This window comes from Mesorhizobium prunaredense, assembly GCF_900156895.1.
In the GTDB taxonomy this organism is placed as follows: Bacteria; Pseudomonadota; Alphaproteobacteria; order Rhizobiales; family Rhizobiaceae; genus Mesorhizobium; species Mesorhizobium prunaredense.
The window spans coordinates 411,362-453,608 of record NZ_FTPD01000001.1 but is presented as its reverse complement, the minus strand read 5'-3'; the positions used below and the strand labels follow the sequence as shown (position 1 = coordinate 453,608).

The 42,247-nt window shown below is 63.0% G+C and carries 41 protein-coding genes and 1 pseudogene; 23 read left to right on the top strand and 19 right to left on the bottom strand.

Annotated features, from left to right (window positions below):
- Positions 1-222, bottom strand: a 222-nt coding sequence (locus BQ8794_RS02220; protein ID WP_135897332.1) for a co-chaperone GroES, incomplete at its 3' end; no start/stop codon positions are given.
- 267 nt (positions 223-489) lie between these two features.
- On the bottom strand, positions 490-1,554 hold the full coding sequence (locus BQ8794_RS02215; RefSeq protein ID WP_077372394.1) for a hypothetical protein: 1,065 nt from the start codon (positions 1,552-1,554) through the stop codon (positions 490-492).
- 358 nt (positions 1,555-1,912) lie between these two features.
- On the opposite strand from BQ8794_RS02215, the gene BQ8794_RS02210 reads away from it, so the two are divergent.
- Positions 1,913-2,848, top strand: coding sequence for a bifunctional helix-turn-helix transcriptional regulator/GNAT family N-acetyltransferase (locus BQ8794_RS02210; protein ID WP_077372391.1), 936 nt, complete (start codon positions 1,913-1,915; stop codon positions 2,846-2,848).
- Positions 2,849-2,855: 7 nt separating this feature from the next.
- On the opposite strand, the gene BQ8794_RS02205 is transcribed toward BQ8794_RS02210, so the two are convergent.
- On the bottom strand, positions 2,856-3,689 hold the full coding sequence (locus tag BQ8794_RS02205; RefSeq protein WP_077372388.1) for an AraC family transcriptional regulator: 834 nt from the start codon (positions 3,687-3,689) through the stop codon (positions 2,856-2,858).
- Positions 3,690-3,939: 250 nt separating this feature from the next.
- Between BQ8794_RS02205 and BQ8794_RS02200 the strand changes: the two genes are divergently transcribed.
- Genes BQ8794_RS02200 through BQ8794_RS02190 form a run of 3 tightly spaced genes read left to right on the top strand, consistent with a single transcriptional unit; the run spans position 3,940 to position 7,137 of the window.
- Complete coding sequence (locus BQ8794_RS02200; RefSeq protein WP_077372526.1) at positions 3,940-4,419, top strand: MarR family winged helix-turn-helix transcriptional regulator; 480 nt, start codon at positions 3,940-3,942, stop codon at positions 4,417-4,419.
- Positions 4,416-5,594: an HlyD family secretion protein gene (locus BQ8794_RS02195; protein ID WP_077372385.1), complete on the top strand. Its 1,179-nt coding sequence runs from the start codon at positions 4,416-4,418 to the stop codon at positions 5,592-5,594. Before BQ8794_RS02200 ends, BQ8794_RS02195 begins: the two co-directional genes overlap by 4 nt.
- 13 nt (positions 5,595-5,607) lie before the next feature.
- Positions 5,608-7,137 (top strand): DHA2 family efflux MFS transporter permease subunit, encoded by a 1,530-nt coding sequence (locus BQ8794_RS02190; protein WP_077372523.1) that lies wholly within the window; start codon positions 5,608-5,610, stop codon positions 7,135-7,137.
- Between the two features lie 28 nt (positions 7,138-7,165).
- Here the strand turns inward: BQ8794_RS02190 and BQ8794_RS02185 are convergent, their stop codons facing one another.
- The 5 genes from BQ8794_RS02185 to BQ8794_RS02165 all read right to left on the bottom strand — a co-directional run bounded on the left by BQ8794_RS02185 (position 7,166) and on the right by BQ8794_RS02165 (position 10,235).
- Positions 7,166-7,681 carry a CAP domain-containing protein gene (locus tag BQ8794_RS02185; protein ID WP_077372382.1) on the bottom strand — a complete coding sequence of 172 codons (516 nt, stop codon included), beginning with the start codon at positions 7,679-7,681 and terminating at the stop codon, positions 7,166-7,168.
- Between the two features lie 110 nt (positions 7,682-7,791).
- Positions 7,792-8,478 (bottom strand): DUF899 domain-containing protein, encoded by a 687-nt coding sequence (locus tag BQ8794_RS02180; RefSeq protein WP_077372520.1) that lies wholly within the window; start codon positions 8,476-8,478, stop codon positions 7,792-7,794.
- A complete protein-coding gene (locus BQ8794_RS02175) occupies positions 8,475-8,768 on the bottom strand; it encodes a hypothetical protein (protein WP_077372379.1) in 294 nt (97 codons plus the stop codon). The genes BQ8794_RS02180 and BQ8794_RS02175 overlap by 4 nt, the downstream gene beginning before the upstream one ends.
- 277 nt (positions 8,769-9,045) lie before the next feature.
- Positions 9,046-9,492, bottom strand: coding sequence for a CAP domain-containing protein (locus BQ8794_RS02170; RefSeq protein WP_077372376.1), 447 nt, complete (start codon positions 9,490-9,492; stop codon positions 9,046-9,048).
- 179 nt (positions 9,493-9,671) lie between these two features.
- Positions 9,672-10,235 (bottom strand): TetR/AcrR family transcriptional regulator, encoded by a 564-nt coding sequence (locus tag BQ8794_RS02165; RefSeq protein WP_077372374.1) that lies wholly within the window; start codon positions 10,233-10,235, stop codon positions 9,672-9,674.
- Positions 10,236-10,345: 110 nt separating this feature from the next.
- On the opposite strand from BQ8794_RS02165, the gene BQ8794_RS02160 reads away from it, so the two are divergent.
- Positions 10,346-11,131, top strand: a complete 786-nt coding sequence (locus tag BQ8794_RS02160) for an SDR family NAD(P)-dependent oxidoreductase (protein WP_174654349.1) — start codon at positions 10,346-10,348, stop codon at positions 11,129-11,131.
- Positions 11,132-11,192: 61 nt separating this feature from the next.
- Positions 11,193-12,287 carry an alkene reductase gene (locus tag BQ8794_RS02155; protein ID WP_077372368.1) on the top strand — a complete coding sequence of 365 codons (1,095 nt, stop codon included), beginning with the start codon at positions 11,193-11,195 and terminating at the stop codon, positions 12,285-12,287.
- Positions 12,288-12,323: 36 nt separating this feature from the next.
- On the opposite strand, the gene BQ8794_RS02150 is transcribed toward BQ8794_RS02155, so the two are convergent.
- Positions 12,324-13,214, bottom strand: coding sequence for a LysR family transcriptional regulator (locus tag BQ8794_RS02150; protein ID WP_077372517.1), 891 nt, complete (start codon positions 13,212-13,214; stop codon positions 12,324-12,326).
- 167 nt (positions 13,215-13,381) lie between these two features.
- Between BQ8794_RS02150 and BQ8794_RS02145 the strand changes: the two genes are divergently transcribed.
- Positions 13,382-14,278 carry a DMT family transporter gene (locus BQ8794_RS02145; protein ID WP_077372365.1) on the top strand — a complete coding sequence of 299 codons (897 nt, stop codon included), beginning with the start codon at positions 13,382-13,384 and terminating at the stop codon, positions 14,276-14,278.
- A 175-nt stretch (positions 14,279-14,453) separates the two neighbouring features.
- Here the strand turns inward: BQ8794_RS02145 and BQ8794_RS02140 are convergent, their stop codons facing one another.
- Entirely contained in the window at positions 14,454-14,819 is a 366-nt protein-coding gene (locus BQ8794_RS02140; RefSeq protein WP_077372362.1) for a winged helix-turn-helix transcriptional regulator, read from the bottom strand.
- Positions 14,820-14,960: 141 nt separating this feature from the next.
- Between BQ8794_RS02140 and BQ8794_RS02135 the strand changes: the two genes are divergently transcribed.
- Together BQ8794_RS02135 and BQ8794_RS02130 are read left to right on the top strand one after the other, a co-directional pair.
- Positions 14,961-15,665 (top strand): glutathione S-transferase family protein, encoded by a 705-nt coding sequence (locus tag BQ8794_RS02135; protein WP_077372359.1) that lies wholly within the window; start codon positions 14,961-14,963, stop codon positions 15,663-15,665.
- Positions 15,666-15,861: 196 nt separating this feature from the next.
- Entirely contained in the window at positions 15,862-16,689 is an 828-nt protein-coding gene (locus BQ8794_RS02130) for a DUF2189 domain-containing protein (RefSeq protein ID WP_077372356.1), read from the top strand.
- Positions 16,690-16,929: 240 nt separating this feature from the next.
- Here the strand turns inward: BQ8794_RS02130 and BQ8794_RS02125 are convergent, their stop codons facing one another.
- Positions 16,930-18,873, bottom strand: coding sequence for a pilus assembly protein (locus BQ8794_RS02125; protein WP_077372353.1), 1,944 nt, complete (start codon positions 18,871-18,873; stop codon positions 16,930-16,932).
- 355 nt (positions 18,874-19,228) lie between these two features.
- Between BQ8794_RS02125 and BQ8794_RS02120 the strand changes: the two genes are divergently transcribed.
- Both BQ8794_RS02120 and BQ8794_RS02115 read left to right on the top strand, forming a co-directional pair.
- Positions 19,229-20,089, top strand: coding sequence for a TIGR01459 family HAD-type hydrolase (locus BQ8794_RS02120; RefSeq protein ID WP_077372514.1), 861 nt, complete (start codon positions 19,229-19,231; stop codon positions 20,087-20,089).
- A gap of 26 nt (positions 20,090-20,115) precedes the next feature.
- Entirely contained in the window at positions 20,116-21,099 is a 984-nt protein-coding gene (locus BQ8794_RS02115; protein WP_077372350.1) for a bifunctional riboflavin kinase/FAD synthetase, read from the top strand.
- 103 nt (positions 21,100-21,202) lie between these two features.
- On the opposite strand, the gene BQ8794_RS02110 is transcribed toward BQ8794_RS02115, so the two are convergent.
- Positions 21,203-21,757, bottom strand: a complete 555-nt coding sequence (locus tag BQ8794_RS02110) for an HdeD family acid-resistance protein (protein WP_077372348.1) — start codon at positions 21,755-21,757, stop codon at positions 21,203-21,205.
- A gap of 322 nt (positions 21,758-22,079) precedes the next feature.
- Here BQ8794_RS02110 and BQ8794_RS02105 point away from each other — a divergent pair, with 322 nt between their 5' ends.
- Positions 22,080-22,985 carry an alpha/beta hydrolase gene (locus tag BQ8794_RS02105; protein ID WP_077372344.1) on the top strand — a complete coding sequence of 302 codons (906 nt, stop codon included), beginning with the start codon at positions 22,080-22,082 and terminating at the stop codon, positions 22,983-22,985.
- A 252-nt stretch (positions 22,986-23,237) separates the two neighbouring features.
- Positions 23,238-24,049 (top strand): annotated as a pseudogene (locus BQ8794_RS02100) (MipA/OmpV family protein).
- On the opposite strand, the gene BQ8794_RS37245 reads toward BQ8794_RS02100, so the two are convergent.
- Both BQ8794_RS37245 and BQ8794_RS34340 read right to left on the bottom strand, forming a co-directional pair.
- Positions 23,990-24,247, bottom strand: coding sequence for an antitoxin Xre/MbcA/ParS toxin-binding domain-containing protein (locus tag BQ8794_RS37245; RefSeq protein ID WP_077372341.1), 258 nt, complete (start codon positions 24,245-24,247; stop codon positions 23,990-23,992). The pseudogene BQ8794_RS02100 and the gene BQ8794_RS37245 overlap by 60 nt on opposite strands.
- Before the next feature lie 14 nt (positions 24,248-24,261).
- A complete protein-coding gene (locus BQ8794_RS34340; protein WP_143744428.1) occupies positions 24,262-24,603 on the bottom strand; it encodes a hypothetical protein in 342 nt (113 codons plus the stop codon).
- Positions 24,604-24,658: 55 nt separating this feature from the next.
- Between BQ8794_RS34340 and ileS the strand changes: the two genes are divergently transcribed.
- Both ileS and BQ8794_RS02085 read left to right on the top strand, forming a co-directional pair.
- Positions 24,659-27,646 (top strand): isoleucine--tRNA ligase, encoded by a 2,988-nt coding sequence (ileS, locus tag BQ8794_RS02090; protein ID WP_077372511.1) that lies wholly within the window; start codon positions 24,659-24,661, stop codon positions 27,644-27,646.
- Between the two features lie 304 nt (positions 27,647-27,950).
- Positions 27,951-28,628, top strand: a complete 678-nt coding sequence (locus BQ8794_RS02085; RefSeq protein ID WP_077372338.1) for a hypothetical protein — start codon at positions 27,951-27,953, stop codon at positions 28,626-28,628.
- A 29-nt stretch (positions 28,629-28,657) separates the two neighbouring features.
- Here BQ8794_RS02085 and BQ8794_RS02080 read toward each other — a convergent pair whose 3' ends face one another.
- Entirely contained in the window at positions 28,658-29,110 is a 453-nt protein-coding gene (locus tag BQ8794_RS02080; protein WP_077372335.1) for a nucleoside deaminase, read from the bottom strand.
- Between the two features lie 176 nt (positions 29,111-29,286).
- Between BQ8794_RS02080 and BQ8794_RS02075 the strand changes: the two genes are divergently transcribed.
- The 5 genes from BQ8794_RS02075 (at position 29,287) to BQ8794_RS02050 (ending at position 35,997) form a co-directional block, all read left to right on the top strand.
- Entirely contained in the window at positions 29,287-31,479 is a 2,193-nt protein-coding gene (locus tag BQ8794_RS02075; RefSeq protein WP_077372508.1) for a pseudouridine synthase, read from the top strand.
- Positions 31,460-32,014 (top strand): 16S rRNA (guanine(966)-N(2))-methyltransferase RsmD, encoded by a 555-nt coding sequence (rsmD, locus tag BQ8794_RS02070; protein ID WP_077372332.1) that lies wholly within the window; start codon positions 31,460-31,462, stop codon positions 32,012-32,014. Before BQ8794_RS02075 ends, rsmD begins: the two co-directional genes overlap by 20 nt.
- A 94-nt stretch (positions 32,015-32,108) precedes the next feature.
- Complete coding sequence (locus BQ8794_RS02065; protein WP_077372329.1) at positions 32,109-33,473, top strand: M16 family metallopeptidase; 1,365 nt, start codon at positions 32,109-32,111, stop codon at positions 33,471-33,473.
- 189 nt (positions 33,474-33,662) lie between these two features.
- Positions 33,663-35,075, top strand: a complete 1,413-nt coding sequence (locus BQ8794_RS02055; protein ID WP_077372326.1) for a M16 family metallopeptidase — start codon at positions 33,663-33,665, stop codon at positions 35,073-35,075.
- 37 nt (positions 35,076-35,112) lie between these two features.
- Positions 35,113-35,997, top strand: a complete 885-nt coding sequence (locus BQ8794_RS02050) for a patatin-like phospholipase family protein (protein ID WP_077372323.1) — start codon at positions 35,113-35,115, stop codon at positions 35,995-35,997.
- Between the two features lie 216 nt (positions 35,998-36,213).
- Here the strand turns inward: BQ8794_RS02050 and BQ8794_RS02045 are convergent, their stop codons facing one another.
- Entirely contained in the window at positions 36,214-36,843 is a 630-nt protein-coding gene (locus BQ8794_RS02045; protein WP_143744427.1) for a helix-turn-helix transcriptional regulator, read from the bottom strand.
- 11 nt (positions 36,844-36,854) lie between these two features.
- The gene (locus BQ8794_RS02040; protein ID WP_143744426.1) at positions 36,855-37,364 is read right to left on the bottom strand and encodes a hypothetical protein; all 510 of its coding nucleotides are present in this window, start codon (positions 37,362-37,364) and stop codon (positions 36,855-36,857) included.
- Between the two features lie 360 nt (positions 37,365-37,724).
- On the opposite strand from BQ8794_RS02040, the gene BQ8794_RS02035 reads away from it, so the two are divergent.
- Both BQ8794_RS02035 and BQ8794_RS02030 read left to right on the top strand, forming a co-directional pair.
- Positions 37,725-38,084 (top strand): hypothetical protein, encoded by a 360-nt coding sequence (locus BQ8794_RS02035; RefSeq protein ID WP_077372311.1) that lies wholly within the window; start codon positions 37,725-37,727, stop codon positions 38,082-38,084.
- A gap of 102 nt (positions 38,085-38,186) precedes the next feature.
- Positions 38,187-38,594, top strand: a complete 408-nt coding sequence (locus BQ8794_RS02030; protein WP_143744425.1) for a c-type cytochrome — start codon at positions 38,187-38,189, stop codon at positions 38,592-38,594.
- Positions 38,595-38,621: 27 nt separating this feature from the next.
- Here BQ8794_RS02030 and BQ8794_RS02025 read toward each other — a convergent pair whose 3' ends face one another.
- Both BQ8794_RS02025 and BQ8794_RS02020 read right to left on the bottom strand, forming a co-directional pair.
- On the bottom strand, positions 38,622-39,773 hold the full coding sequence (locus BQ8794_RS02025; protein ID WP_077372308.1) for a CapA family protein: 1,152 nt from the start codon (positions 39,771-39,773) through the stop codon (positions 38,622-38,624).
- A 397-nt stretch (positions 39,774-40,170) separates the two neighbouring features.
- Positions 40,171-41,067, bottom strand: coding sequence for an MBL fold metallo-hydrolase (locus BQ8794_RS02020; RefSeq protein ID WP_174654347.1), 897 nt, complete (start codon positions 41,065-41,067; stop codon positions 40,171-40,173).
- Positions 41,068-41,232: 165 nt separating this feature from the next.
- On the opposite strand from BQ8794_RS02020, the gene BQ8794_RS02015 reads away from it, so the two are divergent.
- A complete protein-coding gene (locus BQ8794_RS02015; protein ID WP_077372305.1) occupies positions 41,233-42,117 on the top strand; it encodes a LysR family transcriptional regulator in 885 nt (294 codons plus the stop codon).
- The last annotated feature ends 130 nt before the right edge of the window (positions 42,118-42,247 follow it).

Genomic DNA, 42,247 nt, shown 5'->3' with positions numbered 1-42,247 from the left:
CGACCACTTGCCGAACAGGATGCGGTCGCCGGCCTTGACGTCCAGCGGGACGAGCTTGCCGGCTTCGTCGCGGGCGCCGGAACCAACGGCGATGATCTCGCCTTCCTGCGGCTTTTCCTTTGCCGTGTCGGGGATGATGATCCCGCCGGCAGTCTTGGATTCGGATTCAACCCGGCGTACGACCACGCGGTCATGAAGCGGGCGGAACTTCGACTTTGCCATTTTTTATTCCTCGATGAGAATGGTGAGAACAGTTCCTCCGTCCGGCGGAGCCGGACAACCTATAAGCCCGGCGGCGCCGGACCTACGCTTAGCACTCACCAATGGCGAGTGCTAACGTGGCGGTGAGATAAGCCGGTGGCTGGCGAGAGTCAAGGCGAGAGAGAGGGTACCGCCGCGCGAAATTATTTCCATCCCGCAACGCGATTGTGGAAAATCTCAGTTGCTATCAGAGATCTGGTCGAAATCTTACTGACAGTTGGAACGGAATCAGTGTCCGAGGCGCAAGCCGATCTCCCGAGTTTCAAAATCAAGCAGCAGGCTGTTCTTCTCGAAATATCGGATGCCGACAATGTTGTGCTCGAGCCCAGGAACGATCTCTACCTCAGGATTGTATGTGGTCGTGAAGTTCCAATTCTCCTGGCCGTCAGTTTTTACCAAGACCTTCGTGCCGGCCTTCAATGACGTGCGAGGCTTCGAGGCGTCGGTTGCGACCATAATCGTTGAATTGGCTGTGTCGTAGAGCGTTGGCCGGCAAATCGGTTCAGATCCCCATGAGAGACAGGAGTCGAGAGTGGGAAAATTGTATCGCCAACTGGCCTGTTTCCACTTTTGCACCCTGAAGTCTTTTTTAACATCTTTCGGCACGCCGATGTGGAGCGCCTCCACCTGCGGACAGTTGCCGTCCTCGTTCGTGCAGACCTTCCACTTGGTGCCGATCGGAGAGAGATAATAGCCCCTGTGCAGGCCGGGTCCAGCGCTCACGTACGCCATCGGGGACTTGATCATCCGGTCTGGTCCGCCTCCGCCAACGGGAGAGATGCCGAAAATGCCCTTGGGCCAAAGCGGGCCACCAACGATTTCTCCGGTACTGCGCCTGACTTCTTTGTAACGGATGAGGAATGGGATTGAGGTCTCGGTGGAGACCGGAGAGTCCGGCGAACCAAAAGTCACGCGAGCGTAGGCAACGTTGCCGTACTCATCGTAGGTCCCATAGTTCATAACTGCTTTTTTGGTGGTGACCGTTATCCCGTCTATCTCCTGATCCTGCGTAATCTTTATTCCTGTGTCTGAACAGGTCTCGGCGGGCAGCACCGATTTGCAATCGATCGTCATTCCGCTCGATCCGGTATCGAGCAGCAACGGTTGGTTGACCGTCCGATTGCCCAAAGAAAGAATTTTCACATAGAGCATGCGAATGTTCTTTGGCTTTCCCGGGTACTCCAATTTGATTAAGGGCACCTTAGTTGGAAGCCCTTCGGCGCCGACTGAGGCGGGTAAAAAGCACGACTGGACTGCAAAAATTAGCAGTAATGTCACCAAAAAATTCTTCATTACCCCCGCCCGTGTTACTGGCCGGCGCAGTTCCAACAATCCAGAATGCGCGGACACGATGATCTTTGCAATAGGATCGCCTCACCCGATGAAGCTAAATTCAAGATCTTCGGGTCGTGCGAACGTGTCTATGCTCTTCTCCTCAGCGCCCCCTGCGGACCAAACACCAAAGTGAGCATCCCGCGCCAGCGGATAGGAGCCGCTCGCCCGACGCGCACTTCGTCGAAACTGATCATGCCAAGCGTCGCGAAGCAATAAGTCGAAGGCCTCATCCGCCGAATTGGACAATGCCCTGTTTCGAACTGATAGTTGACTAAGTCAAAGAAATGGTTGATCTTGTGCGGGGCAGGAGGATGCCATGACGATTCATCATCAACCCGGCAGGGAGCGGATCGATGCTGTGCGGAGCTTCAACCGCTTCTACACCCGCCAGATCGGGCTGCTCGACGAAGGGCTGCTGAAAAGCGCCTTCTCGCTGACCGAGGCTCGGGTGCTTTATGAACTGGCGCATCGCGACGGCCTGACCGCCACCGATCTTGCGCGCGATCTCGGGCTCGACCCCGGCTATCTCAGCCGGTTGCTGAAAAAGTTCGAGGAGCGCGGCCTGGTCGAGCGCGCGACGACGCAAGCCGATGCGCGGCGCTCGTCGATTACGCTGACACCGGCGGGAAAAGCGGCGTTCGCGCCGCTGAACCAGGGTTCGCACGATCAGGTCGCGGCCTTGCTCGACCGGCTTCCCGCTCCGGAACAGGACAGGCTGGTCGAGGCCATGCGGACGGTGCAACTCCTGCTGGGCGAGAGTGCAGAGCCCAGGGTCCCCTACATGCTGCGGCCCTTGCAGGTCGGCGACATCGGCTGGATCATCCATCGCCAGGGCCTGCTCTACGCGCAGGAATATGGCTGGGACGAAACCTACGAGGCGCTGGTCGCCGAAATCCTCGGCGCCTTTGTCAAATCCTTCGATGCGAAATGGGAACGCAGCTGGATCGCCGAGCGGGAAGGGGAAGTCGTCGGCTCGGTCTTTGTCGTGCGTCAGTCGGACGCGGTGGCGAAGCTGCGCCTGCTCTATGTCGAACCCTCGGCGCGCGGTCTCGGCATCGGCAAGCGGCTGGTCGAGGAATGCATCGGCTTTGCCCGAGCGAAGGGATACAAGACGTTGACGCTGTGGACCAACGACGTGCTCACCTCAGCGCGCCGCATCTACGAGGCGGCCGGCTTCAAGCTGGCCGACCAGGAACGTCACCACGCCTTCGGCAAGGATCTGGTCGGCCAGAACTGGAACCTGGAACTGTAGCGTTGCTTCATGCCTTGACTGGTATCCAGATTTCCAGCCCGCCATTGCCGCTGCGCGGATCGAACTCGGGGCCGTAGCGCTCGAATTCGGGCGCATCGGCGACCTCGTGCCCGGAGGCCGGCAGCCATTTGTTCCAGATCGTGTTGACCGCACGGCGGATGGTCGAGATGTGGTCACGATGGGCGAACACGGCGTATTTCTGCGCCGGCACGCGCACGCGCGAAAACTCCCTCGGCAAGTCCGAAAAATCGGACACCTCGACGCCGGCGATATAGTCGAAATTGCCTGCATCGTCGCCGTTGACGCAAACGCCATAGGCGACGTCGCCGACCTCGCCCGGAATATTGCCGATATAGGGGCCGAACCGCTGCCATTGCATCGGGATGCCGGCGCTGGTTTCGCAGCTGTAGCGTTCGCCGAGACCGGCGATGAGAAACGGCCGGCTGGTTTCGAAGCGCGGCGGCTCGAGATTGGTGAGGAATGACTGGTCCATCAGGATCGGCTCCACGAGATCGAGATTGTCGAGCGAGCCTTGCGCGCGCACCAGTTCCGGCGTGGTGCCGAACTGGTCGCGGAAGGCGCGGGTGAAGGCCTCATGCGAGGCGTAGCCGGCGTCGAGCGCGACCGAGAGGATGTCGGGCGCGCCGGCGGCGAGCCTGCGCGCCGCCTCGGTAAGCCGGCGAGAACGCACGTAGCCCATCACCGAACGGCCGGTCGCCGCACCGAAAGCCCGCGTCACGTGAAAGCGCGACACGCCACTGCTCTTGGCGACATCGTCGAGGGAGACTGCTTCCGGCAGATGGCTTTCGACGAACCACAGCGCTTTCTCGGTCGGGTTCATACGGCTCCTCGCATTGGCCCAGTCTTCGCATTGGCCCAGTCTTCGCATTGGCAAAGTCATGGTGCCGTCTGCTTGCACAGTCAGTTTGATCGAAATTGCGCATTGCGCAAATTCGACCGACCATCGGTCAATTTCAGCGTGCTCAATCGCAATTTTGCGAGCGACCCTGAATGACTGCCATGCCCACTTGCCGGCTTCTGGCACAATGTCGCTCCTTGAATGATGAGCACGCTTATAATATATGCAGCTCATGGTTTCCGACGGCATCGACAGATTGGGCTTTTTGATCCACGACGTGCAGCGCCTGATGCGCAAGCGCTTCGAGGCGAGGGCCAGCGGGCTCGGGCTTTCCTCGGCGCAATGGCGGCTTATGGTCCGCGTCGCCAAGGAAGAAGGCATCACCCAAGCGCGGCTCGCCGAACTTCTCGAGATCGAGCCGATCAGCGTGTCGCGCCTGGTCGACCGCATGGAGGATAGCGGCTGGATCGAGCGCCGTTCCGACGCCGCCGACCGCCGCGTTCGCATGATCTTCCCGACCGCCAAGGCGAGCCAGGCCTACGCCGAGATCAAGAGCCTTGCTGGCGAAGTCTATGAAGAATCGCTGACCGGCGTGTCGCCGCAAGATCGTCGGGTCCTGATCAAGGCACTGGAGACGATGGCCAGGAACCTGGCGGACGGCGAGCCGGCGCCCGGCGAAAAAATCGAGAGTGCAGAAGGCGCAGCAGCATGAACGCGGTAGCCAAGGTAGATGAGAATGCGACCAAGCTGGAGATGGAAGCTCCCGCGCAGCCGGCGGCAACTCCGGTTACGGTCGCTCCGCAGCTAGAACCGGCGCCGGTGGCGCCGAAGAAGAAGCGCCGTGCCGGCCGCATCCTTTTGATGTCGGCGCTGCCGGTGGCGCTGATCGCCGGCGGCAGCTACGTCTGGGTGACCGGCGGCCGTTACCAGGAGACCGAGAACGCCAATCTGCAGCAGGCCAAGGTCACGATCGCCGCCGACACGGCCGGCCGCATCGTTCAGGTCGACATTTTCGACAACCAGTCGGTCAAGCAGGGCGATGTGCTGTTCGCCATCGATGCCGAGCCTTACCGGATCGCATTGGCCCAGGCCGGCGCGGCGGTCGCCGGCGCGCGCCTCAATGTCGAACAATTGCGTGCGGCCTATAGCCAGGCGGTAGCGCAGGAGAAGTCGGACGCCAGCCAGGTCGATTATGCGCAGTCGCAATACGACCGGGCCGCCGACCTGGCCCGCAAGGGCATCAACGCGGAGTCGTCGCTGGACGAGGCCAGGAACGATCTCGACAAGGCCAGGCAGCAACTGGCTGTGGCTCAGCAGGGCATCCTCAGCGCCAAGGCCGCACTTGGCGGCAATCCCGATATCGAAACCGACAGGCATCCGACCGTGATGGCGGCACTCGCCACGCGCGACAAGGCTGCCTACGATTTGGCGCAGACCACGGTGAGGGCGCCGGCCGACGGCATCGTCAGCCAGGCTGCCTCGTTCAAGGTCGGCCACTATGTCGGCCCTGGCACGCCGCTGTTTTCGCTGGTCGAGACCGGCGACACCTGGATCGACGCCAATTTCAAGGAAACCCAGCTCACCAATATGAAGCCCGGCCAGAAGGCTGAAATCGTGGTCGACACCTATCCGGACCGGACGTTCGAAGCCACCGTCAAGGCGATCGGCGCCGGCACCGGAGCCGAGTTCTCGCTGTTGCCCGCCCAGAACGCCACCGGCAACTGGGTCAAGGTCACCCAGCGCATTCCGGTGCGCCTGCAACTGGCCGATGCCGACGCCAAGATGGTGCTGCGCACCGGCATGAGCGCGACCGTCACGGTGGACACCGGCGTTTCCCGCGGGCTTCCGAGCATCTTCGGCCACGCCGCGGCGGGTGAAGCGCAATAGACGCCTCAACGTCATGAGCACGCCAGAACCCTTTCGCGAAGTGCCGCATCGCGGCCTGATCACCGTGGCACTGATGCTGGCGACGATCATGCAGGCGCTCGACACCACCATCGCCAACGTCGCGCTGCCGACCATGACCGGTGACCTCGGCGCCTCCCCCGACAACATCAACTGGGTGTTGACCTCCTACATCGTTGCCGCGGCGATCATGACGCCGGTGACCGGCTGGCTGGCCGACCGCTTTGGCCGCAAGGAGCTGTTCCTGACGGCGGTGGTCGGTTTTACCATCTTCTCCATGCTGTGCGGTCTGGCATGGAGCCTTGAAACCATGGTGCTGTTCCGTCTCATGCAAGGCGTATTCGGCGCGGCGATCGTGCCGCTGTCGCAGACCTTCCTGCTCGACATCAATCCGAGGGAACGTCACGGCCAGGCGATGGCTATCTGGGGCGCCGGCATCATGCTGGGACCGATCCTTGGCCCGACTCTGGGTGGCTGGTTGACCGAGAGTTTCAACTGGCGCTGGGTGTTCTTCATCAACCTGCCGGTCGGCATCATCGCCTTCCTCGGCATGGCCGCCTACTTGCCGGCCGTTGCAAGGCGGATACGGAGCTTCGATTTCTTCGGCTTCGCCATGCTCTCGCTTGGTGTCGGCGCGCTTCAGCTGATGCTTGATCGCGGCGGCGAGGTCGACTGGTTTTCCTCGGTCGAGATATGGATCGAACTCGGTCTTTCCATCACCGGCTTCTGGGTGTTCATCATCCACACCTTGACGGCGGAGCAGCCCTTCATCGACCCGAAGATATTCCTCGACCGCAATTTTGTGACCGGACTGGCGTTCATCTTTGTCATGGGCGTGCTCATTCTGGCGAGCATGGCGTTGCTGCCGCCAATGCTGTCGACCATCTTCGGCTATCCGACCCTCACCATCGGCATCGTCTTGGGGCCACGCGGCGTCGGCACGATGATTGCCATGCTCGTCGTCGGCCGCATCATGCACAAGGTCGATGCCCGAATCCTCGTCGTCATCGGCTTCCTGCTGACCGCGCAATCGCTCTACACCATGTCTAGCTTTTCACCGCAGATGGACAACTGGCTCATCCTCAGCTCCGGCGTCATCCAGGGCCTTGGAATGGGAATGGTGTTCGTGCCGCTGTCGACCGTGGCCTTCGCCACGCTGGATGCACGCTTTCGCACCGATGCCACGGCGTTATTCAGCCTGGTGCGCAATCTTGGCTCGTCGATCGGCGTATCGGTAGTGACGGTTCTGCTGGTACGCAACACGCAGGTCAACCATGCCGAGCTCTCGGCCTACATCAATCCGTTCAATCCCAACCTCTGGGCGGCGTCACCGGCAGCAGCGGGCGGCGATCCGAGGACGCTTTCGCAAGTGGACGGCATGGTCAATATCCAAGCGATGATGATCTCTTACGTCAATGACTTCAAGCTGCTGATGATGATGACGCTGCTTGCCATCCCGTTTGTTTTCCTGCTGCGCAAGCCAAAGGCTGGTCCGGCCGCCGGTCCCGCCGCGCATATGGACTGACGGCTCGTCGACGTGCCGGTCACCCCTTCTATTTGCCCAGAACAAGACTCCAGTAGCGCAGCGAGTTGTCGCGGCCGTCCCGCACATAGGCCAGGCCGAAGCGGGTGAAGCGCGGGTCGAGCATGTTGCGGCGGTGGCCGGCCGAATGCATCCAGATGTCGAACAGCTTCTGCTGATCGAAACGGCCCTCGGCGATGTTTTCGGCGGCAGCACCGGCAATACCGTTGCCCTTGACGCGCGAAGCAAATCCCTTGCCCCAGCCGGTCGAGTGGGTCATGCGGCCGCCGCGCGCCATATAGCCGGACTGCTGCAGGGCTGCCTGTTCGAGCTGAGGGTCGGGGACAAGCGGTTCGAGACCGGCCGAGGCGCGGATGCCCGCCAGCGTGCCGACGGCGGAGGCGGAGACTCCGGCGCCTTCGCCGGTGGGCAGCACAGTGGCGCAAGCGGCAAGCCCGGCCAGCGCGGCAAGGCCGGCTGCCCTAAGCAGCATTCGCCTGTTAAAGCTTGATCGGACTTCGCAATTTTCGATTTTCGCAACGGCCATGCCTGCCTGACATAGTGGCAATAGTGGCTTTTGCCGGGCAGGCGCTCAAAAATCTCCCTCGCTGCGGTCCGGCTTCTCAGTTAGCGACAAACCGGCACTTCCCGGGGCGGCTACTCGTAGCGATCGTGGCGGCGCACCCAGTCCATTCCCTCAGCTTCGTTACGCCCGTTTGGCATGAGGTCGAGCATGGCGTAGGTACCCATCATCACCTCCACACCGCGGCCGAAGGTGGAGTAGGTGTGAAAGACATCGCCAGCCTCATCGTTGTAGAAGGCGCTCAGGCCAGGCCATTCCTCGCCGGTTTCCCGCCATTCGCCGAAGTTGTAGTCGATGTGCCCGGTGGCGACCTCTTCGGGCGTGAAACTGACCCGGAAATCGTAGTTGAACGGATTGCCGTTCGAGGACACCCATCGGAACTGCCAGCCCATACGTCTGCGATAGCGCTCGATATCGGCAAGCGGCGCGCGCGAGACGGCGATCATGGTTACATCGTGATGCGCCAGATGCTTGTTCATGCCGTCGGTGTGGTCAGCCATGTATGAGCAACTCGGGCAGCCTTCCTTCCATCCCGGCGCGAACATGAAATGCTGTACGAGAAGCTGCGAACGGCCGTCGAAGAGATCGGCGAGCGCACGCGGACCATCCGGCGTGTCAAACACATATTCCTTCTCGACACGCACCCATGGCAGAGCGAGCCGCTCGCGTGCGACCTTGTCGCGAAGATGCGTGAGTTCTTTCTCCGCTCGCAGGAGGTCCCGGCGGGCGGTCAGCCAGTTATCGCGTGAAACGATTGTCAGTCTCCTTTGGTTTTGGCGATGGCAGTGTTGCAGTGCTGCGAACGGGCGGAAAAGAGCTTCAGCCACGGCGATACGTGAAAGAGGCTCATCAGCAGGTACATCACGGCCATGTCGTTGATAGGCATGAAAGGCGAGGCGGCAGAGCACATGGTCATGCCCGCCGGGCCGACAGCAGAAATCCAAGCCATCAGTGCAAAGGTCGGTGCGGCGGCGAGCCCGAGCCAGCGGGCAAAATCGACCGCCTGCCCGAGTAACGAAGTGGCTTTCTCTTTTGCTGCAAACATCGTCATTTCCGGTCCTGCGGTCGAATTCGCCGTTTCCAACTGTTGCGATGCTAAGATGCTACCTCGGGCGGAGGGCCGGGTGGGAGTTACAAGTGCGACGGGATTTCAATGGACTCGCTGATCACTGCCGCGGCCCGCGCTCTCTCGGCCGGCGACTCGCTTGCCACGTAAGAAAAGTGCTCGAAGCGTCCGGCGACGAACGCCGCGCATGCCGGCTATCTCGAAGCCGGCAACTCCTCCTCATCAGCCGTGTCGATGAGGCCGAAGAGGTGCTCGATGAGTTCTATACCGGCGCTCTGCCACGCGCTTCGCTGCGGCGGTGGCCGGCCGAATGCATCCAGATGTCGAACAGCTTCTGCTGATCGAAACGGCCCTCGGCGATGTTTTCGGCGGCAGCACCGGCAATACCGTTGCCCTTGACGCGCGAAGCAAATCCCTTGCCCCAGCCGGTGGAGTGGCTCATGCGGCCGCCGCGCGCCATATAGCCGGACTGCTGCAGGGCTGCCTGTTCCAGCTGAGGGTCGGGGACAAGCGGTTCGAGGCCGGCTGAGGCGCGGATGCCCGCCAGCGTGCCGACGGCGGAGGCCGAGACTCCGGCGCCTTCGCCGGTTGGCAGCACAGTGGCGCAAGCGGCAAGCCCGGCCAGCGCGGCAAGGCCGGCAGCTCTAAGCAGCAGTCGCCTGTTAAAGCTTGATCGGACTTCGCAATTTTCGAATTTCGCAACGGCCATGCCTGCCTGACATAGCGGTGATAGTGGCTTTTGCCGGGCAGGCGCTCAAAAATCTCCCTCGCTGCTCCCTTAGCCGTCCGCGAACCCCGCTGATGCACGCTACGGCGCGATATTCTCCAGGATAGCCGCCCAACTGTCGCCGGTAGCCGCATTGCTCTCGACAAGAGCACTCCTGCCGGCTATCTGGCAGACACTTGGCTGATCCCGGTATCGATCCAGGCACGCGTCTGTTCCAGAACTTCATCCGAAAGCGCGGGATCGTCGATAGCCCGGGCGAGGATCACTGCCCCTACCATCGCAGCCCAGCATCCGATCGCTGCGCGGCGTCTGTCTGCCGGATCCAACTCCGGCAGTGCCTTGCCGATACGGTCGATCTGCGATCGAAGGCCTTCGGTCATGGCCGAGCGTGCAGCCGGGGTCTGATGGCGGATGTCCGCAACAAGGCCCGCTGTCGGGCAACCACCGGCGGCGTTGTCGCGATGCCGGGGCGAAAGATAGGCATCTGCATAGGCGCGAAGGTCGCCCCCTCCGCTTGAGTCCGCGGCGAGGACATGGGCAAGGGTTTGGGCGATCAGGTCGTCCTTCGAGCTGAAATGGCCATAGAAGCCGCCATGGGTGAGCCCGGCGGCTTTCATCACTTCCGCCACGCTGACCGCGTCAAACCCCTTGTCGCGAAACAGCCGGCTGGCAACATCCAGAATTCGGCGACGGTTCTCCGCCATCTGTTCTCGACTGACCTTCATTTCAAAATTCTCCGCCGGCCCCGTTGACATTTACATGATGGGTATCATATTTAACGGCAATCATGATGATCGTCATGAATATAGAGCCCATCAGTGAAAAGAGCAATGCCATGACCATTCCGTCAGTCCTCATAACCGGCGCCTCCACCGGCATCGGAGCCGCCTATGCCGAGCGCTTCGCGCGCCGCGGGCACGACCTCGTGCTGGTTGCCCGTGACAAGGCACGAATGGAGGCTCTGGCGGCCCGTCTGCATCAGGAAAATGGCGTGGCGATCGACATCATCCAGGCTGATCTTACGCAGCCTGCCGAGCTTGCAACGGTAGAGACCAGGCTGCGCGATGACGCCAGCATCGGGATCCTCGTCAACAATGCCGGAACGGCCATCGGCGGAAGCTTTATCGAGCAGAGCACCGATGACGTCGCGCGGCTGGTTGCGCTCAACACGACAGCGCTTCTGCGGCTTGCCAGCGCCATTGCCCCGCGTCTTGCGGCCGCCGGCGAAGGGGCGATCGTCAACATCGGCTCCGTGGTCGGCCTGGCGCCGGAATTCGGCATGACGGTCTACGGCGCAACCAAAGCCTTCGTGCTGTTTCTGTCGCAGGGACTCAGCCTCGAGCTCGCGCCGAAGGGTGTCTACGTCCAGGCCGTGCTTCCCGCCACGACGCGAACGGAGATCTGGGAACATGTCGGCGCCGACGTCGACACGCTTTCCAACGTGATGGAGGTGGACGATCTGGTGGATGCGGCGCTGGTCGGCTTCGACCGCCGCGAACTGGTGACAATCCCGCCGCTACCCGATGCCGGGCAGTGGGACGCGCTTCAGGCCGCACGCCAGGCCATGCTTCCGAACTATCGGAACGAACATCCCGCCGAGCGGTATCGCTCGGTCGCCTGAGCACCGACGAAGCCGTTTCGATAAACGACCCCGCCGCGGCGTGGACAAACAAAGGTGATCCATGACGAGCACAACGCTGTTTGAGCCCTATACTCTCGGCTCGCTGACCCTCTCCAATCGTATCGTCATGGCGCCCCTGACGCGCAATCGCGCTGGCCCGGGCTTCGTTCCAGGTGATCTCGCCGCGCAGTATTACGGCCAGCGCGCGTCGGCCGGCCTGCTGATTTCCGAGGCCACGCAGATCTCGCAGCAGGGACAGGGTTACCAGGACACGCCCGGCATCTACTCCCGGGCTCAGATCGACGGCTGGCGCAAGGTCACGACCGCCGTGCACGCCAAGGGCGGGCGGATATTCCTGCAGCTCTGGCATGTCGGCCGCGTCTCGCACGTCGACCTGCAGGAGAACGGCGCCGCCCCCGTGGCGCCCTCGGCGATCCGGGCCGCGACCAAGACGTTCGTCGGCAACGGCTTTGTCGACGTTTCGGAGCCCCGCGCGCTGGAGCTCGACGAGCTTGCGGGGATCGTCAACGATTTCAGGCAAGCAGCCGCGAACGCCATCGAGGCCGGCTTCGATGGCGTCGAGATTCACGGCGCCAACGGCTATCTGCTGGACCAGTTCGCCAAGGACGGCGCGAACCTCCGCACGGATGCTTATGGCGGATCGGTCGAGAACCGCGCCCGGCTGATGCTGGAGGTTGCGACTGCGGTGGTCGAGGAGATCGGCGCTGAGCGCACCGGCATCCGGATTTCGCCCATCTCGCCCGCCAACGGCGTCTCGAGCAGCGCTCCCCAGGCGCAGTTTGACTATATCGTCGATCAACTCGACGTTTTGGGCATCGTCTACATCCATGTCGTCGAGGGCGCCACGGGCGGATCGCGCGATGTCGCGCCGTTCGACTTCGGATCGCTCCGCCGGCGCTTCAACAACACCTATATCGCCAATAACGGCTATGACCTCGAGCTCGCGGCGTCGCGGCTCGCCGAGGGCAAGGCGGATCTGTTCGCCTTCGGGCGACCGTTCATCGCCAATCCCGATCTTGTGGAACGGCTGCAGACGCGCGCGCCGCTGGCCACGTTCGATCAGGCGACGCTCTATGGCGGCGGCTCCGCGGGCTATACCGACTATCCCGCGATCGCCGCTTCAAGCCAGCGATGAGCCATCGGGGCGCCGCGCCGGCGCGGCCATCCCACATCAGACGGCCATAGCTAATCTGCCGTATCGGCTGACCTCGGTTTCGATCTCGGAGATCAGACTCTCCAGCGCTGGGTTCCTCGTCTTCCTCGCTCGCCGCACCACATAGGCAAGCGCCGGAGGCGCGGGCAGCCGGGTATCGATGATCTCCATGTCCGGACGCAGATGGCGGTCGCTGAGAAGCGCAACGCCCAGTCCGGCAGACACCGCGGCAACGATGCCTGCAGCGCTCGAGCATTCGAACACGGTTTCGAGGTCCGCTCCCCCGTCTTGCCCAATGTCGAGCGCCCAACGTCGGTAGAAGCAGTCGTCGTCGAAGGAGAGGAACGGGACAGAACCTTCAGTGTCCAACGATAGCTCGCGAGACTTGACCCAATGCAGGTCCTCGCGAAACAGCACGACGTCGGTCGGCCGAACCTCATGGGCAAATACCTGCACTATGGCGACGTCCAGTTCGCCGCGCTCGAGCATCGACCGCAGCACCAGGCTCATGCGAACCTTCGTTCTGACTGCGACCTGCGGGTGCAGGCGCCGGAAGCGCCCGAGGATTCGCGACAGGTCCGAGCATGTCGTGTCCTCCGTGAAGCCCAGCAGGATTCGGCCTGCCAAGTCCGACTTCGCGAGGCTCACCAGCGCCTCATCGTGTAGGTTCAATATCTTCGCGGCGTACTTAAGGAGACCATTGCCTTCAGAGGTAAACATACCGCCGCCGGGCCGTCGATCCAGGAGGTCATAGCCAAGGCTGGCTTCCAGACGCTTGACCTTGTGGCTCACCGCGGACTGCGTGAGACCGAGCGCTTCAGCCGCCCGTGTGACTCCTCTGTGCAGCTCGATGGCGCGCAGTGCGCGTAGGGAATCGATGTCGAGCCGCCTGCTGATGATTTCCGACATCTTGGCGTCCACTTTGTTGAGTTATGAAACCAAATGATATGATTGCATACAATTGGCAAGCATCGAATATATTAATTGCAGCAAAGTCATCTCTCAATCGAAATTTGTCATGTGCGCTGTTGCCGGGAGGGCGTTATTCCGGAGCCGAAATATCAAGCAGGTATCTGATGACCGCCCTTGCCATTTTCCCGACGGCTGTGACCCGATCCCGCCTCCTTTGGCCGCTGATGGCGGCGTTGCTCGTGATCGGCTGGAGTTCGGGTTTCGTCGGCATCAGATACGCGAGCGAAGAGGCCAGCGTGGCCGTATTACTGTTTTGGCGCACGCTGCTCTCGGGGATCCTCCTCCTTCCTTTCGCCTTGGCGTTCGGACCAAGGATGCACTTGCGCGCCGTGACGTCCCAGGTTGGGTTCGGTGTAATGGCGGTATTCATCTACCTGGGCGGTTTCGCGCTTGCGATCGAGCAACGGGTCCCGACCGGGCTGGTCGCGCTGATCTCCGATCTTGTGCCCCTGGCAATCGCCTCTATGTCACAACCTATTCTGGGCGAGCGGCTCACCGGACGGCAGTGGCTGGGCACGGCGATTGCCGTGACCGGAGTGCTGATAGTTTCCTTCGACAGCTTGAACTTCGGAACCGCCCCCTTGTGGGCTTACGCGCTAACCATCGGCTCCATGATGGTGTTCGCCCTTGCCTCCGTGCTTCGCAGGGGCCGGGAGTCGCTGCACATGCCCGTTCACCAGAGCCTCTGTATCCACACGCTGACCGGTGCGGTTCTATTCGGCATCTGTGGACTGGCACAGGGCGGGCTGGCACCGCCGATGACCCGCGAGTTCGCCATCGGGATGGTTTGGCTAGTGCTGATCGCCACCTTCGCCGCATACTCTTTGTACTACGCCATGCTGCACATGTTTCCCGTAGCCAAAGTCAGCGCCGCTATTTACCTGAGCCCGCCCGTCACGATGCTCTGGGCCTGGATGCTATTCTCGGAGCCACTCACACCAGCAATGTTGCTGGGCTTGGCTGTGACGCTGGTGGGTGTCTGGCTGACCTCGCGCGGATAAGTCCTATTGCATTCCGGCCGAGCAGACAGCACCCCGCGGCTTCCTCCTTGGGAGGTTTTTCAACACGGGCCGACACAGCCCCACCCGCCACCGTCACGCCGCGGGCCCGCATCGAAAAACCTTCACCAAAGCGGTTGTCCAGCCTCGGGTATCAAGCGTCAGGTTTTCACCACTGTCAGGCCGCCTTGACGAGCTTGGTTTCCGCCGTCGATGAGATCCCGCCGGCCCGATCGTCCTCGGTATCTCCCCACCAGTCGCCCAGGGCGTCGATGAGCGGCACAAGCTTGAGACCCGCTGCCGTGAGATCATAGTCGACGCGTAGCGGATAGCCGGTATGCGCCGTTCGCCGCACGATTCCGGCTTCCTCCAGCTTGCGCAGTTCCAGCGCCAGAATGCGATGCGACACGGTCGGGTTGTCACGCCTCAAGTCGCTGAAGCGCTTGGTCCCGTCCTTGAGATAGTAGAGCAGCAAGGTGGGCCAGCGACCGCTGAGCACACGCATGGCCTCTTCGATCGGGCAGCTTGAGACGACATCTTTCATGGGCGGCCCCTTGGTGTGGTTACAGAGTGGTCGTTACCCAGTGATGGTTACAGAATAGTGCGTAATTTACATGGGACGACCAGCGTTTAGGGTCAAGCTTCGCTGCGCAGCGTGATCCCTAAACATGGAAGAGACAAACAAATGGAACCTATCCTCCTTTACGGCGTCCCGGCGGGAAGTTCGATGGGGCTCGTCGCTGCTTTTGAACGCCTCGGACAGCCCTACCGCCTGTGCCGCGTCGATATGCTCACTGAAATGAAGAACGACGCCTATGCCCGCATCAACGGCCGTCAGGAAACGCCGGTGATGATCACCGACGAAGGCAGGGCGCTCACCGAGACCATGGCGATTGCCGCTTGGCTCGAAGCCCGCGACACGCAACGTCGCATCAGCTTCGACCCGCGCTCGCCGGAAGCCGACCGGATGCATCAGCTGATGGCTTTCGTGAACACCGGTTTCACCGCCGCTTTCACACCGCTCTGGGCTGCGTATGAAATGGAATCGGCCGAACCGGCCCTGCTGGCGACCTTGCGTGACTTTGGCCGCCAGGCCGTTGCCGAACGCCACGACCGGCTTGAGGCGATGATCGGCGACACCGACTTTCTGGTCGGCGACCGCCTGACGCTTGCCGATACCACGCTGATCGGCGTGGCCCGTTGGGCGGAATTCCACCAGGCGGTCGACGGGGCGGCTTACCCCAAACTGGCCGCCTTGCGCGGCAGGATCGAAAGCGATCCGGACGTACGATACGCACAGGCCATCGAGGACGGCGAAACGCCGGCGGGTTCGGGTGCCTGCCTTGGCCACGTTCCGCTGGCCGAGGTGATTGAACGATCTGGTGGCTAATGCCATTCAGCCACGACGCGCTTTAGACACGCCAGCGGCGCGGCACGGATGCGCCCTGTGCCGCGCCGCACTTGCTCAACCCCACCCGATTCGCGACAAGCACATCGAATTCGGCTATCATGCCATCGCACTTGAACTGGCAGCTACGGGCGGCCATCCTGGCGGTGGCCGCCCCCTTGAATACGGGAGAATGGGTATGGCCAGCTTTCATGTCATGTCGGACGCGCGTGGAATGCACGTGCAGCCCAGGGTGCGCCGCATCACCACGACGGACCTGATCGATGTGCTGCGGCTCGGCGTCGACGACTTTTGGGCAAAGCCATCGCATTACGTCTTCATGTGCCTGATCTATCCGGTGGTCGGATTGATCCTGGCGCAGTGGACGACATCCGGCGCCTACGCCATCCAGCTGCTTTACCCGCTGATGTCCGGCTTCGCCCTGCTTGGACCATTCGCCGCGATCGGGCTCTACGAGATCAGCCGCCGCCGCGAACTCGGCATGGACACGTCCTGGTGGCACGCACTTGAGGTGCGCCACTCGCCGGCGCTGCCGGCGATCGCGGTCATCGGCATCATGCTGGTGGCACTGTTCCTGCTCTGGCTGTTCACCGCGCAATCGATCTACACCAGCCTGTTCGGCGCTCAGCCGCCGGCCTCGATCGGTGGCTTTGTGCACGAGGTGCTGACAACGCCCAAAGGCTGGACGCTGATCCTGCTCGGCAATGCGGCGGGCTTCGTCTTCGCCGCGATCGTGCTGGCGACGACCGTCGTCGCTTTCCCGCTGCTGCTCGACCGCGATGTCGGCGCGGTCTCGGCGATCGAGACCTCGGCACGGGCGGTGATGACAAACCCGCTGCAGATGGCGCTGTGGGGCCTGATGGTCGCCGTGCTGCTGGTCATCGGCTCGATCCCGCTGTTTGCCGGGCTCGCCGTCGTCATGCCCGTGCTTGGCCATGCGACCTGGCATCTCTATCGCAGGCTGGTCGAACCGGAGCGGGCGCAGCCGGACCGGCGGCCGATGTAGGCGTAAGCGGCATTTGGCGCCACGTGTCGGTCGCCATCCGGACATCTCCTCACGCGGGGGAGATCGCCGTCGAGGCTTTCGCTCTACGATGTACCCCCATCCCTAGCCCCTCCCCACAAGGGGGAGGGAGACTTCCGTTGGCGCTGACCTCGGCAGATTGCCTGCCTTTCGGCGCCAAAGGGGAAGTTAAAGGCGCGCGGCAGCGTTCCCTCCCCCTTGTTGGGAGGGTTAGGGTGGGGGTCAGCCGACGATGCGCAGGTTCGACAATTCGTTGGCGATTTCCTTGAAATTGTCCGACAGCGTCGCTCCGGTCGCGTTCCAGAAAAGCTTGGCCGGTTTGGTCGGATCGGTGGGATCCTTGCGGAAGCGCGAGTCCGAGGAGCAGGCCTTCAGCGCGTCGAGTGCTTTCTTGTCGCCGGCATCGCTGGTCGACAGGTCGAGCGCAACGGTCATGACGAGAACGTTCGATTTCTTCGCGTTGGCGCAAAGGGTCTGCATCTGCTCGTCCAGCGCGGCGGTGTAGTTGGCGCCGGTATAGGTCGTCTTGCCGATGTCGGTGCTTGTGTTCATGAACAGGCGCGTTACGCTTCCAGACCCTGGATATGTCAGGCCGGTGTAACCGTAAGCGGCATAGGTCGACCTGTTGTTGGCATAGCCGCTGTCGCTGACGGCGCTGTATGTATTGGCGCCGTCGGTCAGCACGATGACCACTTTGTCGTTGCCCCTTTCGGCGTTCGGCCGGCCCTCGGTGAAAGGTTCATTGCTCGACACCGTCCGCCAGCCCCAGGCAAGGCCTTCCGGCACGTTTGTGTTGCCGTTCGGAGCCATGGCGTCGATGGCGTTGTTGATCTCCTCTTTCTGCGCAATCTGGCTCACGTCTTTGAGCGGTGTGATCGGGTTGGTCGTGCAGGACGCATTCGGGCCGTCGCCCGAGGCGGCCGACTTCGAGCCGTAAGGTTTGACCAGGAAATACTTGCGCATGTCCGACTGCCGCTCGGATGCGGTCGGATTTGCGGTGTAGGGCCAGTCGGCCCACCAGTTGTTGCCGTAGCCATAGGACAGATAGGTCACGTCGTTAGCGCCGTCACGGTTGAAATCGAGCCAGAGGGTGCCAGCCTCGTCCGGTGCAAACATCGGCACGAACAGCGTGGCAGGTGTGGCGGTATCAGGCGTCGTATCGTCGTTATTATACGGGTGCGGCCTCGCCTCCACGCAACCCTGCCAGCTCGCATAGCGGCTGGTGGTGTAGATATATTCTGGGGTGGTCCAGTGGCCGCTGCTGCAGTTACCTTTTTTGTTATAGGTGTCGCAGATATATTGCTTGGTGTTGGGCACTTCTTCGCGACCGGACTCGACGGTGATGTCGGCGTAGAGGCTGAAGCGGGTCAGTGGTTGATCCTGGGTTTCGCCCCAGCCGGCGCCGCGCTTGTACCAGACGCCGTTGAACTTCTCGGCGTATTTGTCCGGATCGTTGGCGGCGGTCATCTTCGTCCAGTCGAAATCCTCGTGCTGGATCGGGGAAATGCCGTCCTGGTCCATCCAGCTATCTTGGTCACGCGTGGGACCGACATTGACCGAAGCAGCGAACGGCACGAGGGAGAACTGCACCGGCTTGCTGACCTGCTTCATCTGCTGTGCCTGCAGCGCCAGCGTATCGACAAGCTGCTTGGCGGCAGTCTTCAGCAGGTCTATTCGCTTCGCGCCGGTGCCGGAACCGAGCTCGTTCATCGAGCCGGAATTGTCGAGCACAAGAGCTACTTCCAGCGTGTTCTTGAGGCGGATTTCCGAGCACGCCGTGAAGGTTGTACCGCTCGTTAGCATGGCGGCAGCCGGCAGAAAATAGGGCTTATACGTCAGGGTACTGCAGAGCTTCAACGTGCCGCCACCCGCATTGCTGTTGGGCAGGGTGACGGTAAGCAGTGTATCGGCCGGATCGACGGGGCCGAGATTGGCTTCGAAGAAAGTCTTGGCATAGGCCTTGGCGGCGTCGTCGGTTGCGCCAGAGACGATCTGCTGAGCGGTGGCGAGGCCGGCGGCGTCCAGGGCATTCAACGTATCGTGCTTCTGGCGAAGCAGTTCTGAGAAATCGACGCTGAGCGCCAAACCGCCCATGAGCGGCACCATCGTAATGGCCGTCATCAGCGTATAGTTGCCACGCCGGTCCCTACCGAATTTTCGGATCATTGTCTTCAGCACCCCGCCAGAACCCCTAGTCGGCGAAAATGCCATCAATCCTTAAATTTCAGATTGCTGAAAAACGTCCAACGTCGGCACACTTTTTCAGAGCTCGTTAACCACGCCGCCGATGCCGGCATTGCTGCGCGCGGCTGGACCGCCCGCCGAAGCCCTCAGAATGGGTGAAGCCTCGGCAAGAGCGGCTTGCGCGCTTGCCTTTGTCATTGCCAAGGCAATCCTGAAACCAGGGCAATCCTGAAAAATGTGAAAGCTGGTGACAGGGTCAAGAGCTTCGGTTAATGCGAACCTGCCGCGGCGGACCGTCGGCGGCGATGCTCGCAACCATCATGATATGGGAAACGATATGGCGGACTCGCCCGATATCATCGGCTCGCTTGCGGATTTGTCGGGAGCCTATGGTGCCATTCTTTGCGACGTCTGGGGTGTGGTCCACAATGGCGAACGGCATTTTCCGGCCGCGGCTCTGGCGCTGGCCACTGCGCGCGAGGCGAAGATGCCTGTCGTGCTGATCACCAATTCGCCGCGGCGCAGCGCCGATGTGGTGGTGCAGATGAATGCGATCGGCGTCCCCTCGGCGGCCTATGACCGCGTCGTAACCTCCGGTGACGTGACCCGCGATCTGATCCTGGAGGGCCCGCGAAAGATCTTCCACATTGGCGCCGATCGCGATTTCACGCTCTATGACGGGCTTGATGTCGAACTGGTCGAGGAGTTCGAGGCGTCCGGCGTGGTCTGCACCGGGCTATTCGACGACGAGGTCGAGAAGCCGGAGGACTACGCCGATCTTCTGCGGCGGCTGCGCGCCAGGAACCTGCCCTTCATCTGCGCCAATCCCGATATCGTGGTCGAGCGCGGCGAGCGGATGATCTGGTGCGCCGGGGCCCTGGCCCGCGACTATGCCCAACTCGGCGGGCGCACGCTGATCGCCGGAAAACCTTATGCCCCGGTCTATGACGTCGCGATGAAGGAGATCGCCGACCTGCTCGGCCGCCCGGTCGAGCGCTCGGACGTGCTGGCTATCGGCGACGGCATGATGACCGATATCAAGGGTGCTGCCGACAATGGCTTCGACGTGCTCTACGTGTCGGGCGGCATCCATGCCCGCGACTACGGCGATCCGCAACAACCGGATCCGGCCAGGCTGATCGCCTTTCTGGAAAGGCACGGCTACCGGCCGGTCGCGGTCATTCCGAGACTGCAGTAGGCTCGCTCGATGACGGAAGCCTCGAAATGACGCAAGCCTTCGAACGCGTTTCTGCAATCTCGCCGCTGCCGGCCCATTTGCGGGGTGGCGTGGTGGCGATCGGCAATTTCGACGGCGTGCACCGCGGCCACCAGGCCGTGCTCGAGCGCGCGCTTGCCGAGGCCCGCCGGCGCGGCGCGCCGGCTCTGGTGCTGACCTTCGAGCCGCATCCGAGAAAGGTGTTCCGGCCCGAGATACCGCTGTTCGTGCTGACGCCGCCGCCGATGAAGGCACGGCTGCTGTCGCATCTGGGCTTTGCCGCACTCGTCGAGCAGCCGTTCACGCGCGACTTCGCCGCACTGTCGGCGGAAGCGTTCGTGACCGACGTGCTTGACAGGAATCTCGGCATCATTCACGCCGTGACCGGCTTCGACTTTCACTTCGGCAAGGACAGGCAAGGTGGCCCGGCCTATCTGATGGCGGCCGGGGAACGCCACGGCTTCGGCGTCACCTTGGTCGACGCCTTTCGCGACGAAGGCGCCGAGGTGGTGTCGTCGAGCCGAATCCGCGCGCTGCTGTGCGAAGGCGCGGTGGCCGAGGCCGCCGGCCTGCTCGGCTATCGCTTCACGGTCGAGAGCGAGGTGATCGGCGGCCAGCAGCTAGGCCGGACGCTCGGCTTTCCAACCGCCAATATGAGGCTTTCGCCGGAAGCCACTCTGAGGGAAGGGATTTACGCCGTCCGCTTCCGCCGCGCCGACGGCACGCTTCATGATGGCGTTGCCAGCTTCGGCCGCCGCCCGACCGTCGATGACAACGGCGCGCCGCTTCTGGAAACCTTCGTCTTCGACTTCTCCGGCGATCTCTACGGCGAGATATGCGCGGTGTCCTTCTTCGGTTTCCTGCGCGCCGAGGTGAGGTTCGACGGGCTCGACGCGCTGGTCGCGCAGATGAAACGCGACGAGGCCGAGGCGAGGGCGCTGCTTGCCGGCATCAGCCCGCTTTCAGAGCTCGACGCGGCTATTGCTTTCTAAAGCATGATCCCGAAAAGTGGGAACCGGTTTTCGGACAAGATCATGCCAAAACAAAGCATGATCCCGAAAAGTGGGAACCGATTTTCGGACAAGATCTAAGGACCTATTTTTTCAGGGCCAGGCCGATCGCAATGAAGGCCCAGCCCTGGAAGATCAGGTCGACGGCGAGAAACAGCCCCAGCACCCATACGCTGTTGACTGGCCAGCCCATGGCGATGACCAGGCCTGCCAGCGCGCTGATGACGCCGGCCGCAACCAGCCAGCCCCAGCCTTTTTCCGGTCTGTGCCTGTACCCGACCCAGGCCCTGAGCACGCCTGATGCGAGAAGGGCCACCGCCAGCAGGAAGGTCAGCACCGCCGAGGCCAGCAGCGGATTGTAGAAGGCAAAGAACCCGGCGACGGCATAGAGAAGACCGCTGAGCAGCCAGTAGAAGAACCGGGTCCATGTCTTCACGCCGAAGGCATGCATGATCTCGATGATTCCTGCCATCAGCATCAGCCAGCCGACGACATAGATCGAGGCGACGGTGGCGATGAACAGATTGCCGAAGGCGATCCCGCCGAGGATCAGCAGCAGAACGCCGAGCCCGACGAACCATCCCCATTTCGCACGCGTCTGACCTATTGCATCTTTCAAGACATCGCCGTGCAGTGTCATCGCCTTTCTCCCTCAAGGTTATCCTTGCCGGCTTGGATGTTAACGCTGATGGGCTTGCCCGTAAAGCGAGCAGGCCGCGAGCGCCACACCCGGAGCGATCGGCTTGCCAGACCTGGCTTTGGACCCGGCGCGGCCAAATATCAGATGGAATATTCGACCATGCGTGGGGCAGTGCTAAACCATGACGAGCGGATACGGGTGACCTATCGTTGCCTGTATTCGCCACCGCGCAATTGTAACGAAAAATTCCCAGCGCTGCTGTCCGCCGTTTTCTTGCGTTTGATGAGACGAGTTTTACGTTTGATGAGACTGAGGAAGCAAAATGAGCGATGTAGACGAACACCTCGATCTGACGGAGATCAACGCCGTCCGCAGGTTGTTGACGTCAAAGCCACGACCGGTGGGCTGGGACGAACGCCGGGCACGGCTCGACGAGGTTGGTTCGGTGTGGCCGATCGCGGACGACATCAGATGCGAGGATGCGGTTTTCGACGGCCTCGACGGAGAGTGGTCGCTAGCGCCCGGCAGTGACAGGGATAAGGTTCTGCTCTTTTTCCACGGTGGTGGCTACTGCTCCGGCTCTCTCAAAAGTCATCGTCGAATGGTGACCGAGGCAGGTCGAGCAATGGGAATGCGCACCCTCGCGATCGACTATCGACGCGCACCGGAACATCCTTTCCCTGCGCAACATGAAGACGCACTCACCGCATGGCGCTTTCTGGGCCGGCAAGGGATCGCGCCGGATCGCATCGTGGTTGGCGGAGACAGTGCGGGCGGCAACCTCACCCTGTGCCTGGTCAGTATATTGTGCGCGGCAGGGGAGCGGTTGCCGCGATGTCTTTGGCTGGTTTCGCCCTGGACGGACCTCTCGATGTCCGGCGCGACACTATCAACGAAGGACGCGATCGACCCTATCATCCACCGGGCGTATTTGGAGGAACTGGCCACCGCCTATGTTCCCCATGGCGTTGGTCGGCGCGATCCCCTGATCTCGCCGTTGTTCGCCGATTTGAGCGGATTTCCCCCAATGCTGATACAAGTCGGTTCGGCCGAGACGCTGTTGTCGGACGCAACTCGGCTCGCGCAAGCCGCTGGCGCGGCTGACGTCAAAGTAGGTCTCGAAATTTGGCCGCATATGATTCACGCCTGGCCGGTTTGGAATGCAGGATTGAGTGCCGGTCGCCGCACCCTTCACAGCGCGGGAAGCTTTGTCCGCGAATATTTGTAACCCTCGGGTGAGCGGCCAAGGCTGATACGGCTATTGCCAAATTCCAACAGCAGCCGAGACATTCCAGGCTGGAAAGCCGGATGGCAACTGCTGGCGCGTTCCAGCCGTCTTGATCCGAGGGGATCTTGTGGGGCCACACAGTACGACCAATGCCGCCGATGTTACGGATATTAAATCAAATTTTACCGAGCGGGCGCCATGGCTGGTGAAGGCTAGTTGTGTCGGCCAACGTGTTCGACGTATGGAGTAACGATGCGTTCTGTCCGAGCGAGTCCGGTGGTTCTGGCCGCCTTCATATTTGGGGGTCCCGGTCTCGCCGAAGCCGGCGAGGGCGCTTTCGGCTGGATGTCCGGCGATTGGTATCTGACAGTCGGCGCCACCGGCCTGGTCGCCCCCGATTTCGAAGGCAGCAAGAGCTATATACTCACCGCCCAGCCGATCATCTTGCTCGGCAAGGCCGGTCCTGCGGCCCGCTTCACCTCGCGCAACGACAACATCTCGCTGGGTTGATCGACGATGGCAGCTTCAGCGCCGGCCTGGCCGGAAAAATCCTGTTTTCGCGCGATGGCGACGACGCCGACGAGCTGAGAGGCCTTGACCCGGTGCGCTGGGGCGGCGAGGCAGGCGGCTTCTTCGAATTCTATCCTCTGGACTGGGTGCGCGCCCGCGCCGATTTGCGGCACGGCGTTCGCGCCCATAGCGGCTTCGTCGCCGACATCGCCGCCGACGCATTCTACGATGTGACGCCGGAGGTCAGGATTTCGGGCGGGCCGCGCGTTTCGTTCGCCTCGTCGGACTATTTCGACGCCTATTATGGCGTCGACGCCGAGGAAGCCGCAGCGTCGGGCCTCAGCCAGTACCGACCGGGCGGAGGCGTCGAGTCGGCGGGCCTCGGCGGCGCGGTGACCTGGAAAGTGACCGAGCCGATGACGGCCAGCCTGTTCGGCGAATATTCGCGGCTGATGGGCCCGGCGGCCGATTCCAGCCTGGTCAAGGAGCGCGGCTCAAGGGATCAGTTCACGATCGGCGTATCGACGACCTATCGCTTCGATTTCTCGATGTGATGTCGCAGGTTGTGTATTGCGCGTGGCCGCATGGCTCAGGCGACTATGCCGTAGGCGATGCGGTTGAGTTCGCCTTCCACAAGCGTGGCACCTTGCTTCCGATTGCAGGAGATCGATGGGCACTTGGTTGAGCGCCCGACTTGGCTTGCGCAGCCACCGCTGCGCCTTTTCATGATTGCCGAAAACGCGATCCGCCATCGTTGAAAATGCGTTCAAGTCGCAGAGCGCGGCCGGAATCGGCAATCGTCAGGGTCACATTTCGTTCCTTCCGGTGCGCTAAACTGTGAAATACAACCGTGAATGTTGGTCTTCCAATACCATCTGCCGACAAACATAGGCGCAATTGGCAAACGCTCCTGGGGTAAGCAGCAGAGTTCGGGCTTTTCAATGGGGCCGGCCTCGTCTAAAAGCCCGGTCATGACGCAGTTTCCTCGCGCACTCGCGATCGCGATACGAATTACAAGCCCGGTGTTCCGGGCGGCCTGAGCGCCGCCGGAGCCGCCGGGAATTTTGCGCGCGGCCTCTCGCGCTTTTTCCAGATCATGATAGTTCAACGCCGGGGCTCTTTTGCCGGGCAATGCATATGGCAGACCAATGACCGATACGCCGATGACCGACACTGTTGAAACGATCGACTATTCCAAAACGCTTTATCTGCCGCAGACGGATTTTCCGATGCGCGCCGGCTTGCCCGAGAAGGAGCCGCTGCTGGTCAAGCGCTGGCAGGACATGGAGCTTTACCGCAAGCTGCGCGAAAACGCCGCCGGCCGCGAAAAATACGTGCTGCATGACGGCCCGCCCTACGCCAACGGCAACATCCATATCGGCCATGCGCTGAACAAGATCCTCAAGGACGTCATCACCCGCTCGTTCCAGATGCGTGGCTACGACTCGAACTACGTGCCCGGCTGGGATTGCCACGGCCTGCCGATCGAATGGAAGATCGAGGAGCAATACCGCGCCAAGGGCAAGAACAAGGACGAGGTCCCGGTCAACGAGTTCCGCAAGGAATGCCGCGAGTTCGCCGCGCACTGGATCAAGGTGCAGGGCGGCGAGTTCCAGAGGCTCGGCGTCGTCGGCGACTTCGACAATCCCTATACGACGATGGCGTTCCATGCCGAGGCGCGCATCGCCGGCGAGCTGTTGAAATTCGCCATGTCGGGCCAGCTCTATCGCGGCTCGAAGCCGGTGATGTGGAGCGTGGTCGAGCGCACCGCACTGGCCGAGGCCGAGGTCGAATACCAGGATTATGAGAGCGACACGATCTGGGCGAAGTTTCCGGTCGTCAGCCTTGCCCGGCGAGTCACCGACGTCATCGATGGACAACTCGCAAAGCTGGATCCGAAGCTTACGCAGACGTCACTGGACTTGCTGGAGGCCGATGTCGTTATCTGGACGACCACGCCATGGACCATCCCCGGCAACCGTGCCGTGAACTATTCGCCACGCATCAACTATGGCCTCTACGAGGTCACTGCGGCCGAGAATGCTTTCGGCCCGCAGACTGGCGAAAGGCTGATCTTTGCCGACGCGCTGGCGGAAGAGGCTGCGACCAAAGCCAAGCTGACGATGGACCGCCTCCGTAGCATTTCGGCCGAAGAGCTTGGAAGCCTTACGCTTTCTCATCCCTTCAAAGGTTTGAATGGCGGCTATGAATTCGACGTCCCAATGCTCGCCGGCGAGCATGTCACCGACGAAGCCGGCACCGGTTTCGTCCACACGGCGCCGGGCCATGGCCGCGAGGATTTTGACGCCTGGATGGATGCGGCTTCGGACCTTCGTCAGCGCGGCATCGACACCGCGATCCCGTTCACCGTCGACGATGCCGGCTTCTTCACCAAGGATGCGCCAGGCTTTGGCGCGGACCGCGAGGGCGGTGCGGCGCGCGTCATCGACGACAACGGCAAGAAGGGCAATGCCAACCAGGCGGTCATCGACGAGTTGATCAAGCGCAAGGCGCTGTTCGCGCGCGGGCGGCAGAAGCATTCCTATCCGCATTCGTGGCGGTCGAAGAAGCCGATCATCTTCCGCAACACGCCGCAATGGTTCGTCTTTATGGACAAGGAGCTCGGCGACGGCACGACGCTGCGCAGCCGTGCCCTGAAGGCGATCGACGACACCCGCTTCGTGCCGGCCGCCGGCCAAAACCGCATCCGAGCCATGATCGAGGAGCGCCCCGATTGGGTGCTGTCGCGCCAGCGCGCCTGGGGCGTGCCGATCGCCGTCTTCGCCGATGCCGACGGCAACGTTCTGCGCGACGAGGCGGTCAACCAGCGCATCATCGACGCCTTCGAGAAGGAGGGCGCCGACGCCTGGTTTGCGGCCGGCGCCAAGGAGCGTTTCCTCGGCAATCACGATGCCTCGAAATGGCAGCAGGTGATGGACATCCTCGACGTCTGGTTCGATTCCGGCTCGACCCATGTCTTCACCCTGGAGGATCGTCCAGATCTGAAATGGCCGGCCGACGTCTATCTCGAAGGCTCCGACCAGCATCGCGGCTGGTTCCACTCCTCGCTGCTCGAAAGCTGCGGCACCACGGGCAGGGCGCCTTACGACACCGTCGTCACCCATGGTTTCACCATGGACGAGGAGGGGCGGAAAATGTCGAAGTCGCTCGGCAATACTGTCGTGCCGCAAGACGTCATCAAACAGTCGGGCGCCGATATCCTGCGACTATGGGTGGTGACGACCGACTACTGGGAAGACCAGCGGCTCGGCAAGAACGTGCTGCAGACCAACATCGACGCCTACCGCAAGCTGCGCAACACCATCCGCTGGATGCTGGGCACGCTTGCCCATGACGATGGCGAGGACGTGCCGCTGGACAAGATGCCGGAGCTGGAGCGGCTGATGCTGCACCGGCTCTCCGAACTCGATGAAGTCGTGCGCGCGGGCTACGACGCCTTCGAGTTCAAGCGCATCACCCGCACGCTGCTCGACTTCATGGTGGTCGAGCTGTCGGCCTTCTATTTCGACGTCCGCAAGGACGCCCTCTACTGCGAGGCGCCGTCCAGCGTGAAGCGCAAGGCGTCAGTGCAGGTGGTGCGCCATCTGTTCGACTGCCTGGTGAAATGGCTGGCGCCGATGCTGCCCTTTACCATGGAGGAGGCCTGGCTCGACCGTCATCCGGACGCCGTCTCGGTGCATCTCGACCAGTTTCCACGAATCCCGGCCGACTGGAAGAACGAGGCGCTGGCGGAAAAATGGCGCAAGGTGCGGCAGGTTCGCCGTGTCGTCACCGGCGCGCTGGAGATCGCGCGCGCCCAGAAGGTCATCGGCTCGTCACTAGAAGCGGTGCCGGTCGTCACGCTCGATGATGCGGCGCTCGAAGCGGCGATATCGGATGTCGACATGGCCGAAATGGCGATCACCAGCGATCTGGTCATCGCGCATGGCAACGCGCCTTCTGGCGCCTTCACGCTGGACGACGTCAAGGGCGTCGCCGTGGTGGTCGAGAAGGCCGAGGACCGGGGTCTGCTCAAATGCGCGCGCTCATGGCGATACACGGCCGATGTCGGGCAGGACAAGGAATTCCCCGACGTTTCGGCGCGGGACGCGGCGGTGCTGCATGAATTGAAGGCGCTTGGTCGACTTTAATGCATGTCGCCTAAAAGTGCGTAGCGGTTTTGGGATAACGACATGCACGGCCAGAATGCATGTCGCCCAAAAGTGTGTAGCGGTTTTGGGATAACGACATGCCAGGGCGCCATATCGGTGCACAAATGCCACGGCAGGCGACTGATCGGCCCCCGCTCGTTGCCCTTAACGAGTGGTTGAGATAAACACGCGAAACTCCGGACGACAAATTGTCGCCGGATTTCCGTCGGAAGAGCATAGGCGATGGGGACCGGACCTTTGGCCGGTGGCGATCGAGAGGCTGTCTAGAGTGGGACTTTTTGGCATGACCGAAAGAACTTGCGCGCGCGTTGCGCTGCTGGCGCCGCTTGTCGTGTCCGGCTTGGCCCTGTCCGGCTGCATGGGCTCGCCGACTTACGGGACCGACAAGACCGCCTCCGCCCAGCTTGCCGGCGATCTCACCAGCGCTTTTTCAGTCATGCCGAAGAACAAGGAAAAGATCGACTACAAGCCGCGTCCCGAACTGGTGAAGCCGGCGCCAGGCCAGAAGCAACTGCCGCCGCCGCAGGACAGCATCGCGACGGCAAGCGCCGATTGGCCGGAATCGCCCGAGCAACGCCGCGCTCGCCTGCGTGCCGAGGCCACGCTCAATCAGGACGATCCGTCCTACCAGGCGCAGATCGTCGATGACGTCCAGACGGATCAAACCGCGATCAAGGCTGCAATGAAGCAGTCGGCTTCCAGTCATCCGCCGGCCTGGACGCCGGCGGATTCGGACAAGGGCCGCGCCGCCGAGGTCAAGCGCCGCCTCGCCGAACAAAAGCAGGGTGACCCGAACACCCGCAGATATCTGAGCGAGCCGCCGGTGCAATACCGCGCCGCTGCCGGCACCGCGCCGGTCGACGACCTCGGCGAGGACGAGTACAAGAAAGAACGCCGCCTCAAGAGGGAAGCGGCCGCCAAGAACAAGAGCGGCGGTATGTTCGACTGGCTGCCGTGGTAGGCTGCAGGCGCTAGGGTAGGCTGCCGACGCTACAGTTCGCGTCGCTCCCTGAAAAAATCCTTCAGAAGCAGCGCCGCGTCGCTCTCGGCCATGCCTGGATAGATGTCTGGCACGTGGTGGCAGGTCGGTGAGGCGAAGAAGCGCACGCCGTTGACCACAGCGCCGCCCTTCTCGTCGGCGGCGCCGAAATAAAGCCGGCGCAGCCTGGCGAAGGAAATGGCGCCGGCGCACATGGCGCAGGGCTCCAGCGTTACATAGAGATCGTGGCCGGTGAGCCGCTCGCTTGACAGCTTGCGGCAGGCCTCGCGGATCGCCAGCATCTCGGCATGGGCCGTAGGGTCGGCAAGCTCGCGGCTGCGGTTGCCGGCACTGGCAACGACCGTATCGCCGCTGGCGACGACCGCGCCGACCGGCACTTCGCCGCGCAGGGCGGCGGCTTGGGCCTCCTTCAGCGCCAGCGCCATGAAATCCGGCCGCTTCAAGCGGTTTCCATTCCTATTATCTCCTCGCTACTCCGGCGTGATCCTGTTATCTAGCGCATGATCCCGAAAACCGGAATCGGTTTCGCAAGGGATCATGCGCCAAATCAAAGTCCTACAGCGTCGTTTGCGCGTCCGTACGGACGCGCGGCGCTGGAGTGCAAACGAGCAAAAGCCACATGGACGACAAAGACAAGAAACTCCCGCGCCAGAAGGGTCCGCGCCAAAAGGGTCCGGGCCAAAAGGGTTCGGGCCAAAAGGGTTCGGGCAAGAACGGCCCGAAACCATCGGGCCCGCGTGGTCGCGATGCCGCTGCCGGCAAGGGCGGCAAGCCATCCTTCGGCGCGAAAAAACCTTACGCGCCGCGCGGCGACCGCCCGCTGGCCGCTGACGGCGAGCGGCCGAAGCGTAACTTCAAAAGCGGCGACCGGCCGATCAGCAGGGGGCCGCGCCCCGACGGCAAGCCTTATGAAAAGCGTGAGGGGCCGCGCAAGCCATACGCCCCGCGCGGCGACCGCCCGATGGCAGCCGACGGCGAGCGGCCGAAGCGCGACTTCAAAAGCGGCGACCGGCCGATCAGCAGGGGGCCGCGCCCTGACGGCAAGCCCCATGAGGGGCCACGCAAGCCGTACGCCCCGCGCGGCGACCGCCCGATGGCGGCTGACGGCGAGCGGCCGAAGCGCGACTTCAAGAGTGGCGACCGGCCGTTCATCAAGGGGCCACGCCCTGAAGGCAAGCCTTATGAACAGCGCGAGGCGCCTCGAAAACCCTATGCGCCACGCGGCGACCGGCCGGCGGCTGCCGAAGGCGAGCGCAGCGAAAGGCGCTTCGACCGTCCCAGGGGAGACTTCAGCGATCGCCCTAAACGCGACTTCGGCGATCGGCCCAAGCGCGATTTTGCCGGTGATCGCCCCCAAGGGGCATCGGGCGGCTTCAAGCCACGCCCGCGTCCCGCCGAAGCAACGGAAGAGGCTGGTGAGCGCATTGCCAAGCGGCTGGCCCGCGCCGGCCTTGCCTCGCGTCGCGATGCCGAGGAACTGATCGCGGCCGGCCGTGTCAAGGTCAATGGAAGGGTGCTGTCCTCGCCCGCCTTCAATGTGATGCCCGGCGACATCATCCATCTCGACGGCATGGAGATCCCGCCGATCGAGCGCACCCGGCTGTTCCTGTTCCACAAGCCGGCCGGCGTCGTCACCACCAATCGTGATCCCGAGGGCCGCAAGACCGTCTTCGACGTGCTGCCGGCCGACCTGCCGCGGCTGATGACCATCGGCCGGCTCGACATCAACACCGAAGGCCTGCTGCTGCTCACCAATGATGGCGGGCTGGCGCGCGTGCTCGAACTGCCGGCGACCGGCTGGCTCAGGCGCTACCGCGTGCGCGTCCACGGCAAGGTCGAGGAAAGTGCGCTCGCCGGCTTGCGCGAAGGCATCGCCGTCGACGGTGTCTTCTATGGCGCCATCGAGGCGACGCTCGACCGCGAGCAAGGCACCAACGCCTGGCTGACGCTTGGCCTGCGCGAAGGCAAGAACCGCGAGGTCAGGAACATACTGGGCTCGCTTGGTCTCGACGTGACGCGACTGATCCGCATTTCCTACGGACCGTTCCAGCTCGACGACCTGCCCGAGGGCCATGTGCTGGAGATCAAGGGCCGGGTGCTGCGCGACCAGCTCGGCGAACGCCTGGTCGAGGAGTCCGGTGCCAATTTCGACGCTGAGATCACCAAGCCGTTTTCCAACAGGCCGGTGCGGCGCGAAGCGGTGCGTGAAGAGGAACCTGAGCGGCCGAAATTCACCCGCGATGGCGAACGCCGTCCGATCGGCGAAGGCGGGCTGATCAAGAACCGCAAGCGCCGCGAAGGCAGCCGCGACGAGGCGCTGGGCAAGCTGTCGACAAGTCCCGGCAGAAGCTTCGGGGCGGAAAAGAGCTTTGGTGAGCGTGGCCCTAAATCTGAACGCAGCGGGCCCGAACGCGGCGGCTTTGCCGATCGCGGCCCCAAATCTGAACGTAGCGGGCCGGGCGGCTTCGGCGGCAAACCGGGCGGCGGGAAAAAGTCCGAACGCGAGCAGCGCCCGATCGAGCCGCCGGGCCAGCGCAAGGCCAATGTCTGGATGGCGCCGGGCGCGCGGCCGATCGGCAAGGGCAGGGCGGACGCTGATGCCGCCAAGGCGGCCGAAGCCAAGGAACGCAAGGCCTCGTTCAAGCCGTCTTATGGCAAGCCCGCCAATGGAAAACCGGGAGGGGGAAAACCCGGAGGCGCAAAGCCGTTCGGCAAGCCGCGTGGTGCCGAGGGTGACGGTGCCAAACGCGGCGACCGGCCGCGCAGTGGTCCTGGAGGATCAAGGGGAGGCAATGCGGATCGTCGGCGGTGAGTTTCGCGGGCGTCCGCTGGCGACGCCCCGCACAAGCGCCATCCGCCCGACCACCGACCGCACCCGCGAGGCTGTCTTCAACGTGCTGGCGCATCGTTTCCCCGATAGGCTGGTCGGCGCGCGCGTGCTCGACCTGTTCGCCGGCACCGGCGCGTTCGGCCTCGAGGCGCTGTCGCGCGGCGCGTCTTATGGCGTCTTCATCGAAGAATCAGCCGAAGGGCGCGGTCTGATCCGCACCAATGTCGAGGCCTTCGGCCTCACCGGGCGTACCAAGATATTCCGTCGCGACGCTACGGCTCTGGGCGAGGCGGGCACGATGGCCGCGTTCGGCCTGGTGTTCGCCGACCCGCCCTATGGCAAGGGCCTGGGCGAGCGTGCATTGCGTTCGGCCAAGGCCGGCGGCTGGCTCGCCCCCGGCGCGCTCTGCGTCATCGAGGAGGCGGCAGCGGCGCCGTTCGAGGCAGGGCCGGGCTTTTCGGTTGTCGACGAGCGCAGCTATGGCGAGACGGTTATCCGCTTTATCGAGGTTGGATGAAGGGAGCGCAGCGCCTTCAAAATGACGAACAAATCAATTTGCCTGTGGCAACACCCCCGCCTATCGTCCCATCCCATGACAACCGGAGTCGTTGATGACATCTCAGGGTGATTGGCTGCGCGGAACGCTTTTTGCGCTGGCTCTCGTGATAACCGGCCCGGTTCTCGCCGACAACAAGCCGGACGACGGCAAGGTGACGAATTTCCTGCTCGACAACGGCATGGAGGTCGTTGTCATCCCCGATCGCCGCGCGCCGATCGTCACTCACATGGTGTGGTACAAGATCGGCAGCGCGGATGAGCCGCCGGGCAAGTCCGGCACCGCCCATTTCTTCGAGCATCTGATGTTCAAGGCGACGACCAACCATGCGGCCGGCGCGTTCGACCGCGCCGTCTCCGCCATCGGCGGTTCGAACAACGCTTTCACCTCCTATGACTACACCGCCTTTTACGAGACGGTGGTGCCGCAGGCGCTCGAGCAGATGATGGATTTCGAGGCCGATCGCATGCGCAACCTCATCCTCAATGACGACGTCATCGCCACCGAGCGCGACGTCATCCTCGAGGAACGCCGCTCGCGCATCGACAGCAATCCGCAGGCAGTGCTCGGCGAGGAGGTCGACGCCACGCTCTGGCAGAACCAGCCCTATCGCATTCCGGTGATCGGCTGGATGCAGGAGATGGAGAAGCTGAACCGCGCCGACGCCAAGGCTTTCTATGACAAATATTATACGCCCAACAACGCCGTGCTGGTGGTGGCCGGCGATGTCGAGCCGCAGGTGGTCAAGGCGCTGGCCGAAAAGACCTATGGCAAGGTCGCGCGTGGTCCAGACCTGCCGCCGCGCATCCGTCCGGTCGAACCCGAACAGAACACCAGGCGCACGGTGACGCTCGCTGACGCGCGTGTCAGCGTGCCGAATTTTTCGACGCAATGGGTGGTTCCCTCCTATCACACTGCGAAGGCGGGCGAAGCGGAAGCGCTGGACCTGCTGGCGGAGATCCTCGGCGGCGGCAGCCGCAGCCGGCTGTACCAGCAGCTTGTCGTCAAGCAAGGCATTGCCGCCGAGGCCGGCGCTTTTTTCCAGGGCACCATGCTCGATGCCACCAACTTCACCGTCTACGGCGCGCCGCGCGGCGACGCCAAGCTGGCCGATGTCCAGGCGGCGGTCGAGGCCGAGGTCGCCCGCATCGCCAGCGAGGGCGTCACATCAGGCGAGCTGGAGAAGGCCAAGGATCGTTTCGTCCGCTCGATGATCTTCGCCCGCGACAAGCAGGATTCGATGGCCAACATCTACGGCGCGACGCTCGCCACCGGCGGCAACGTCAGGGATGTCGAGGAATGGCCGGGCCGCATCCGCAAGGTCACCGCCGACGAAGTCAGGCAGGTTGCGGCGCGCTATCTCAATCTCAACCATTCGACATCAGGCTATCTCTTGCCGCAGACACAGGCAGGGAATTGATCGATGACGAGGTTGAGCGTTTGCGCTGCCCCTCACCTGCCTGCCGGCATCCTCTCCCCGTATAGTGACGGGGAGAGGGGCGCTGTCATCGACGGTTTCGCCAATCACCATCGTTCGGAAGAAGGGCGCCCGCATTGCGGCCAGCCCCTTCTCCCCGTCTCTATACGGGGAGAAGTGCCCGGCAGGGCGATGAGTGGCGGCGCTGACTCCGACAGCTACTCGTCTCGAAAATCAGTCGGAAGCTACCATTTATCCGAAGCGATTGCCCTGAAGCGCGTCGCCACCCAATTGGTCACCCTGCTCCTATCCCTCGTCTTCCTCGTCCTGCCGGCGCTTTCCGCTCGTGCGGCCATGAGCATCCAGGAGGTGACGTCGTCAAAGGGCATCACCGCCTGGCTGGTGGAGGACTACTCCGTGCCGCTCGTCGCCATCCGCTTCGCCTTCGACGGCGGCACGACGCAGGATCCCGCTGGAAAGGAAGGCCTTGCCAATCTGATGAGCGGCCTGTTCGACGAGGGCGCCGGCAATCTCGACAGCGAGGGCTTCCAGATCAAGCTCGACGACGTCGGCGCCGAGATGAGCTTCGAAGCGGCGCGCGACGGCATCTATGGCTCGATGCGCATGCTTGCCGAGCAGCGCGACGGGGCGTTCGACCTGTTGCGGCTGGCGGTCACAGAGCCGCGTTTCGACCAGGCGCCAATCGACCGCATCCGCGCGCAAGTGCTGTCCGGCATCATCGCCAACGAGCTTGACCCGGAGACGCTCGCCCAGCGCAAATGGCTGGAGGCACTATACGGCACCCATCCCTATGCGCGGCCCGAAGAGGGCACCAGGCAAAGCATCGCCACCATCACGCCGGACGATCTCATCGCTTTTCACAAGGCGAATTTTGCTTGTGATGGCCTGCATGTGGCGGTGGTCGGTGCCATCGATGCCGAGACGTTGAAGAACAAGCTCGATCTGGTCTTTGGCGGCCTGCCGCAACATCAGGCGCTCAGCGCGGTCGCCGATGTCGATCCGAAACTCAACCAGCAGCTCGAGGTCAATTACGATCAGCCCCAGACATCGCTGCAACTCGCCTATCCCGGCGTCGAGCGGAGTGCGCCGGATTTCTTCGCCGCGGTTCTGATGAACGAGATCCTCGGCGGCAGCGCCTTCACCTCGCGGCTGTTCGAAGAGGTGCGTGAAAGACGCGGTCTGGCCTACAGCGTCAGTTCCGACCTGGTCGACCACCAGCACGCCAACGCCCTGGCCATCACTACGGCGACCCGCGCGGATCGGGCGGCCGAGACTTTGGCTGTCGTGCGCGAGGTGGTGAAGCGCATGGCCCAGGAAGGGCCGACCGAAGCAGAACTGGCGGCGACCAAGAAATACTTTATTGGCGCCTACGCCATCAACAATCTGAACTCCTCCGCCGCCATCGCCGCGACGCTGCTCGAGCTGCAGCTCGACAATCTCGGCAGCGACTATATGCAGCGCCGCGCCGCCCTCATCAACGCGGTGACGCTGGATCAGGTCAAGGCGGCGGCGAAAAAGCTGCTTTCCGCCGAGCCGGCCATCATGGTCGTCGGGCCGAAGCACGGCGAGGCCAAGGAGGAATGAGCCCAAATGGGGGGCAGGGCCAAATGAGGAGCAGGGGATGAGCCCGAGCTTCGGCATCGCCTTCGGCGGCGGCGGCGCGCGCGGGCTGGCGCATATCCATGTCATCGAGGTGCTGGACGAGCTGGGTATAAGGCCGGTCGCCATATCAGGCTCATCGATCGGCGCCATCATGGGCGCCGGCATGGCTTCAGGCATGGCCGGCAGCGACATTCACAGCTACATGCGCTCGATCCTTGGCCGCCGCGCCGAGGTGGCGGCGCGCATGTGGCGGGCGCGGCCAGGCACCTTTGCCGAGGCGCTGCAGGGCGGGCTGGGTGTCACCCAGTTCAATGTCGAGCGCATCCTCAAGGCATTCATGCCCGACGCCATACCCGAAAGCTTCGCCGAGCTGAAAATACCGCTGAAGGTGACGGCCACGGATTTCTTCGGCCATAAGCTCGCCGTGCTGAGCGACGGCGACCTGCATTCGGCGCTTGCCGCCTCGGCGGCTATTCCCGCGGTATTCCGACCGGTGATGCGCGACGGCAGGCTGCTGATCGACGGCGGCATCTACAATCCGGTGCCGTTCGACCTGATCGAGCACGACGCCGACATCATCATAGCCGTCGACGTCGTTGGCGCGCCGACCAAAGGCGGGCGCAAATACCCGACCTCCGTCGACCTGATGTTCGGCGCCACGCAATTGATGATGCAGTCGATAATCGCCGCCAAGCTGAGGCAATGCCAGCCGGACATACTGGTCAGGCCGGCGGTGTCGAAATACCGCGTGCTCGATTTCATGAAGATCGATGCCTTGATGGCCGAAACGGCTGATATCAAAGACGAGCTGAAGCGGGAGATCGAAAAGGCGGTGGAGACGCGGGCCAGGGTCGACACGGGCAAGCGCACCAAGCAGGTGGGGGGCGTGGCGCGGAAAGTCTGACGCCTGGCGGCCTCCATCGAAACAAGCGCAGGCGCTGAACATTTGAAACATCTGCACCGCGACAGGCCCCCAGAAGACCTTCCGCGGTATTCCGCCGGACCTGAACCGTCTGGCTGATCGCTTCCCGGTCCGGCACTGGACCCGGCCAAGCCGGAACTGATCAAGACGATCCGCGGCGTTGGATACCTGTTTCCAAAGCGGTGAATGAGGTGTGGTTCAGGGACCGGGCTGCCCGGCGGGCGGAACGATCTGCATGATAAGGCGCATCAGATCGGCCTGGCGGGAGACGCCGGTCTTCTGGAAGATGTTGTCGAGATGCGTCTTGGCGGTCGTGCCGGCAATGTGAAAGCTGGCGCCGGTCTCGGCCAGGGTGTGCCCGGCGAGAAGGCTGGCGAGCACGCGGGTTTCGGCCAGCGTAAGCCCAAAGGCTCTCGCCAGCATTCCAGCGGCGTCATGCTCGTCCGGTGCATTGCCGACGAACACCGCGGCTACCGCCGCGGGTTCCATGCCGGCGCGCAGGTCGCCGCCGGCCATCGGCAGCACGCGGGCGAAGACCGGCGGCAGGCCGGATTCGCTAAGGAGGACGGCAAGCCCTGTCTTGCCGATGCTGGCCTCATCCTGAGCCGCAAGCATGATGGCGCTGTGAAGTTCCTTGGAAGCCGACGGGATCTTCGCTTGCAGAATGCCATGGACGTCCTGGATCGGGCCGCCGCTCCGCAGCATGTGCTTGGCCGAGCGGTTGGCGTGCAGGACGGCGCCACGTTCATTGGTGAGGACCACGGCGCATGTGAGCGCATCGAGCGCCTCGGCCATTCCTGCGCGCTCGACAGTGCCGATGTCCAGCATGTTGCTGATTATCACCGAACGGCGCACATGCGGCAGCAACAGTCTGCCAAGCTTGATTTCGCGCTCGGTGATAATGCCTTGCCGCTTATGTCGGGCAACGGCGAAGCCGGCAAGGCGGTAGGGGTGTGGATCAGGAAGAACGACATGACGTCGACCAGGCCTTGCGGCTTCAGGCACTCCTGAAAATACCGGGAGGTCTCCAGGTAGGTTTGAGGGATATGGCGTGAGACCACATGCGGCATATCGAGCGAAGGCCATGTCGAGAGATCCTCGAGCAGCCGGGCGTGGATCTCGGGGATATATTTCGCCTGTTGCTCCAGCCAGTATGGCTCTATTCCGACGGTCCTGTAGATCAGCAGCCGGTCGTTGGCGAGGTCGTCAAGCTGCAGGACCGCAGTCTGGGCGTCGAGCGCATCCCTGATTCCGGCAAGCGCGTGCTCCCATCGCTCCGGGTCGAGTGCGCAATCGTAGATCGTGCCGATCAGCTTCGACAGCTCATGATGCGACAATGCCTTGGCCATCGACGGCCCCTCGCATGTCGACAGCGCGTCCGATGCGGGCGGAAAGCCGCGCCCTCTCACAGGTGCTCTCGCTTCTCCAACTTTAGCGATCGCTTAAATTCCGATTATCTCCCCCAAACAGGGGATGCGCAAGCACCCGGGCGGTGAAATACTCTCGCCCCAGAAGATAAGGTCACACTTAACTGTGACAAGCAGTGCGGTTCAGCGCGTTCCTGGCTCGCGGGCCTTTGCCACTGTGATTCAGCCGGGGGGACTAATCAAGAATTCTGCCTGCGTGCGCCGACTATCATCGGCGCGCGACCGCCTATTGCTGAAACTTAAGCCGGGTTCGACCCGGACAATTCGGGATGGAGCAGCATTATGTACAGATACATTGCTTTTGCAGCACTTTGCATGGCGGCGACGCCCGCGCATGCCGGCGAGCTTGGAGCCATGAAGGCTGAAAGCATCGATCTCGCCGGCTTCCTTGGTGTCGTCTATTATACGCCTCAGGAGGACGGCTATCGGGTGGTCACCACAATCGCGCAGGGCGAGGCTGGCTTGCCGGTGCGTTTCGTGGCGACACTGACCGAGAACCAGATAGTCGCGGTCTCCGTGCCAGGCAAGCTGGGCGAGTCGGACCAGATCATCGAGATATCGCGTGTCGGCGGCAAGCTTGTCGTCAGCCCGCATCCGATAGATGGGATCGTGGTTTCTTCTCCGAAGCTCGCCGTCGACTGATCCAGGGTTGAGTGATCCAACATCAGTGATCCAACATCGAGTGATCCGGGGACATGCGCGTTGCGGCGGCGCTGGATGAGCCTGCAACTTGGGCGACAGACAATGTCTGCATGGTTCGTCCTCTCGTCTGTCGTCGTCTTGACCGTTGGCGCCGGCTTAGCCGCGTCTTCGCAAGCTGAGCTGGCCCCGGGCAAGTTCTACGACGTCGTCGGCAACAAGGTCGATGCGCGAACCTATAACGGTTTTCGTCGCTACCATGGCAGCTGCAATCACTGCCATGGCCCCGACGGCATGGGCTCGACCTTCGCCTCGGCGCTTGTCGACCGGCTGCCCGGCATCGAGGTCTTTCGGCGCAATGTTCGCGACGGCGTGCGCAGTGGCGCTTCGGTGATGAAGGGCTTCGCCGACGACCCCAATGTCGCTCCTTACATCGACGACATCTACGCCTATTTGCAGGCCCGCGCCGACGGTGCGCTTGGCCGGGGTCGGCCCGAGCGGCTTGAAAATTAGTGCCATTGCCTGCCGACCGCAGGCGTTTCACCAAAGGACAGCGAGACGGTCGTCGCTCCCGAGCGCCACATGCGTGCCGAAAGGTGAGCACTCGCGCTCAAGCATGGCCGCGAGCCAGGCGGCATCTTCGCGCAGGGCGCGGTTTAGCCGGAACCTGGCGAGCTGGAACGGCACGAGGTCGAGCGAAACAAGCGTACCGTCCGGTATGGCGAGCCGCGGCAGGTACATCAGCGCAAGCTCACCACGAAACGTTTCGTTGCCGGTGATTCCCTCATAGTCGGTGAGGAAGTCGCCGCATCCGTAGAGGATCAGCCGGCCGTGATGGATTTCGATCGGCTTGGGATGGTGGGAGGAGTGCCCATGCACGACATCGAAACCGGCGACATCGATGAGTGCATGGGCAAGCGCGCGTTCTTCCGCCGGGACTTGGTAGCCCCAGTTGCCGCCCCAGTGGATCGAGGCCACCGCGAGGTCGCCAGGCTGTTTTATGGCCTGCACGGATCGGGCGATCTGCTTGAGCGACCGGGCCGAGACATCCGCCAGCAAATTGACGCCTGGCTTATAAGCTCCGGCTGCCCATGAAGCTGGAACGCCGCTGGTCTCGAGCGCAAAGCCGAAGACCAGCACGCGGCCCCCGCCGGCCGGTTCAATGACGGCAGGCGCCGCCGCCTCGTCCGCGTTAAGCCCGGCCCCGGCATAGGCGAGGCCGGCAAGTCGGAGCGTATCGAGGGTCTCGACGAGGCCAGGCTCATCCCAGTCGAGCACATGGTTGTTGGCGAGCACGCAGCAGTCTATCCGTGCCGCCGCCAGGCAGCCGATGTTGGCCGGGTTCATCTTGTAATTGATCCCCTTGGGCGCCAAGGACAGGCTGGTGGTGATGCTGGTCTCGAGATTGATGATCCGCGCATCGGGCGCTTCACGATCCAATTCGCTGAGCGCATCGCCCCAGACATACGTGTCGTCGACCTTTCTCGGGATCGGCCCATTGACGCGTTCGGCAAGCTCGACATAGGTCGTCGCCGATTTGACATAGCGCTCGCTGAGGTGCGGATCGCCCGGACTGGCGAGGATCTGGTCGATGCCGCGCCCGAGCATCACGTCGCCGCACAGGAACAGTTTTGCGCTGCTTCGAACGGGCCGTTCAGATCCTGCGGCGGCGTTGTTCGAGATCTGCGGCATCTTGGACCTCCTTCCCCGCCAACACCCGGTGACCCCAAGGGGTTCCCAGCCCAATTTGCGCGGATCGGATCGCGCGCCGCGAGATCAATCTGTTCGTCGACCACAGCCGGATCGCGCAGCTCGAGGCGCTTCGCTCCGGCACCTGGGGAACCAAGAGCACCTGGGGACGGATTCAGAATGTTGGGTGAGGGGGCGGCGCGACTTCATTCCAGCTTGGGTTCCTCGCCCCACAAAAGTGGGGAGAGGTGGCTCGGCGAAGCCGAGACGGAGAGGGGACTGCGCCTTACGAAAGCCCCCTCTCCGGCCGCGGAGCCTGTCCTCGGGCTTGCCAAAGGCAAGACCCGTGGGCGGCCACCTCTCCCCCGCTTCGCGGTGGGCGAGGAACCCAGGTCGTGTCTCAGCCCCACTTCATCTCGCCAGTGGCGACCTTGGAGCCGATGTCGAGCGCAACGCCCATGCCGAGGTTGGGGAAGCGGGCTTCCATGGCGCTCTTGAGCACGGCCGCGTCCTTGGCCTTGGCGTGTTCTTCCTCGAAGGCAATGAGATAGGTTTTGGTATGCTCGACGCCCGAAAGGTCGGTGGCGGCCTGCGGCGTCATGTGGCCGGGCACGACGATTTCAGGTTTGCTGGCAACAATCGTATCGAGATTGGCGAGCCAGGCGGCGCGCTGTTCCCTGGTCGGCGTGTCGGCGGTCCAGACATGCACGCCGGAAAAAATCATCACCCCGCCGAACACGGCATTCAGCGACGGCACCGAGAGATAGCGCCGGTTGGCAAGGCCTTCGGCATCGACGATCTCGATGGTCTCGCCATCGACGGTGAGCGTCTTGCCGTCGAAGACTTCGGGGATGACGACATCGGCGAGCGCCTGCGGGCCATTGTCCTTGAGCTGCGGCCCCCAGACGGCGATTTTCTTGTCGACGCTGCCATTGATGGCGGCCACCGTCTCGGCAGCGGCGATCACCCGTGCCTGTGGAAAAACCTGCTTGATCGGCTTGAGGCCGAAATAATAGTCCGGGTCGGACTGGCTGACATAGATGGTGGTGAGCGTCTTGCCGGTCACCTTGATCGCCTCGGCCACGGCGCGGCCGTCGGAATAGGTGAAACCGCCGTCGATCAGCAGCGCCTCGGAGGCGCCGGTGATCAGCACCGGGGCGCGAAAGAAGCCGGTTTCGCCGGCCGGAAAATGTTTCCAGGAAAGGCCGCCGGCTGCGTTTCCAAGCCCGGCGGGAGCGAAGACGGCGGCGGCGCCGGCGGCGAGGGTGGTTTTCATGATGGCTCTCCGTGTGAACATGGATGTCTCCTGGGGCTTCAGAATGCCGAATTCGGGCGAGCGCATCTCCCGCGCAGCCTCGATCTCAGCAAGATGGCAAAGACGGAATGCGTATTGAAGGCCAACAAAATAGACGTAATGTATGCCGTTGCCTGACAATAGGATCGCCCCTGCCATGAACCACGCATGAACCTGAACCGGCTGGCCTATTTCGCCGCGGTGGTCGACGCCGGCTCCTTCACCCGGGCCGCCGAGCGGCTGGGCATCACCAAGGCGGTCGTCAGCCAGCAGGTGGCGCGGCTGGAGCGCGATGTCGGAACGACGCTGCTGATCCGCACGACGCGGCGCGTCCATCCGACCGAAGCCGGCCGGACATTCCATGCCCGCTGCCTAAACGTCCTGCAGCAGGCCGAGGACGCCTTCGACGAGCTCGCGCAGGCTGCCGCCGAGCCGACCGGCACGCTGCGCATCGCGGCGCCCAACGATCACGGCACCTCGGCGGTGGTGCCGGTGGTCGCCGCCTTCAGCGCCCGCTATCCCGCCTGCCGGGTGGAGCTGACGCTGGGCGACGACACCATCGACCTGGCGTCCGGTGGGATGGACGTGGCGATCCGAGTCGGCTGGCTGGCCGATTCCAGCCTGCAGGCGCGGCGGATCGGCATCTTTCGGCAATTCATGGTGTGCGGCGCCGAGTTCGCCTGGCGCTTCAAGGCCGGCGAACCGCAAGACTTGGCCGGGCTGCCCTTCGTCGCCAACATGGCGCTGCGCGAGCCGCTGCTATGGCAATTTTCGCGCGGCGACGAGCATGAGGCCGTGCGCATGCAGGCAACGATCGCCATCGACGCGACGCCGGCAGTGCTGGCGGCCGTCCGCGCCGGCGCCGGCCTGTCGGTGCTGCCGGATTTTTTGGTGCGGGATGAGCTGGCCGCGGGCCAGCTCGTCCACATCCTGCCCGAATGGCGGCTGCCCTCCGGAGGCATCTACACAGTCTACCCCGCCGCACGTTTTCGGCCGCCCAAGGTGACAAGGTTTGTCGAGATGCTGGTCGCGGCTGAGCAGGAGACGGTTTGAAGCGGGGAGGGCGCGGGCGCCGTAAGCTTGGGGCGAGGCGCTGAGGGCCGAAACGCTTGAAGCGCCGAGGCCGAAGCTGCCGATCTCCCCCTTGTGGGGAGATGGCCGGCAGGCCAGAGGGGGGCTCATT

Excerpts from the sequence above, each read along its gene's own strand:
- BQ8794_RS02215 (WP_077372394.1), bottom strand. The coding sequence starts at position 1,554 with ATGAAGAATTTTTTGGTGACATTACTGCTAATTTTTGCAGTCCAGTCG.
- BQ8794_RS02210 (WP_077372391.1), top strand. The coding sequence starts at position 1,913 with ATGACGATTCATCATCAACCCGGCAGGGAGCGGATCGATGCTGTGCGG.
- BQ8794_RS02205 (WP_077372388.1), bottom strand. The coding sequence starts at position 3,689 with ATGAACCCGACCGAGAAAGCGCTGTGGTTCGTCGAAAGCCATCTGCCG.
- BQ8794_RS02200 (WP_077372526.1), top strand. The coding sequence starts at position 3,940 with ATGGTTTCCGACGGCATCGACAGATTGGGCTTTTTGATCCACGACGTG.
- BQ8794_RS02195 (WP_077372385.1), top strand. The coding sequence starts at position 4,416 with ATGAACGCGGTAGCCAAGGTAGATGAGAATGCGACCAAGCTGGAGATG.
- BQ8794_RS02190 (WP_077372523.1), top strand. The coding sequence starts at position 5,608 with ATGAGCACGCCAGAACCCTTTCGCGAAGTGCCGCATCGCGGCCTGATC.
- BQ8794_RS02185 (WP_077372382.1), bottom strand. The coding sequence starts at position 7,681 with ATGGCCGTTGCGAAAATCGAAAATTGCGAAGTCCGATCAAGCTTTAAC.
- BQ8794_RS02175 (WP_077372379.1), bottom strand. The coding sequence starts at position 8,768 with ATGACGATGTTTGCAGCAAAAGAGAAAGCCACTTCGTTACTCGGGCAG.
- BQ8794_RS02170 (WP_077372376.1), bottom strand. The coding sequence starts at position 9,492 with ATGGCCGTTGCGAAATTCGAAAATTGCGAAGTCCGATCAAGCTTTAAC.
- BQ8794_RS02165 (WP_077372374.1), bottom strand. The coding sequence starts at position 10,235 with ATGAAGGTCAGTCGAGAACAGATGGCGGAGAACCGTCGCCGAATTCTG.
- BQ8794_RS02160 (WP_174654349.1), top strand. The coding sequence starts at position 10,346 with ATGACCATTCCGTCAGTCCTCATAACCGGCGCCTCCACCGGCATCGGA.
- BQ8794_RS02155 (WP_077372368.1), top strand. The coding sequence starts at position 11,193 with ATGACGAGCACAACGCTGTTTGAGCCCTATACTCTCGGCTCGCTGACC.
- BQ8794_RS02150 (WP_077372517.1), bottom strand. The coding sequence starts at position 13,214 with ATGTCGGAAATCATCAGCAGGCGGCTCGACATCGATTCCCTACGCGCA.
- BQ8794_RS02145 (WP_077372365.1), top strand. The coding sequence starts at position 13,382 with ATGACCGCCCTTGCCATTTTCCCGACGGCTGTGACCCGATCCCGCCTC.
- BQ8794_RS02140 (WP_077372362.1), bottom strand. The coding sequence starts at position 14,819 with ATGAAAGATGTCGTCTCAAGCTGCCCGATCGAAGAGGCCATGCGTGTG.
- BQ8794_RS02135 (WP_077372359.1), top strand. The coding sequence starts at position 14,961 with ATGGAACCTATCCTCCTTTACGGCGTCCCGGCGGGAAGTTCGATGGGG.
- BQ8794_RS02130 (WP_077372356.1), top strand. The coding sequence starts at position 15,862 with ATGGCCAGCTTTCATGTCATGTCGGACGCGCGTGGAATGCACGTGCAG.
- BQ8794_RS02125 (WP_077372353.1), bottom strand. The coding sequence starts at position 18,873 with ATGATCCGAAAATTCGGTAGGGACCGGCGTGGCAACTATACGCTGATG.
- BQ8794_RS02120 (WP_077372514.1), top strand. The coding sequence starts at position 19,229 with ATGGCGGACTCGCCCGATATCATCGGCTCGCTTGCGGATTTGTCGGGA.
- BQ8794_RS02115 (WP_077372350.1), top strand. The coding sequence starts at position 20,116 with ATGACGCAAGCCTTCGAACGCGTTTCTGCAATCTCGCCGCTGCCGGCC.
- BQ8794_RS02110 (WP_077372348.1), bottom strand. The coding sequence starts at position 21,757 with ATGACACTGCACGGCGATGTCTTGAAAGATGCAATAGGTCAGACGCGT.
- BQ8794_RS02105 (WP_077372344.1), top strand. The coding sequence starts at position 22,080 with ATGAGCGATGTAGACGAACACCTCGATCTGACGGAGATCAACGCCGTC.
- BQ8794_RS37245 (WP_077372341.1), bottom strand. The coding sequence starts at position 24,247 with ATGGCGGATCGCGTTTTCGGCAATCATGAAAAGGCGCAGCGGTGGCTG.
- ileS (WP_077372511.1), top strand. The coding sequence starts at position 24,659 with ATGACCGACACTGTTGAAACGATCGACTATTCCAAAACGCTTTATCTG.
- BQ8794_RS02085 (WP_077372338.1), top strand. The coding sequence starts at position 27,951 with ATGACCGAAAGAACTTGCGCGCGCGTTGCGCTGCTGGCGCCGCTTGTC.
- BQ8794_RS02075 (WP_077372508.1), top strand. The coding sequence starts at position 29,287 with ATGGACGACAAAGACAAGAAACTCCCGCGCCAGAAGGGTCCGCGCCAA.
- rsmD (WP_077372332.1), top strand. The coding sequence starts at position 31,460 with ATGCGGATCGTCGGCGGTGAGTTTCGCGGGCGTCCGCTGGCGACGCCC.
- BQ8794_RS02065 (WP_077372329.1), top strand. The coding sequence starts at position 32,109 with ATGACATCTCAGGGTGATTGGCTGCGCGGAACGCTTTTTGCGCTGGCT.
- BQ8794_RS02055 (WP_077372326.1), top strand. The coding sequence starts at position 33,663 with ATGAGTGGCGGCGCTGACTCCGACAGCTACTCGTCTCGAAAATCAGTC.
- BQ8794_RS02050 (WP_077372323.1), top strand. The coding sequence starts at position 35,113 with ATGAGCCCGAGCTTCGGCATCGCCTTCGGCGGCGGCGGCGCGCGCGGG.
- BQ8794_RS02045 (WP_143744427.1), bottom strand. The coding sequence starts at position 36,843 with ATGCTGGACATCGGCACTGTCGAGCGCGCAGGAATGGCCGAGGCGCTC.
- BQ8794_RS02040 (WP_143744426.1), bottom strand. The coding sequence starts at position 37,364 with ATGGCCAAGGCATTGTCGCATCATGAGCTGTCGAAGCTGATCGGCACG.
- BQ8794_RS02035 (WP_077372311.1), top strand. The coding sequence starts at position 37,725 with ATGTACAGATACATTGCTTTTGCAGCACTTTGCATGGCGGCGACGCCC.
- BQ8794_RS02030 (WP_143744425.1), top strand. The coding sequence starts at position 38,187 with ATGTCTGCATGGTTCGTCCTCTCGTCTGTCGTCGTCTTGACCGTTGGC.
- BQ8794_RS02025 (WP_077372308.1), bottom strand. The coding sequence starts at position 39,773 with ATGCCGCAGATCTCGAACAACGCCGCCGCAGGATCTGAACGGCCCGTT.
- BQ8794_RS02020 (WP_174654347.1), bottom strand. The coding sequence starts at position 41,067 with ATGTTCACACGGAGAGCCATCATGAAAACCACCCTCGCCGCCGGCGCC.
- BQ8794_RS02015 (WP_077372305.1), top strand. The coding sequence starts at position 41,233 with ATGAACCTGAACCGGCTGGCCTATTTCGCCGCGGTGGTCGACGCCGGC.